General features: G+C 64.7%; 56 protein-coding genes and 2 riboswitches (1 of these 58 running past the window's edge). Of the genes, 21 read left to right on the plus strand and 35 right to left on the minus strand.

Going from position 1 to position 55,835, the window contains the following annotated elements:
• From fliO to J8847_RS06015, 5 genes are all read left to right on the plus strand, one after another.
• The coding region (gene fliO / locus J8847_RS24315; RefSeq protein WP_307727500.1) for a flagellar biosynthetic protein FliO at positions 1–808 on the plus strand (808 nt) is incomplete at its 5' end.
• Positions 798–1,538: a flagellar type III secretion system pore protein FliP gene (gene fliP, locus J8847_RS06000; protein ID WP_211523784.1), complete on the plus strand. Its 741-nt coding sequence runs from the start codon at positions 798–800 to the stop codon at positions 1,536–1,538. The genes fliO and fliP, both read left to right, overlap by 11 nt.
• Positions 1,539–1,548: 10 nt before the next feature.
• Positions 1,549–1,818: a flagellar biosynthesis protein FliQ gene (gene fliQ, locus J8847_RS06005; protein ID WP_211523785.1), complete on the plus strand. Its 270-nt coding sequence runs from the start codon at positions 1,549–1,551 to the stop codon at positions 1,816–1,818.
• A 4-nt stretch (positions 1,819–1,822) separates the two neighbouring features.
• Positions 1,823–2,656 (plus strand): flagellar biosynthetic protein FliR, encoded by an 834-nt coding sequence (fliR, locus tag J8847_RS06010; protein ID WP_211523786.1) that lies wholly within the window; start codon positions 1,823–1,825, stop codon positions 2,654–2,656.
• Positions 2,657–2,735: 79 nt separating this feature from the next.
• Positions 2,736–3,176 (plus strand): glutathione S-transferase family protein, encoded by a 441-nt coding sequence (locus tag J8847_RS06015; protein WP_211523787.1) that lies wholly within the window; start codon positions 2,736–2,738, stop codon positions 3,174–3,176.
• 426 nt (positions 3,177–3,602) lie between these two features.
• Here J8847_RS06015 and J8847_RS06020 read toward each other — a convergent pair whose 3' ends face one another.
• From J8847_RS06020 to flgB, 16 genes are all read right to left on the minus strand, one after another.
• A complete protein-coding gene (locus J8847_RS06020; protein ID WP_229512563.1) occupies positions 3,603–5,033 on the minus strand; it encodes an amidohydrolase family protein in 1,431 nt (476 codons plus the stop codon).
• Positions 5,034–5,601: 568 nt separating this feature from the next.
• Positions 5,602–5,901, minus strand: a complete 300-nt coding sequence (locus J8847_RS06025; RefSeq protein ID WP_211523789.1) for a hypothetical protein — start codon at positions 5,899–5,901, stop codon at positions 5,602–5,604.
• Positions 5,902–6,558: 657 nt separating this feature from the next.
• Entirely contained in the window at positions 6,559–7,014 is a 456-nt protein-coding gene (locus tag J8847_RS06030; RefSeq protein WP_211523790.1) for a DUF3997 domain-containing protein, read from the minus strand.
• Between the two features lie 8 nt (positions 7,015–7,022).
• Positions 7,023–7,826, minus strand: a complete 804-nt coding sequence (locus J8847_RS06035; RefSeq protein ID WP_307727501.1) for an RHS repeat-associated core domain-containing protein — start codon at positions 7,824–7,826, stop codon at positions 7,023–7,025.
• Complete coding sequence (locus tag J8847_RS06040; protein ID WP_211523792.1) at positions 7,729–8,268, minus strand: hypothetical protein; 540 nt, start codon at positions 8,266–8,268, stop codon at positions 7,729–7,731. Before J8847_RS06040 ends, J8847_RS06035 begins: the two co-directional genes overlap by 98 nt.
• A 197-nt stretch (positions 8,269–8,465) precedes the next feature.
• A complete protein-coding gene (gene flgL, locus J8847_RS06045) occupies positions 8,466–9,686 on the minus strand; it encodes a flagellar hook-associated protein FlgL (protein ID WP_211523793.1) in 1,221 nt (406 codons plus the stop codon).
• A gap of 20 nt (positions 9,687–9,706) precedes the next feature.
• Entirely contained in the window at positions 9,707–11,674 is a 1,968-nt protein-coding gene (gene flgK / locus J8847_RS06050; RefSeq protein ID WP_211523794.1) for a flagellar hook-associated protein FlgK, read from the minus strand.
• 63 nt (positions 11,675–11,737) lie between these two features.
• Complete coding sequence (gene flgJ / locus J8847_RS06055) at positions 11,738–12,679, minus strand: flagellar assembly peptidoglycan hydrolase FlgJ (protein WP_211523795.1); 942 nt, start codon at positions 12,677–12,679, stop codon at positions 11,738–11,740.
• A 13-nt stretch (positions 12,680–12,692) separates the two neighbouring features.
• Entirely contained in the window at positions 12,693–13,814 is a 1,122-nt protein-coding gene (locus tag J8847_RS06060; protein ID WP_211523796.1) for a flagellar basal body P-ring protein FlgI, read from the minus strand.
• Between the two features lie 8 nt (positions 13,815–13,822).
• Positions 13,823–14,473, minus strand: a complete 651-nt coding sequence (locus J8847_RS06065; protein WP_211523797.1) for a flagellar basal body L-ring protein FlgH — start codon at positions 14,471–14,473, stop codon at positions 13,823–13,825.
• Positions 14,470–15,252 carry a flagellar basal-body rod protein FlgG gene (gene flgG, locus J8847_RS06070; RefSeq protein ID WP_211523798.1) on the minus strand — a complete coding sequence of 261 codons (783 nt, stop codon included), beginning with the start codon at positions 15,250–15,252 and terminating at the stop codon, positions 14,470–14,472. The genes J8847_RS06065 and flgG overlap by 4 nt, the downstream gene beginning before the upstream one ends.
• A 64-nt stretch (positions 15,253–15,316) precedes the next feature.
• On the minus strand, positions 15,317–16,057 hold the full coding sequence (flgF, locus tag J8847_RS06075; RefSeq protein WP_211523799.1) for a flagellar basal-body rod protein FlgF: 741 nt from the start codon (positions 16,055–16,057) through the stop codon (positions 15,317–15,319).
• Between the two features lie 67 nt (positions 16,058–16,124).
• Positions 16,125–17,660, minus strand: a complete 1,536-nt coding sequence (locus J8847_RS06080) for a flagellar hook protein FlgE (RefSeq protein ID WP_211523800.1) — start codon at positions 17,658–17,660, stop codon at positions 16,125–16,127.
• 38 nt (positions 17,661–17,698) lie between these two features.
• Positions 17,699–18,406 (minus strand): flagellar hook assembly protein FlgD, encoded by a 708-nt coding sequence (locus tag J8847_RS06085; RefSeq protein WP_211523801.1) that lies wholly within the window; start codon positions 18,404–18,406, stop codon positions 17,699–17,701.
• Between the two features lie 17 nt (positions 18,407–18,423).
• Positions 18,424–18,825, minus strand: coding sequence for a flagellar basal body rod protein FlgC (flgC, locus tag J8847_RS06090; protein ID WP_211520742.1), 402 nt, complete (start codon positions 18,823–18,825; stop codon positions 18,424–18,426).
• A 10-nt stretch (positions 18,826–18,835) separates the two neighbouring features.
• The gene (flgB, locus tag J8847_RS06095; RefSeq protein ID WP_211523802.1) at positions 18,836–19,246 is read right to left on the minus strand and encodes a flagellar basal body rod protein FlgB; all 411 of its coding nucleotides are present in this window, start codon (positions 19,244–19,246) and stop codon (positions 18,836–18,838) included.
• A gap of 167 nt (positions 19,247–19,413) precedes the next feature.
• Here flgB and flgA point away from each other — a divergent pair, with 167 nt between their 5' ends.
• From flgA to J8847_RS06110, 3 genes are all read left to right on the plus strand, one after another.
• Complete coding sequence (flgA, locus tag J8847_RS06100) at positions 19,414–20,118, plus strand: flagellar basal body P-ring formation chaperone FlgA (protein ID WP_211523803.1); 705 nt, start codon at positions 19,414–19,416, stop codon at positions 20,116–20,118.
• Between the two features lie 101 nt (positions 20,119–20,219).
• The gene (gene flgM, locus J8847_RS06105) at positions 20,220–20,531 is read left to right on the plus strand and encodes a flagellar biosynthesis anti-sigma factor FlgM (protein WP_211523804.1); all 312 of its coding nucleotides are present in this window, start codon (positions 20,220–20,222) and stop codon (positions 20,529–20,531) included.
• A gap of 3 nt (positions 20,532–20,534) precedes the next feature.
• On the plus strand, positions 20,535–21,005 hold the full coding sequence (locus tag J8847_RS06110; protein WP_211523805.1) for a flagella synthesis protein FlgN: 471 nt from the start codon (positions 20,535–20,537) through the stop codon (positions 21,003–21,005).
• Positions 21,006–21,065: 60 nt separating this feature from the next.
• Here J8847_RS06110 and J8847_RS06115 read toward each other — a convergent pair whose 3' ends face one another.
• Positions 21,066–21,509 carry a hypothetical protein gene (locus tag J8847_RS06115; protein ID WP_211523806.1) on the minus strand — a complete coding sequence of 148 codons (444 nt, stop codon included), beginning with the start codon at positions 21,507–21,509 and terminating at the stop codon, positions 21,066–21,068.
• A gap of 230 nt (positions 21,510–21,739) precedes the next feature.
• Between J8847_RS06115 and htpX the strand changes: the two genes are divergently transcribed.
• Both htpX and J8847_RS06125 read left to right on the plus strand, forming a co-directional pair.
• A complete protein-coding gene (gene htpX, locus J8847_RS06120) occupies positions 21,740–22,612 on the plus strand; it encodes a protease HtpX (protein ID WP_211523807.1) in 873 nt (290 codons plus the stop codon).
• A gap of 39 nt (positions 22,613–22,651) precedes the next feature.
• On the plus strand, positions 22,652–23,737 hold the full coding sequence (locus tag J8847_RS06125; protein ID WP_211523808.1) for an AI-2E family transporter: 1,086 nt from the start codon (positions 22,652–22,654) through the stop codon (positions 23,735–23,737).
• A 3-nt stretch (positions 23,738–23,740) separates the two neighbouring features.
• Here J8847_RS06125 and J8847_RS06130 read toward each other — a convergent pair whose 3' ends face one another.
• Positions 23,741–24,208: a GNAT family N-acetyltransferase gene (locus tag J8847_RS06130; protein ID WP_211523809.1), complete on the minus strand. Its 468-nt coding sequence runs from the start codon at positions 24,206–24,208 to the stop codon at positions 23,741–23,743.
• A 198-nt stretch (positions 24,209–24,406) separates the two neighbouring features.
• Between J8847_RS06130 and J8847_RS06135 the strand changes: the two genes are divergently transcribed.
• The 5 genes from J8847_RS06135 to J8847_RS06155 all read left to right on the plus strand — a co-directional run bounded on the left by J8847_RS06135 (position 24,407) and on the right by J8847_RS06155 (position 29,132).
• Positions 24,407–24,859, plus strand: coding sequence for a hypothetical protein (locus J8847_RS06135; protein WP_211523810.1), 453 nt, complete (start codon positions 24,407–24,409; stop codon positions 24,857–24,859).
• Between the two features lie 104 nt (positions 24,860–24,963).
• A riboswitch (glycine riboswitch) is annotated at positions 24,964–25,052 on the plus strand.
• 2 nt (positions 25,053–25,054) lie between these two features.
• Positions 25,055–25,152, plus strand: a riboswitch (glycine riboswitch).
• A 316-nt stretch (positions 25,153–25,468) separates the two neighbouring features.
• Positions 25,469–26,179 carry a hypothetical protein gene (locus J8847_RS06140; protein WP_211523811.1) on the plus strand — a complete coding sequence of 237 codons (711 nt, stop codon included), beginning with the start codon at positions 25,469–25,471 and terminating at the stop codon, positions 26,177–26,179.
• Positions 26,180–26,217: 38 nt separating this feature from the next.
• A complete protein-coding gene (locus tag J8847_RS06145; RefSeq protein ID WP_211523812.1) occupies positions 26,218–26,811 on the plus strand; it encodes a C39 family peptidase in 594 nt (197 codons plus the stop codon).
• A 111-nt stretch (positions 26,812–26,922) separates the two neighbouring features.
• Positions 26,923–28,107 carry a hypothetical protein gene (locus J8847_RS06150; RefSeq protein ID WP_211523813.1) on the plus strand — a complete coding sequence of 395 codons (1,185 nt, stop codon included), beginning with the start codon at positions 26,923–26,925 and terminating at the stop codon, positions 28,105–28,107.
• Positions 28,104–29,132 (plus strand): DUF4034 domain-containing protein, encoded by a 1,029-nt coding sequence (locus tag J8847_RS06155; protein WP_211523814.1) that lies wholly within the window; start codon positions 28,104–28,106, stop codon positions 29,130–29,132. Before J8847_RS06150 ends, J8847_RS06155 begins: the two co-directional genes overlap by 4 nt.
• A 22-nt stretch (positions 29,133–29,154) precedes the next feature.
• Here the strand turns inward: J8847_RS06155 and J8847_RS06160 are convergent, their stop codons facing one another.
• Positions 29,155–31,731: an EAL domain-containing protein gene (locus J8847_RS06160; RefSeq protein WP_211523815.1), complete on the minus strand. Its 2,577-nt coding sequence runs from the start codon at positions 31,729–31,731 to the stop codon at positions 29,155–29,157.
• Between the two features lie 297 nt (positions 31,732–32,028).
• Between J8847_RS06160 and J8847_RS06165 the strand changes: the two genes are divergently transcribed.
• Both J8847_RS06165 and J8847_RS06170 read left to right on the plus strand, forming a co-directional pair.
• Complete coding sequence (locus J8847_RS06165) at positions 32,029–33,120, plus strand: M35 family metallo-endopeptidase (protein WP_211523816.1); 1,092 nt, start codon at positions 32,029–32,031, stop codon at positions 33,118–33,120.
• A gap of 218 nt (positions 33,121–33,338) precedes the next feature.
• A complete protein-coding gene (locus tag J8847_RS06170) occupies positions 33,339–34,418 on the plus strand; it encodes a M35 family metallo-endopeptidase (protein WP_211523817.1) in 1,080 nt (359 codons plus the stop codon).
• A gap of 73 nt (positions 34,419–34,491) precedes the next feature.
• Here the strand turns inward: J8847_RS06170 and J8847_RS06175 are convergent, their stop codons facing one another.
• The 6 genes from J8847_RS06175 to flhF form a co-directional block, all read right to left on the minus strand.
• Positions 34,492–34,983, minus strand: a complete 492-nt coding sequence (locus J8847_RS06175; RefSeq protein WP_229429659.1) for a hypothetical protein — start codon at positions 34,981–34,983, stop codon at positions 34,492–34,494.
• A gap of 88 nt (positions 34,984–35,071) precedes the next feature.
• Positions 35,072–35,827 carry a flagellar motor protein MotD gene (gene motD, locus J8847_RS06180; RefSeq protein WP_211523818.1) on the minus strand — a complete coding sequence of 252 codons (756 nt, stop codon included), beginning with the start codon at positions 35,825–35,827 and terminating at the stop codon, positions 35,072–35,074.
• A gap of 7 nt (positions 35,828–35,834) precedes the next feature.
• On the minus strand, positions 35,835–36,578 hold the full coding sequence (locus tag J8847_RS06185; RefSeq protein WP_211523819.1) for a flagellar motor protein: 744 nt from the start codon (positions 36,576–36,578) through the stop codon (positions 35,835–35,837).
• Positions 36,560–37,288 (minus strand): RNA polymerase sigma factor FliA, encoded by a 729-nt coding sequence (locus J8847_RS06190; protein WP_211520721.1) that lies wholly within the window; start codon positions 37,286–37,288, stop codon positions 36,560–36,562. Before J8847_RS06190 ends, J8847_RS06185 begins: the two co-directional genes overlap by 19 nt.
• 52 nt (positions 37,289–37,340) lie before the next feature.
• Positions 37,341–38,162 carry an antiactivator of flagellar biosynthesis FleN protein gene (locus tag J8847_RS06195; RefSeq protein WP_211523820.1) on the minus strand — a complete coding sequence of 274 codons (822 nt, stop codon included), beginning with the start codon at positions 38,160–38,162 and terminating at the stop codon, positions 37,341–37,343.
• A complete protein-coding gene (flhF, locus tag J8847_RS06200; protein WP_211523821.1) occupies positions 38,155–39,552 on the minus strand; it encodes a flagellar biosynthesis protein FlhF in 1,398 nt (465 codons plus the stop codon). Before flhF ends, J8847_RS06195 begins: the two co-directional genes overlap by 8 nt.
• 327 nt (positions 39,553–39,879) lie before the next feature.
• On the opposite strand from flhF, the gene J8847_RS06205 reads away from it, so the two are divergent.
• The 3 genes from J8847_RS06205 to J8847_RS06215 all read left to right on the plus strand — a co-directional run bounded on the left by J8847_RS06205 (position 39,880) and on the right by J8847_RS06215 (position 41,972).
• Complete coding sequence (locus tag J8847_RS06205) at positions 39,880–40,734, plus strand: PEP-CTERM sorting domain-containing protein (RefSeq protein ID WP_211523822.1); 855 nt, start codon at positions 39,880–39,882, stop codon at positions 40,732–40,734.
• Between the two features lie 416 nt (positions 40,735–41,150).
• Entirely contained in the window at positions 41,151–41,387 is a 237-nt protein-coding gene (locus J8847_RS06210) for a hypothetical protein (RefSeq protein WP_211523823.1), read from the plus strand.
• A 126-nt stretch (positions 41,388–41,513) separates the two neighbouring features.
• A complete protein-coding gene (locus J8847_RS06215) occupies positions 41,514–41,972 on the plus strand; it encodes a DUF2778 domain-containing protein (protein WP_211523824.1) in 459 nt (152 codons plus the stop codon).
• A 350-nt stretch (positions 41,973–42,322) separates the two neighbouring features.
• Here the strand turns inward: J8847_RS06215 and flhA are convergent, their stop codons facing one another.
• On the minus strand, positions 42,323–44,434 hold the full coding sequence (gene flhA, locus J8847_RS06220; RefSeq protein ID WP_211523825.1) for a flagellar biosynthesis protein FlhA: 2,112 nt from the start codon (positions 44,432–44,434) through the stop codon (positions 42,323–42,325).
• Positions 44,431–45,627 carry a flagellar biosynthesis protein FlhB gene (gene flhB, locus J8847_RS06225; RefSeq protein ID WP_211523826.1) on the minus strand — a complete coding sequence of 399 codons (1,197 nt, stop codon included), beginning with the start codon at positions 45,625–45,627 and terminating at the stop codon, positions 44,431–44,433. The genes flhA and flhB overlap by 4 nt, the downstream gene beginning before the upstream one ends.
• Before the next feature lie 301 nt (positions 45,628–45,928).
• Between flhB and J8847_RS06230 the strand changes: the two genes are divergently transcribed.
• Positions 45,929–46,171, plus strand: a complete 243-nt coding sequence (locus J8847_RS06230) for a hypothetical protein (protein WP_211523827.1) — start codon at positions 45,929–45,931, stop codon at positions 46,169–46,171.
• Between the two features lie 280 nt (positions 46,172–46,451).
• Here J8847_RS06230 and J8847_RS06235 read toward each other — a convergent pair whose 3' ends face one another.
• The 8 genes from J8847_RS06235 to J8847_RS06270 all read right to left on the minus strand — a co-directional run.
• Entirely contained in the window at positions 46,452–47,573 is a 1,122-nt protein-coding gene (locus J8847_RS06235; protein WP_211523828.1) for a glycosyltransferase, read from the minus strand.
• Positions 47,574–48,032: 459 nt separating this feature from the next.
• On the minus strand, positions 48,033–48,992 hold the full coding sequence (locus J8847_RS06240) for an acyltransferase (protein ID WP_211523829.1): 960 nt from the start codon (positions 48,990–48,992) through the stop codon (positions 48,033–48,035).
• Positions 48,993–49,160: 168 nt separating this feature from the next.
• On the minus strand, positions 49,161–52,061 hold the full coding sequence (locus J8847_RS06245) for a YjbH domain-containing protein (protein ID WP_373999843.1): 2,901 nt from the start codon (positions 52,059–52,061) through the stop codon (positions 49,161–49,163).
• 37 nt (positions 52,062–52,098) lie between these two features.
• Positions 52,099–52,650 carry a dTDP-4-dehydrorhamnose 3,5-epimerase gene (gene rfbC / locus J8847_RS06250; RefSeq protein ID WP_211523831.1) on the minus strand — a complete coding sequence of 184 codons (552 nt, stop codon included), beginning with the start codon at positions 52,648–52,650 and terminating at the stop codon, positions 52,099–52,101.
• A gap of 9 nt (positions 52,651–52,659) precedes the next feature.
• On the minus strand, positions 52,660–53,544 hold the full coding sequence (gene rfbA, locus J8847_RS06255; protein ID WP_211523832.1) for a glucose-1-phosphate thymidylyltransferase RfbA: 885 nt from the start codon (positions 53,542–53,544) through the stop codon (positions 52,660–52,662).
• The gene (gene rfbD / locus J8847_RS06260) at positions 53,545–54,438 is read right to left on the minus strand and encodes a dTDP-4-dehydrorhamnose reductase (RefSeq protein ID WP_229512565.1); all 894 of its coding nucleotides are present in this window, start codon (positions 54,436–54,438) and stop codon (positions 53,545–53,547) included.
• Between the two features lie 8 nt (positions 54,439–54,446).
• Positions 54,447–55,511: a dTDP-glucose 4,6-dehydratase gene (gene rfbB, locus J8847_RS06265; RefSeq protein WP_211523834.1), complete on the minus strand. Its 1,065-nt coding sequence runs from the start codon at positions 55,509–55,511 to the stop codon at positions 54,447–54,449.
• 78 nt (positions 55,512–55,589) lie between these two features.
• Positions 55,590–55,835, minus strand: the end of a protein-coding gene (locus J8847_RS06270) for a DUF1972 domain-containing protein (RefSeq protein ID WP_211523835.1). 807 nt of this gene lie beyond the right edge of the window; only the last 246 of its 1,053 coding nucleotides appear in the window; its start codon lies off the right edge, out of view; the stop codon is at positions 55,590–55,592.

A 55,835-nucleotide genomic window follows, 5' to 3' on the forward strand; every position in this document is an offset into this window, starting at 1 on the left:
CGCCCCCCCCGGCTACCGCCGCCTGCCCGCGTGGCCGGCAACCCCGCCCACCCTACGTGCTTTGGCGGCGGCAATGCTGTTCGCGCCGCTGGCCGCCTGCGCCGCCCCGCTGCCGGCCGAACCCGCCGCGCAGGCCGCGCCTGCTGTCGAGCAACCCGCGCCCGCGCCTGCCCCAGCGACACCCGCGCCTGAAACGCCGGCCGCTCCCGCGCCGGCGCCGGCCGCCCAAGAACCTGCCACTACCCCGCGCCGTCCCGGCGAAACCACCACCGGCCGCCCGCCGGCGCCGGCCCGTCCGGCTCCCTCGCTCACCACCACGAACACCGCCCCGGTCCCGGCTCCTCTGCCGGCCGACCAGGCGCCCGCGCCTGCGGCGCAAGCGCCAATCACTGCGCCGGCTCCTGCTCCTGAACAGCAGACGCCGCGCGCCGCACTGCCGTCCTCGCCCACCAGCCCTGCGGCCGGCAGCCTGATGCAGACCATCCTGGCCCTGGTGCTGGTGCTGGCCGTGCTGGCCGGCCTGGCCTGGTTCCTGAAGCGCTTCGCACCCAAGATGATGGGCGGCAGTAACGCCAACCTGCGCCTGGTGGGCGCCCTCAACCTCGGCGCGCGCGAGCGCATCGTGGTGGTCGAGGTCGGCAACCAGTGGATCGTGGTCGGCGCTTCGCCCGGCCGCATCAATGCGCTGGCCACCATGCCGCGCCAGGAAGGCGTGGAAGGCACGGCAACCGTGGCGGCCGCCACGCCCTCCGCCGGCAGCTTCTCGGACTGGCTCAAGAATACGATCGACAAACGCAATGCGAAATAAGAAAACCTGGCTGGCGGTCGGCCTGGCGCTGCTGCCCCTGCTGGCAGCCGCCCAGTCCGGCATCCCGGCCTTCAACACCAGCCCGGCCCCGGGCGGCGGCACCCAGTACTCGCTGCCGGTGCAGACCCTGCTGCTGCTCACCTCGCTCACCTTCCTGCCGGCAGCGCTGCTGATGATGACCAGCTTCACGCGCATCATCATCGTGCTGTCCCTGCTGCGCCAGGCGATCGGCACCCAGACCGCGCCGCCGAACCAGGTGATGGTGGGCCTGGCCCTGTTCCTGACCTTGTTCGTGATGGGCCCGACGTTCGACCGCATCTATACCGAGGCCTATGTGCCGCTGCAGGAGAACCGGATCCAGATGACGGAAGCCATGAACCGCGGCGTGGTGCCGCTCAAGGAATTCATGGTCAAGCAGACCCGCCAGTCCGACCTGGCGCTGTTCGTCAAGATCTCGCGCTCGCCGGCCCTGCAGGGACCGGAGGACATCCCGCTGCGCGTGCTGATCCCGGCCTTCGTCACCAGCGAGCTGAAGACGGCCTTCCAGATCGGCTTCGCCATCTTCATTCCCTTCCTGATCATCGACATGGTGGTGGCGTCGGTGCTGATGTCGATGGGTATGATGATGATGTCGCCGGCCGTGATCTCGCTGCCGTTCAAGCTGATGCTGTTCGTGCTGGTCGACGGCTGGCAACTCCTGCTGGGCTCGCTGTCCCAGAGCTTCTACTGAGGAACCAGGCATGACTCCCGAAAGCGTGATGACCATGGGCCGCACGGCCATGGAAGTAACCCTGATGGTGTCGGCGCCGCTGCTGCTGGTGGCGCTGATCATCGGCCTGATCGTCAGCATCTTCCAGGCCGCCACCCAGATCAACGAGGCGACCCTGTCCTTCATCCCCAAGCTGGTCGGCATCTTTGTCGCCCTGGTGGTGGCGGGACCGTGGATGCTGTCGGTGATGCTCGACTACATGCGCCAGGTGTTCACGGGCATCCCCGGCCTGATCGGATAAGCGCGTGCTGGCGCTGACGTCGGCGGAAATCAACGCCTGGATCGCGGGGCTGATCTGGCCCCTGACGCGCATCCTGGGCCTGATCGCGGCCGCGCCCCTGTTCGGCAATGCCGGCGTGCCGGTGTCGATCAAGGTCTCGCTCGGCGTGCTGCTGGCGGCCGTGATCGCGCCCACCGTGCCGGCGATTCCCGCCATGGACCCGACCTCGTGGGCGGGCCTCCTGATCCTGGTGAAGGAACTGCTGATCGGCGTGGCGATGGGCTTCGCGATGCGCATCGTGTTCGCCGCCATCGAATACGCCGGCGAGGTCGCCAGCATGTCCATGGGCCTGGGCTTCGCCATCTCCTTCGACCCCAACACACGCGGCCGCTCGGCGGCCGTGGCCCAGTTCATGGCCCTGGTCTCGACCATGGCCTTCCTGGCCGTCAACGCGCACCTGGTGCTGCTGGCGGCGCTGGCCGAGAGCTTCGTGACCTTGCCGATCTCCAGCACGCCCTTTTCCGGCAATGCGCCGCTGGAGCTGGTGCGCTGGGGGTCGCGCATCTTTTCGGCCGGGCTGCAGCTGTCGCTGCCGATCGTGGCCGCGCTCCTGATCACCAACGTGGCGCTGGGCATCCTGACGCGCGCCGCGCCGCAGCTGAACATCTTCGGTATCGGTTTTCCGATCACCCTGGGCGTGGGTTTCCTGACCCTGAGCCTGGTCATGCCCTACCTGGGCACGCCTATCCTCAACCTGTTCAACCAGGGCATCGAGGCGGGACGCGCGATCCCGCGGGCGGGAGCGACGCGGTCGCCCGCGCCGGCGACGCTGGCTCCGGCGCGGCCGGCGCCGGGCTGAGGCCGCGAACACTCCTGACAGGATCTGTCACTGCCCCCCTTTAGCATTGCCTTCTCATCAATCTTGCACGGAGAAGGCTATGCAGCTCGATCATCATCCCGTTTTGGCCGCGCATCCCGGCATCCGCTTCGACGCCGCGGACCGCAATCTCTATCCGCATGGCCTGGTGGCGCGCACTTGCGTCAAGCGCTGGATGTTCTGGGCGTGCCAGCAATTCTCGCCGGCGATCTCGGTACTGGTGTGGGAGCAGGTTGGCAAGCAAATGATCGAAGGGGGCGCCCCGGATCCGCTCGCGCTGGCCTGCGGTACGGCCGAGCTGGCGCAGGCCGCCGCCGTGCTGGATCATCATCTTTCCACGCGCGAATGGCTGGTCGGCGGCCAGGCGACGCTGGCGGACTACGCCGTGGCGGCACCGCTCATGACCATGGAACAGGCGGGGTTGCCACTAGAGGGCTATCCGTGCCTGCTGGCGTGGTTCGCACGCGTCAAGGAACTACCGGCCTCGCGTTTACCGGACTGACTTTCTTCCACCAACCGTTCTCCCAAACTTACGTAAAGCTACTCAATGCTGCTTAAAGTTGGCCATACAGTTGGATTCCTGCTTCATAGGGGCCGGTTTCACTTTGCGCTTGGGCGCAAGGCCAGCGCCTTCCCCTCCACAGGCAGTCACGGTGGAACTCACCGCAAGCCAATTCAGTTCCATCGGAATGTAGACGCAGCGCAGCAAGACACTACGAGCTTTGGCTACAGCGTTCGAACTGAATTTGCTTCTGTATGACTAAGCAAAATTGAATAAGTTTCGCGCGAACTGTTAAAACCCCAAGACCGTCGCACCGGCGAAGGCCGGTGCCCAAGTTCTTGCCCGCCCGTGACGCTAGCAAAGCTCGGATGCAGGATTTCGCCGGAAGCTTTGCTCGTCAGTCCCTTGGCTTTCCAGAATCCCGCTTCACTGACTTTCCGCAATCTTACGGCGCGTATCATCCAGCATCTGGTCGAGACGCGCGCGGTCATGCACTTCCCCGCGGCTGACAACCATGCGGATCTTGCGGGTCGCTCCGATGTCGGCCAGCGGGTCGGCATCGAGCACCAGCAGATCGGCCGCCTTCCCCGTTTGAATGCTGCCGTAGCGATCCAGCTTGCCCAGGAAACGCGGCCCGTTCACCACGGCGCTTTGCAAGGCCTGCTGCGGGCTCAAGCCATAACGCACGAACAGGGCAATCTCGTCGTGCAACGCCTGCCCCGGATAGTTGAACGAATTGAGGAAGCCCGCGTCGGTACCGGCGATGATGCTCACGCCCTCCTGCTGGAGCAGCGGCAGGAGCTGCGCCGACTTCTCAAAGATGGCATGGCGCAGCGCGATCGCTTCCGGGCCGTCCCTCGCAGCGCGCTCGACGCGCCAGTCGTAGGTCGCGCGCAGGCCCTTGCCGATGTATTTCAGGTAGTCGTCGCCGTAGTGGCTTTCCTGGTCCAGGTAGGCGGTGATACGCGATCCCCACAAGGTCGGCACCACCGCCGTCCCTTGCGCAGCCATGTGGCGGAAGGCGCGGCGCGCAGTCGCCTCGTCGTAGCCCTCCAGGCTGAGCCGCATGACCTCGCGCCCGGTCAGCTTGCCGGCAGCGACCTGCTCCACCAGTTCGGCTTCGCGCGGCGTGGTCGCGCGCAGCAGGTAGCTCTGGTGTTCGACCGTGCCCAGCCCGGCTTCGACGGCGCGCGCCAGCGGGATCTGTCCCGGCAGATGGGCCGAGGTGCGCATGCCGCGCGACTTGGCCTGGCGCAGCGCCGCCAGGTAGGTTTCCGGCGTCATCGTGTTTTCGGTGATTTTCACGAAATCGACCTTCATGGCCTGGAGCTTGTCCAGTGCCTTGCCGACCTCCTCGGGCGACCCGACTTCGATCGTCCCCTTCCACATCGGTTTGAGCCCTTCCAGCTTGGGACCGGAAGTAAAGATGGTCGGGCCGGCCAGCTTGCCTTCGGCGATCTGCTGGCGCCAGGCCAGTACGGTGTCGGCCAGGTCGCCCGCGCAGTCGCGCACCGTCGTGATGCCGTGCGCGAGATAAAGCGGAAGGAGTTGTTTGTTTTCTTCGATGAGCGCCTCACCCCCGCCGAAGTGGACATGCGTGTCCCACAGGCCGGGCATCAGGTATTTGCCGGGCAGCTTGATGGTTTTCCTGGGAGCGTAGCGCTTCAGCTCCGCGTCCTTGACCACGGCGACAATGGTGTCGCCCTTCAGGAGCACGGACTGGCCTTTGGTGCGGGTGCCGCTGGCGACATCGATCAGCGTCGCCTGGGTCAGCGCGACGTCGACCGCGATCTTGTCGGCGGCATGCGCGCCGTCCAGGACGCCGGCGAGCAGCATGGCCGCGGCGAGTTGTTTCATTGAAGGCAAGGCAGGCTCCCGAAAGAATTCACTCGGGTAATTTTACCTCGCCCGCGGGCGCAGTCGGCCCCTTAGAGGTAGTTGAACATTTGAAAATGAATCAAGCTCAAATTCAGACACCAGTCAGCCAATCGGCCCTGTCGAATTGTGCCGATCTCACTCCGGCCTTTGTGCATGTGACTAAAAGCATAAATTGGGCACTAATGCTGAGGTCGTGTCCGAATGTCAGACCTGACCCCGCCCTGGCCTACCTAGGCATATCGATTGAAATTTCGGCCGGTGTTCGCATCGCTCACAACTGGATCGATGCTCAAGAATCGTCCGCCCGACATGCGTTTGTCTTAGGCAAACCGATTTTTTTGTTTAAAAAGAAGGGTAATTTCTACCGCCCACGGTAGGGGGCTCGGGGCTTGCCTTGAGTTTCAAGGAAAAGCCGCGCGCCGTATCGCCACGACTCGTCGTGGCGATACGTTTCTCATCCTGTCCTGGAAATACCTGCCCTGACAGTGGACGTTGGAGTGGACGTTGCAATTGATGTTGCAGTGGACGTCGCAGTGCACTTAAACCGTCAGGGCTTTTCTTGCACCGTAATTTTTTTTGCTTTGACTCGAATGACATCCCCTGACTGCATCTCGATTTCGAGAGACTGCTTATCTCCATCCGGAATGTCATCAATCAAAAGGCTATTCACACTAACGCTCCTTCCCCAAGGCTCTTCACGCGGCATTTCTAGCAACGAAACGTCCTCCGCCAAGAGCACACATCGCGAAGTGGGCCCGTTTAGCGCCACAGCTACGCTTGCTTGGGCCCACTCGAATGCAACATCGACAAGGGTCCAGTCATGAAATCGCGTCATCTTCGTATTCATATTGGTTTGTTTAAGGTTGTGTGGGTGGGGGCGGAGGTTTAATCGGTAGATGCGCTTCTGACGACTCAGGCTTCACCTGGTTCCCATTAACATCAAGACGATTACCGTTGGCGTCGTTGACATGCGCATGGTCGCCATGGACAAGGACACGCTGCTCACCCGTTAAGGGATCAACGAATGCGCCTCTACCTCCTAATGGATCTGGCCCCTTCGGCACCAAACCCGCGCCCGTTGCCACCTGCCCAATTTCCAGGAAAATGGGGCCAGGTCTGACAATCGGACACGACCTCAACTGTACATTCTGGCCGGCTTTGTATCCCGAATATTAAGGCAGAGGTCGCGCCTGGAAGTCAGGCCTGACCCTGCCTCGCTAATGCTGAGGTCGTGTCAGAATGTCAGACCTGCCCCCGAATGCTGAGGTCGTGTCCGAATGTCAGACCTGACCCCGCCTCTTATAAGGCAGAGGTTGTGTCCGAATGTCAGACCTGACCCCGCCTCTTGCGCCCTAAGGCAGAGGTTGTGTCCGAATGTCAGACCTGACCCCGCCTCTGTGCCGCCTCTTGCGCCCGAATGTCAGACCTGACCCCGCCTCTTGCGCCTCTTTGACCCCGCCTCTTTCCGAGCTCGTATTTGAATGTCACCCATCCGGGTTCAGCGCTACTTCACCAAGCAATTCTTTTTTATTTTCTCAAACTGCTCAGAGTTCGAAACATAATCTTTTGGAACATCTAAATTTACATAACGAACACCAAGCTTTTTCAACTCCTCACGATATTCACTCTCACTGAACGGCCCTGCTTCAACACTATCCTTCAAATTTATAATCCAAAATTGAGATTCATCTGAATAGTGTGTAATGATTGTGCGGCGCCCTTTATCGTCATAACAATCTGGACTTATCGCGACTTTTCTAAGGACGGCAATATAACCATCAAACCTTCCCCAATCAACAACCTGCTCTTCTATAACCACAAATGACTTTCCATTTTCCTTCTTTGAGATATAGACATGGTCTTCATCCGTCTTATTAATAAAATAACCCCCGCCTAAATCAGTCGACTCACCACAGCCGATTAACATAAAGCAAGGCAACGCCAAAATTAGTTTACGCATAGAATTTATTACTTAGCAAGATTAGTATTGCCAACATATCGAATGGTGAACGGAGTATTACTCCAACTACCTGACGGCTCCCCAATAAACGTAGCAATATTTCTTGCCACTCCTCGCGGCGAAAAATCGGCATGCATTCTATAGTGGTACTGTTGATTATAAATGCCAACGGTCCCATCCGGCCTTATTCGAATCGTTATCTGCCCGTGCACCCAATAACTCACGCCTTTAACGTAGCCTGGCGCTATCCACCCTCCCCTAGGGTCCGCACTCCACTCACCCAATGCGGCAACAGTAAGTTTAGAAGCATCAACCGTAACCGCGAGATTTGGGTCGGAGTTAATCTGATACAACCAGTCTGCCTCGCCTTTTCCAGAAATAAACCCACGTTCGGAAATTTCGGTAGCTAGCGTATTTGCACGATTGGCAGCACCACTGCTTGCCTCATTGTGAACTGGTGATCCAGTCGAACAATAAGCGCCTCCGCCACATGAACGCTCACGCTCGCGCTTCTTTTGTTCTGCAATTTGGCTATCTCGCGCGTCCCTGCCATCTGGATCGACAAATCGATACGGATTATTCAGAACGTACGCATATCGATTGAAGCTGCGACCACTGCTCGAATCCGTCACCACTGGATCAATGCTCAAAAATCTTCCTGCAACCGCATCATAGTACCGATGCTGCATATAGATGAGGCCAGTCTCATTGTCGTTAACATGCCCCGTGAACCCGATCGTTCGCGTCGCCCATGCCGGGCACATACAGGAAAGCGCCATGCCAGAATTCCGTCCCGGACCAGGAGGCGCCATCGTTCGTCGTCACGGAACCGGGAGCGCCGAACGAACTGCAGCGCGTCGTCGTGTTCCCTGCGCCGACCCATCCGCGCAGCTGCGAATACACGCCATGCAGGTGCGGTATGTCGAGATCCCATTGGCCGAACAAGCCACCAGTCACCGCGTCCCTGCCGGCTTCCAGGCGCCGGCCGACGCCGACGCGCAAGGGGCTATTGCCGGGGATGACCACGTCGGTCTGGATGAATTCCAGGTTGCCGGTGTAGAGATTGACCTTGTCGCCGAACAGGCCGGTGCCGAGCTTGGTAAAGGCCCGCGGCGCGCGGATCAGCTTTTCCTGCTCGCTGTAGGTGGTTGCGGCATGCGCTGACAGCATGCTGGCGATGAGACTAAACAGTCCGCCCAGGCCGACTGCCATCGTTTTGCTGCGAATTCCTGCCCCAAGCCATGCTTTGCGCATCAGATCGCCCCCTATAGGAAGTGTTGTTGAGCTAACTCAACAATGGGACAGGGTAGCCTGAAGTTAACAGCTTGAATACATATTTACCGTACTGTCAGGAAATATTCTTTGAGCATAGCTTGGGTTCTCAGGCAAATGGATTGCCCTCCTGCACGGGGAGCTCGGGCAACATCGATCGGCGTGGCATGGATCAACTATCAGAGGTAGTTAAACAGCGACAGCCCCGACATCGTCTTGAACGACATCTGCGCCGCCTGCAAGGTGGTCTGCTGCTGCTGGAAGTCCGAGATCGCCTTCACCACGTCCAGGTCCTGCAGGTCGGACAAGGTGCTCGCGTAATGGATGTTGAGGTCGTCACCCGCGCTGTCCAGGTAATCGAGCTCCTTCAGGTGCGCCCCCACCGAGGCCTGCACGGTCAGCACGTTGTCGTGCGCCGACTTCAGGTTGTCCATTGCCGTGTTCAGGCTGTTGGTCAGCGCCGCCTTGCCGCTGGAACCTTCAGCCGGGGCGCGCAGCGCCGCGATCAGGTCGGTCACGGTGGTGAACACCGACTGCTTCTCGCTCGGCTTGACGGTGAAGCTGTCGCCGTTGGCCGGCGCGCCCTTGATGTCGAAGGACATGCCGCCGAAGGAGATGGTCTTGCCCGGCTCATAAGGCTGGTTGCTCAGCACCGCGGTCGCCGGGCTGGTGCTGGTGTCGTTGACGGTATAGGTCGTCACCGCCGGCGTGCCGGTCACGGTGAAGCTCAGCACGTAGTCGTGGCCGTTCAGCTGCGAGCGGTCGGTCACCGAGCCGGACGAGATGATGGCCGCGCCCGTGTTGGTGCTGGCCGCCTGGGTCTGGAAGCTGCCGTTGCCGGTCGGGATTGCCTCGAACACGGCGCTGCCGGAGGCCGACAGCGGAAGCTTGCGCGAAGCGCCCACCTGCAGCTGGCGCTGGCCCTGGTCGCCCTGGTATTGCGCGCCGCCCGGGGTGCGGGTGAAGGGCTGGGTGGTCGCCATGTAGCCCGAGAACAGGTAGCCGCCCGAACCGTCGGTGGTGTTGGCCACGCCCAGCAGGTCCTCCAGGCGCCCTTCCAGCTCGGTCGCCAGCGCCTCGCGGTCGGTCTTGACCATGGTGCCGTTGCCGGCGTTGACCGCCAGCTGCTGGATGTCCTGCAGCAGGTTGCCCGCGTCCTGCAAGGTGGTTTCCACATGCGACAGCGAGGAACGCGCGTTCATGCGGTTGGTGGCGAACTGCGCATTCATTTCCTGCGCCTGGCTCACTTCCAGCGCGCGCGCCGAGGCCACCGGGTCGTCGGCCGGCGTCAGGATGCGGCGCTCGGTCGCCAGCTGCATCTGGGTGCGCGCGATGCCGCTTTGCAGCGTGCCGAGCTGGTTGGTGGCGGTGTTGAAGATGTTCAGGGTGCTGATGCGCATGGTCTACTCCGAAACTGCTTTTAGCGGCCGATCGACAGCAGGGTGTCGAAGATGGTGCCGGCGATCTGCATCACCTTGCCGGCCGCCTGGTAAGCCTGCTGGTACTTGATCAGGTTGGTCGCTTCCTCGTCCAGGTTGACGCCCGAGACGTCGCTGGCGGCGCCCTGCGCCTGGGCCAGCAAGGCGTCGCCGGCCTTGGCGTTCACCTGCACTTCGCGCGTCTTGTTGCCGACCGTGCTGACCAGCTGGGCGTACGAAGTCTGGAAGGTCGCGCTGCCGTTGTTGAAGATGTTCTTGGTCTGCAGGTCGCCCAGCAGGCCGATGTTGCGGGTGTCGCCGCTGCCGCTGGTGTTGCCGGCGATCTGGAAGGTGTCGCCGTTGCCCGGCGCGCCCGTCATGGTGACGCTGACGCCGCCGAAGGTATAGGTGGCGCCATTCGTGAACGGCACGTTGCTGGCCGGCGCCGGGTAATTGGTCGCCACGCCCGCGGTGTCGACCACGCGCACCGCCATGCCGGCCGGGAAGCCCGTCATCTGGCCGGTGGCGCCGTCATAGCTCAGCGTCACCGGCAGCGATGGGCCCGCGCCCAGGAAGTTGCTGTCGACCTTGCCTTCGCTAATCTTGCCGGTGCCGGTGTTGGTGAGCGGCGCGCTGGTGGCGATCGGCGCCGCGGCGGCGATCTGCGAGACGTCGTTGGCCAGCACCTTGAAGTTGGCGGCGCCGTTGATGGTCGGACGCACCAGGAAGTTGTCGCCGGCCTGGGCCAGGCCGGAAATGTTGAACTCGACGCCGTCGATCACCCGGGTGGTGCCGGCCGCGTTGTAGGGGGTGATCGCAGTCGAGACGTTGTCCGACAGGCGGATCACGTTGTAGTTGGTGCCGTCGAACTCGACCTTGTAGTCGCTGTCCTTGAGCTGGCCCGGGTCCGTCACCTTGGCCGCGACCTCGGTAGTCGAAGACAGGGCGTTGTTGATGTTGCGGCCCACGAAGGCCGGCGACTCGGCGAAGAAATCGGCGCCCGGCTGGCCGTTCGCGTCCACGCCCAGCTTGTGCTGCTTGTTGAATTCGATCGCCATGCCGAGCGCGATCTTGCCGAGCGCGCTCTGGGCCGGGTCGAGGGTGGTGACGCGGAAGTCCAGTGCGCCGCCCAGTTCGCCGCCGCTCAGGGTGCCTTCCGGCAGGATCGAGACCTTGTTGCCGACCACATAGCCGACTTCGAGGCGGGTCAGGTCGACCGGCGACTTGGTCGCGGCCAGCTGGTAGGCCGTCTGCCCCACCACCAGCGGCTGGCCGCTGCCGATCGAGATCGTCAGGCTGTTGTTGTCGCCCGGGGTGACGGTGGCCTTCACCTGCTTGTTCAGTTCCAGCACCAGCTGGTCGCGCTTGTCCAGTAGGTCGTTCGGCGCGCGCGTCTCGCTCGAGGCGTAGTTGCCGATCTGTTCATTCAGCCCGGCGATCTGCTGGGCGTAGGTGTTGATGATATTGACGCTGGCTTCGATGGTCGTGTTGACGCCTTCGCGGATCTCGCCCAGGCGCGCATCGAGGGCCTGGAAGCGGGTCGCCATGGTGTCGGCGGCGGAGAGCATGGCCTGGCGCGAGGGCACCGAGGCGCGGTTGCCGGCCATGTCCTGCACGCCCTTGAAGAAGCCTTGCAGGGCCGGCGACAGGCCCGCGGTCTGGTCGGCCAGCAGGTTGTCGATCTGGGAAATCTGCGAGTAATACGATTCCAGGCCGCTCACGCTGGACTGGGCGGTGCGCACCTGGCTGTTCAGGAATTCGTCGCTGTAGCGCTTGATCTGGGAGATCTGGGTGCCGGTGCCCAAAAAGCCGATGCCGCCCAGGTCGAGCGCCACCGCGGTGGACTGCACCACGCCCTGGCGGCTGTAGCCCGGCACGTTGGCGTTGGTGATGTTGTGGCCGGTCGTGGACAGGCCCGCCTGTGCCGCGAACAGGCCGCTTTTGCCAATGCTGAGAAGGTTACCGGCCATGTTGATCTTCTTTCTCTAACTCTCTTCGTTGACGGCAGCTTTTCCGGAAACTTGATGGTCCGGTCAGGCCAGCGAATTCTTGATGATGCGGGTCAGCTTGGTGGCGTAGTGCGGATCGGTCGCATAGCCGGCGCGCTGCAGGCCCTGGGCGAAGGCGGCCGCATCGCCGCCGCTGGCGATGACTTTTTCGTAACGCGGGTTCTTGGCCAGCATGTTGGCGTAGTCCTTGAACGATTCCGCCGGCGAGTCGTAGGCGCGGAATTTCTCCACCTTGGTGTGCGGGCGGCCGTTCACGTATTCGGTGGTGACGGCGGTGGCGACCTTGCCCTTCCAGCCCGGGCCGGCCTTGATGCCGAACAGGTTGTGGCTGTTGCTGCCGTCGGCATTGCGGATCATGCGCTTGCCCCAGCCGCTTTCCAGCGCGGCCTGGCCCAGCATGAACTTGGCCGGCACGCCGGTGGCGCGCTCGGCTTCGGCCGCGTGGACGTGCAGCTTTTCTTGGAAGGAGCGCACGTGCGGCGCCTGGATGCGGCCGCTGGCGGTGGTCAGGGGCAGCGGCGGCGCGGCGGCCGCAGGCACACCGCTCACCATTGCGCCGGACTTGATCATGGTGGCGGCGTCCATCGGGCCGGGCATGGCGTTGCCCGAAGTGGTCGCGTTGCCCTCGCCGCCGATGGCAAGCGCCTGCTGGCCCATGTTCTGGGCGCCCAGCTGGCGGGTCAGGACGTCGGCCAGGCCCATGCCGCGCTTGGCCAGGTTCTGGCTCATCTGCTGGTCCAGCATGCCGGTGAACATCCTGGTCTGCTGGTTGTCGAGCATGCCTTCCTGCGGGGTGGCGTCGCGCATGCTCTTCATCATCATGTTAATGAACATCGACTCGAACTGGGTGGCCGCTTCCTTCAGCGCGCCCGGCGAGCCGGCCTTCGCGCTTTGCTTGAGCTCACCCAGGCCCTTGGTGTCGAGGGCGAACTTGGTGCTCAGGTCGGTTTTGTTCGAGGCGATCATGATGCACTCTTCCTTAGATGATCTCGAGGTCGGCGCGCAGCGAGCCGGACGCCTTCAGCGCCTGCATGATGGCCAGCAGGTCCTGCGGGGTGGCGCCGATCGAATTCAGCGCCTTGACCACTTCGGCCAGCGAGGCGCCGCCCTTCACCATCAGCACCTTGCCCGGATCCTTCTTGATCTCGACCGACGGGTTCTGGGTGACCACGGTGGCGCCGCGCGAGCCCGGAGCCGGCTGGCTGACATTGGTGTCGGCGCCGATGGTCACCGACAGGTTGCCGTGCGAGATGGCGCAGTTGTCCAGCATGACGGCCTGGTTCATCACCACCGAGCCGGTGCGCGCGTTCAGGATCACCTTGGCCGAAGCGGAAGCCGGCTTGATGTCGATCTGTTCCAGCATGCCCAGGAAGGCCACGCGCTGGTCGCTCGAGGACGGGGTGCGCACGCGGATTACGCGGCCGTCCAGGGCGGTCGCCACGCCGGCGCCGAACTGGTCGTTGACGGCTTCGACGACGCGCGCGGCGGTCGAGAAGTCGGTTTCCTTCAGCTCCAGGCGGATCTGGTTGTTCTCGCCCAGGTTCGAGGCGACGGCGCGCTCGACGGTGGCGCCGCCCGAGATCTTGCCCACCGCCAGGTGGTTGACCTGGACCTGGGCGCCGCCGCCGGGGGCCTGGGCGCCGACGCCGCCGACCACCAGGTTGCCCTGGCCCATCGCGTACACCTGGCCATCGGCGCCGTGCAGCGGCGTCATCAGCAAGGTGCCGCCGCGCAGGCTTTTCGCGTTGCCGATCGAGGAGACGGTGATGTCGATGGTCTGGCCCGGCTGGGCGAAGGCCGGCAGCGAAGCGGTGACCATCACGGCGGCCACGTTCTTCAGCTGCAGCTGGGTGCCGCGCGGCAGGTTCACGCCCTTCTGCTGCAGCATCGCCTGGATCGACTGCACGGTGAACGGGGTCTGGCTGGTCTGGTCGCCGGTGCCGTCCAGGCCGACCACGATGCCGTAGCCGGACAGCTGGTTCTGGCGCACGCCGGCGACGGTGGCCAGGTCCTTCAGGCGCTCGGCCTGGGCCGGTGCGGCAGCCAGGGCGGTGACCAGAACGGTGGCGGACAGCAGGACAAAGGAGGTGAACTTGCGCATGATTACACTCAGAACGGCAGCATCGACAGGAAGAAGCGCGACAGCATCGAGTTGACCTCGGCGCGGTCGATCCTGCTGTTGGTGCGGTACTCGACACGGGCGTCGGCCACCACCGTCGACGAGACGATGTTGCCCGGCTGGATGGTGTCGGGGCTGACCATGCCCGAGAAGCGGATGAACTCGACACCCTTGTTCATGGCGATCTGCTTTTCGCCGGCCACGATCAGGTTGCCGTTCGGGAGCACTTCGGTGACGGTCACGCCCAGGGTGCCGCTGAAGTCGTTCGAGGCGCTCTGCTTGTCGCCGTCCGCGAACTTGGTTTCCGCTTCCAGGGCCACGCTGGCGCCGATCGCCGAGCGCATCACGCCCGGGGCGGCGAAGCTGGCGCTGCCGTTCTTGTTGCCCGAGCTGGCGCCGGCCTTGTTGGCGCTGGTGCGCTCGCTGATGTTGATGGTCAAGAGGTCGCCGATGTGGCGCGCGCGGCGATCCTCGAACATCGGACGGTAGCTGTTGGCGTTGTAGATCGCGCCCGGGGTCGGCGGCGCGGTCTCGACCAGCATCGGACGCGCGCTGGTCGGGCCCTGCACGATGGTGCTGGGAGCGGTGGCGCAGCCGGCGAGCAGCACCAGCGCAGCGAAGGAGGCAATAAACGATTTCATAACTGGGACAGCTTCTGCAGCATCTGGTCGGAAGTGGTGATCGCCTTGCTGTTGATCTCGTAGGCGCGCTGGGTCTGGATCATGTTGACCATTTCCTCGACCACGTTGACGTTCGAGGATTCAACATAGCCCTGCATCAGGACGCCGGCGCCGTTGGTGCCCGGGACGTTCAGGTTGGGGTTGCCCGAGGCGCCGGTCTCGACGTACAGGTTCTCGCCGCGCGATTCCAGGCCGGCCGGGTTCACGAAGGTCGCCAGCTGGAGCGAGCCGACCTGGGTCGGGGCCACGGTGCCCGGCAGCTTGACGGACACGGTGCCGTCGCGGCCGACGGTGATCGATTCGGCGTTCGACGGGATGGTGATGGCGGGCTGGACCACGAAGCCGCTGGAAGTGACCAGCTGGCCGTTGGCGTCGGTCTGGAAGGAGCCGTCGCGGGTGTAGGCCTGGGTGCCGTCCGGCAGCAGCACCGGGAAGAAGCCCGAGCCGTTGACCATCACGTCTTTCGAATTGCCGGTCAGCTGGGGATTACCCTGGGTGTGGATGCGCTCGGTGGCGACGGTGCGCACACCGGTACCGATCTGCAGGCCCGAAGGCAGGTTGCTTTGCTGCGAGGACTGGGCGCCGGGCTGGCGCACGTTCTGGTACAGCAGGTCCTCGAACACCGCACGGGAGCGTTTGAACCCATTGGTGCTGACGTTGGCGAGGTTGTTGGTGATGACGTCGAGGTTGGTCTGCTGCGCTTCGAGGCCGGTCTTGGCGATAAACAGCGAACGGATCATGGAATTCTCCTAAGGGCGGCAGACGAAGTCCGCCACGTACAGGAGAATTATGCTGCAGCAACTATCAATTCAAAGCGAGGATCTGGGTGGCTTTCGCGGCGTTATTCTCGGCGTTCTTCAGCAGGCTCATTTGGGTTTCGAAGGAGCGCGCCAGCGAAATCATCTGCACCATGGAATCCACCGCGCTGACGTTCGAGCCTTCCAGGGCGCCGCCGGCGACCCGGATGTTCGGATCGAAGGGCGCCGCGCTGCCGTCCTTGAGGCGGAACAGGCCGTCGTCGCCGCGCACCAGGTCGCCGGTGGGCGGATTCACCAGCTTCAGGCGGCCGAGCACGACCGGGGCGGCCGGCTGGTCGGTATTCGAGACGGTCGAGATGGTGCCGTCGGCGCCCACGGTCACGGTGGCGTCGGGCGGGATGGTGATCGGACCGCCCTCGCCCGCGATGGTGTTGCCGGACGCGGTCTGCAGCAGGCCGTTCGGGCTCATCTGCAGGGAACCGTTGCGGGTATAGGCTTCGGTGCCGTCCGCCATCTGGACCGCGAGCCAGCCCTCGCCCTTGACCGCCACGTCGAGGTCGCGCCCGGTGATTTGCAGCGGGCCGGCCGTGAAGTCGTGGCCGGCGGTCGAATCGAGCACGAAGGCGCGCGTCGGCAGGCCCGGGCCCTGGACCGGGGCCGCGCGGAAGATGTCGAGCTGGGCGCGGAAACCCGTCGTGTTGACGTTGGCCAGGTTGTTCGAGGTGGTGGCCTGCTGCTCCAGGATGTGCTTCGCGCCGGAGGCGGCGGTGTAGATCAGGCGGTCCATGTCTTGTCCTTTTTGCTATGCGGTGCGCCGGCGCATGTGCGGCCGGCGCAGTCAACTCACGCTTGCATCAACGCAGGTTCACCAGGGTTTGCAGCACCGAGTCCTGGGTCTTGATGGTCTGCGCATTCGCCTGGTAGACGCGCTGCGCCGTGATCATGTTGACCAGTTCCGCGGTCAGGTCGACGTTCGAGGCTTCCACCGCCGAGGCCTGCAGCACGCCCATGCCGCCCGTGTTCGGGGTGCCGACCAGGGGCACGCCCGAGTTGGACGATTCGGCCCAGGCGTTGTTGCCCAGCGGCTCGAGGCCGTTCGGGTTGGTGAAGTTGGCCAGCACCACCTGGCCCAGCGGCTTGGTCTGGCCGTTGCTGTACTGGCCCAGGATCACGCCGTCGGCGCCGGCGGTGAAGCGCTGCAGGGTGCCGGCCTTGTAGCCGTCCTGGACGATCTTCTTCTCGCTGGTCGGGCTGCCGTACTGGGTGGTGCCGGCGTAGTCGATTTCCATCGGCAGGGTCAGTTCGGCGCCGGTCGACGGGATCACCGGCAGGGTGACGTTGAACTTGCCGGCGGTGCCGGTGGTCGCCAGGTTCAGGGCGCCGTTGGTGTCGAACTTCAGCTGGCCGACCGGCACGGCCGGCACGCGGACCGCCTTGGCCATGGCGGCGTCGATCTCGTCCGGCGTGGTGCCCGGGATCGCGGCCGCACTGGTGGCGGCGGCGCCGATCTCGGTCTGGTTGGCGGCGGTCGCGCCGGCGGTGTTGGCGGCGGCCACGACCATGCTGGAGGCGGCGCTGGCGTAGGTACTCAGGGCGGCGGCGATGGTGGCCGGGACCGGCGGCACGGCCTTGGTGGCGGCTTCCCAGTTGGCGCGCGCGGTGTTCACGGCGTTGAAGGCCGCGCCGGTGCCGGTGGCGGCGCCCGCCACGGCCAGGGCCGAGATCTCGGTGCCGTCGTTGGCTGCGTACACGTCCCAGCTGCCGGCGCCGTTCTTCACGTAATAGGTCGACAGCACGTGCGGATTGCCCAGCGTGTCGTACACGCTCATCGGGGTCTGCTTGTTGTAGGTGGTCGGATCGTTGGCGTCGAAGGGCGAATTGACCGGCGGCTGGGTGCGCGAATCCAGGTTCAGCTGGATGTCGACGTCGGTGGTCTGCACCGGGTCCAGGTCGGAGGTGTCGATCTGCAGCGGCACCGGGGCGCCGGCCGACAGCTGGCCGGCCGCGTTCAGGCCGTAGCCGGTCAGCTTGGCGCCCTGGGCATTGATCATGTAGCCGTTCTTGTCGAGCGAGAACTGGCCATTGCGCGAATACTGCACCACGCCCGCGGCTTCGATGCGGAAGAAGCCGGCGCCGTTGATGGCGATGTCGAGCGGGTTGTTCGAGGTTTCGACGTTGCCCTGGCTGAATTGCTGGGCGATGCCGGCGACCTTCACGCCGATACCGGCCGAGTTGCCGCCCGCGCCATTCAGCGAGTTGGCGTAGACGTCGGCGAACTGGGTGGTCGAACCCTTGAAACCGACCGTGCTCGCGTTGGCGATGTTGTTACCGATGACGTCCAGCGATTTTGCTGCGCCGTTCAAGCCGCTCAGGCCCTGTTGGAAAGACATGTCGTTTCTCCTGCTAAATGTGTGGGTAAGCGGCTTGCTTACAGAACTTGTTTGATGTCGGCCATGGCTACCGCACCCTTGCCGGGCAGGTTGAGCTTGACGCCGTCCTTGGCATTCGTGGTCACGCTGGCAACGCTGTCGAAGGACAGGCCCTTGGCGTCGTCGAGCTCCTCGCCGGCGCGGGTGGCGACGACCTTGAAGCTGTACTTACCGTCGGGCAGGACCACCGGCTTGCCGTCGCTGTCGAGCTTTTCCGGGTCGGGCACGCCGTCCCAGGCCACCGGCAGGATGCCAGCCTCTTGCGGGCCCATGTCGATGGTGGCCACTTCCTTGCCGTTGGCGTCCGTGACGAGGATCTGGACCTTGTCGGCCGGGGTGGCCAGCTCGACGCCCAGGATAGACTTGCCGCCGGAGAGCTGGACGTCCTTGCCTTCGACCAGCACGCCATGGCCGATCAGGTTGGTCGCCTGCATCGCCTCGGACGACTGGTAGCTCGACTTCAGGGTTTCCAGGGTCGCGTTCAGCTTGTTCACGCCGGTCACGGTCGACAGCTGGGCCAGCTGGCTGGTCACCTGGGCGTTGTCGAGCGGGTTGAGCGGATCCTGGTTCTTCAGTTGCGTCACCAGCAGGGTCATGAACTTGTCGGTGTCGGCCTGGACGCTGTCGACTTCCTTCGGCTTGGTGTTCATGGTCGACATCAGGTCATTGATGGTCGAGGCGCTGGAATTGGTATTAACGGTGGTCATGGTCGTTATTCAGTACATTATTGACCGAGGGTCAGGGTCTTGAGCAGCATGGTCTTGGCCGCATTCATGGTCTCGACGTTGGTCTGGTAGGAACGCGAGGCCGACAACATGTTGACCATCTCGTCGACCACGTTCACGTTCGGCATCGTCACATAGCCCTTGTCGTCGGCCAGCGGGTGCTTGGGGTCGTAGACCTGCTTCATCGGCGACTGGTCCTCGACCACTTCGCGCACCCGCACGCCGGTGGCGCCGGAAGCGGTGGGAACCGATTCGAACACGACCGCCTTGGCGCGGTAGGCTTCGCCGGTGGCGCTGGTGGCGCTGTCGGCGTTGGCCAGGTTGCTGGCGGTGGTGTTCAGGCGCTGGGCCTGGGCGCTCATCGCCGAGCCGGAGACGTTGAAGATATTAAATAGCGACATGATTTACCCCTTATTGACCCTGGATGGCCGCCAGCAGGCCCTTGATCTGGTGGTTGATCATCGTGATGCCGGCTTCGTAGCGCAGCGCGTTGTCGGCGAACTGGTTGCGCTCGACGTCCATGTCGACCGTATTGCCGTCGACGCTGCCCTGCACCACGCCGCGGTACTGCACCGGGGTGCCGTTGGCCAGGGTGTCGCCGGTGGCCTGGCCGCGCGGCACGTGGCCCTGGGCGGTGGTGGCCAGGCCGCCCTGGCGGCCGGCCAGCGCACCCTGCAGGGCGCTGGAAAAGTCGATGTCGCGCGCCTTGTAGTTGGGCGTGTCGGCGTTGGCGATGTTCGACGCCAGCAATTCCTGGCGCTGGGCGCGCAGGGACAGGGCCGATTCATGGAAACGCAGGTAGTCGTCGATTTTGCCGATCATGCCAGCCTCCAGGCAGATTCTTGTTGGGACAGCACCGATCATACGGATCTGTAAAGCGAGGCAATCGAAGGAGTAGCATGGGCAAATCCCGGCTATTCATAGTTTCGCTACGGAATCATCAGCCCTAAGATGGCAGCATTCCCGGTTTCCCATCCAGGCTGTTTTCCATGAAACGACACTTCGCCGCCCTGCTGGCGCTTGCCCTGCCCCTCGCCTGCGCCCATGCGCAGACGGCCGCCAGCGCCCAGCGCCAGAACCTGCCCGCCCTGCGCGCGGTCGTCGAGCAATACCTGCAGACCCAGAGCGCCGGCCTGCCCGGCCAGGTATTGGTCAAGGTCGGCGCGGTCGACCAGCGCATGAGCCTGCCGCACTGCCCGGCGCCGGAAGCCTTCCAGCAGCCGGGCGCGCGCCCGTGGGGAAAAACAACGGTCGGCGTGCGCTGCACCGCCCCCACCGCCTGGACCGTGTATATTCAGGCCCAGGTCAGCGTGCTGGCCGACTACGTGGCCGCCGCCGTGCCCCTGGCCCAGGGCCAGCCGGTCGAGCAGGGCCACCTGGTCCTGATGAAGGGCGACATCGCCGCCATGCCGAACGGCATCCTGACCGACATGGCCCAGGCCATCGGCCGCACTCCTACTATTTCGTTGCCTGCGGGCACTGCCCTGCGCGCGGACACCCTGCGTAGCAAGCCGGTGGTCCAGCAAGGCCAGGCGGTGCGCCTGGTGTCGCGCGGCGCCAACTTCTCGGTCTCGGCCGAGGCCAAGGCGATCGGCACCGCCGGCGAAGGCCAGGTGGTGCAGGTGCGGACGCAGTCGGGGACGGTCGTGAGCGGGACGGCACGCATGGGCGGACTGGTCGAGGTCGTTTTGTAACAAACCATCGAAGGCCCTTTTCTGCGCTAAAGTTTGCGGCATCGCTGCCGATAAACAGACAGATCCCGGAGTTTCCGCTCCGAACAGAGAAGGATGATGCTGTGAAAATCAACGATACCCTCAAGAACAACCCAGGCCTCCAGCCCGCCACGACGCAGACCAACAACGCGCGTGGGGCGGAAAAGGCGTCGACCACTGCCCCGACTCCGGCGCAGACCGACAGCGTGCGCCTGTCTTCGCAGGGCCAGGCGATGGCGAATGCCGTCGGCGGCAACAACCAGGTGTTCGACACCAAGAAAGTCGAACGCATCAAGGCGGCCATCGCCGATGGCCAGTTCCAAGTCAATTCCGAGAAAGTCGCAGACGGCCTCCTCGAGACCGTGCGCGACTTGCTGCATTCACGCAAGCGATAACCCATGACCACCAGCCCGCACCACACTCTCGCCTCCGAACACCAACACGTCGCTTCCCTCGTGGAGCTGATGAAACAGGAACAGCAGTTGCTGGTAGCGCTCGACGCCGATGGGCTGGCGGAACTGACACCGAAGAAAAACGCGCTGCTGGCCGAGCTGGCCGCGCTGTCGAAGCAGCGCCATGCGGCGCTCGCCGCGGCCGGCTGCGAAGGCTCGGAAGCGGGCATGGAACCCTGGCTGGCGGTGGCCGGCAATCCGGAAGTGCGGCGCCAGTGGGAAAGCCTGCTGGAAATCTCGCGCGACGCCAAGGAACTCAACCGCGTCAATGGCATGCTGATCAACAAGCAGCTGGCGCACAACCAGGGCGTGCTGAACGCCCTGCGCACCCCGGCGGGCGCCGCCTCCGCCGGCATCTACGGCGCCAGCGGCCAGACCCTGGGCGCCGGTCCCTCGAAGCGCTTCGTGGTCGGCTGATCCGCGACGCATGAAAAGAAATGGCCGCATCCGCGGCCATTGTCGTTTTGGGGGCGGCGGTCAGCGCGACAGCGTGTAGGCCGACGGTCCCAGCTTGCGCAGCAGCGCGATGTTGGCCTTCTGTTCCCTGGTGAACTTGCCCATCATCTCGGCCGCCTGCTTCTTGTCCATCATCGATTCCATGCCGACGAACAAGCCGGCGTGCACCAGCGCGAGGGTGCTCAGCGCGAATTCGCGGGTGCCGATGCCGTGCTTGCTCAGCACCGCCTTGGCGCGCGGCTGCGCCTCGATGGCTTTCACGTAGTCGTCGACCGACAGCTCGTTCTTGCCGTCGTCCTCGTCATTGTCCTTTTCCAGTTTTTTCAGCTCCGGCGCGGCGGCCTTGATCTTCGCCAGCAGGGCCGGCGTCAGCACGAAATGCTCTTCCGGATCGGCGGCGAAGGACGGGGCGCTGCACAGCGAGAGGGCGACGAGCAGCGAGGCGGCGATGTGGATCGGTTTCATGACATTCCCTGGCAAAGTTGTTATGGCCGCGATTATAGGAGCCGCCCGCGTTCCGGAACCGCCGCTTGCGACGAATCCCCCCTCCGTGGTGTGATCCGCCGGCCACGTGCATGACTTCGATTTTTACGAAGAAATCTTTCGCTAAACTTCGCTTTTCCAGATAACGGGCTTGGCGTATCCTTTCGTGTAGGCAATACCGTCTTGCTTTGAACAACAACACTGGAAACGACATGAAACGCATTCTTCTCTTCCTCGCTACCAACGTCGCCGTCATGCTGGTGCTAAGCATCACCGCCAGCGTGCTGGGCGTAAACAAATTCCTGACCGCGAACGGCCTGAATCTGGGCATGCTGCTGGTCTTCGCCGCCCTGATGGGCTTTGGCGGCGCCTTCATCTCGCTGCTGATGTCGAAGCCGATGGCCAAGTGGTCGACCGGCGCGCGCGTGATCGAACGCCCGTCCAACTCGACCGAGCAGTGGCTGGTCAACACCGTCGCCGCCCAGGCGCAGCGCGCCGGCATCGCCATGCCGGAAGTGGCCGTCTATCCGGGCGAGCCGAACGCCTTCGCCACCGGCGCCACCAGGAATTCCTCGCTGGTGGCGGTGTCGACCGGCCTGCTGGAATCGATGACGCAGGAAGAAGTCGAGGCCGTGCTGGCCCACGAGGTGGCCCACATCGCCAACGGCGACATGGTCACCCTCACCCTGATCCAGGGCGTGGTCAACACCTTCGTGATCTTCCTGGCGCGCGTGGTGGCGTGGTTCGTCGACCAGGCGCTGCGCAAGGACGATGAAGAAAGCACGGGCCCCGGCATTGCCTATACCATTACCGCAATCGTCTGCGACATCCTGTTCGGCATCCTGGCCAGCGTCATCGTGGCCTGGTTCTCGCGCCAGCGCGAATACCGCGCCGACGCGGGCGCCGCCCGCATCCTGGGCACGCCGCGCCCGATGATCAACGCGCTGGCCCGCCTCGGCGGTATTGCGCAAGGCGGCCTGCCGAAGAACATGGCTGCCTCGGGCATCGCCGGAGGCGGTATGATGTCGTTGCTGAGCAGCCATCCGTCGTGCGAAGACCGTATCGCTGCCCTGCAACGCGGATAAGAGAACTTAAAAGAACTACCAACAAGGCCAGGAACCTCGATGCGGTACGCTCCACTGTTGTTGCCAGTACTGTTTGCCGCGGCGCTGGCCTACCTCCTGCAGCACTTCCTGGGCTCGCTCGCCTGGGCCGGGCTGCTGGCGGTGATCACCTGGCCCCTGCACCAGCTGCTGCTGCGCCGCGGCTGGCCGCCCCTGGCCAGCGCCGCCACCCTGCTGGTGGCGCTGCTGGTGAGTTTCATCGGTCCCTCGATCCTGCTGTTCAACGCCCTCACCAACGAGCTGGCGGGCATCGAGCGGATGCTGACCAACGTCAACCTGACCGGCGTGGCGCCGCCGTCCTGGCTGTACCGCCTGCCGCTGCTCGCCGAGCCGGCCATCAAATGGTGGAACGAGCACCTGGCCGTGCCCGGCGGTTTGCGCGCCCTCATTCAGACCGGGCTGGGCGACTTCATGCCGCAGCTGACCGGCGCGGCGCGCCTCTGGGGCTCGACCATCCTGGCCAACGCCCTCTACCTGTTCCTGACCCTGCTGACCCTGTTCGTGCTCTACCTGCACGGCCCGGCCGTGGTGCGCTATGTCGACGGCGCCGGCGAGCGCCTGCTGCCGGCGCATTATCCCAGGCTGCGCGCGATCCTGCCGCTCTCGGTGCGCGGCACCGCGCTCGGGCTGTGCTCGATCGCCGTGCTGGAAGGCATCGTGCTCGGCATCGCCTACGCCATCGCCGGCGCGCCCGCGCCCGCCCTGCTGGGCGTGATCACCGGCTACCTGGCCTTGATCCCGGGCGGCGCCCCGCTGTCCTTCACCATGGTCTCGCTGCTGCTGCTGGGCCAGGGCCATGCCGGCGCGGCCCTGGGCCTGTTCGCCTGGGGCGCGGTAGAGCTGTTCATGGTCGACAAGTTCATCCGCCCCAAGCTGATCGGCCAGCGCGTCAACCTGCCCTTCCTGGCGGTGCTGTTCGGCCTGCTCGGCGGCGTCTCGACCATGGGCGTGCTGGGCCTGTTCGTCGGCCCCTTCATGATGGCGGTGCTGTTCGCCTGGCTGCGCGACGGCCGCGGCGCCGAGCCTGTGGAAGCTGTCCCGGCCGCCGGGAAGGCCGAACGCATCGGCCAGGATACGACCGTCTAGCGCTCAAGCGGCCAGGCGCTTGCTCATGAGGGTGGCGCCGGACGGCGTGACCCGCTCTTCCATGATGCTCCACCCGAGCCTCTTGTAGAAGCTGACCGCACGGCCGACCGACAGGTACATGGTCTCGACGCCGAGGGCCTGGGCCTTGGCTTCGAGCGCCTTGACGATCTGCTCGCCGACCCCGCCGCCGCGGTAAGCCTCCTTGATGTACATGCCCGCCAGCCAGGGCGACAGCCCTTCCCGCGTGCTCGGCTCTTCCATCTTGATGCTGCCGGTGCCCAGCAATTCGCCGTCCCGTACCGCCACGTAGGCGATGGGCAGCCGCTCGGTGTTGGCCCGCTCTTCCAGCATCGCCAGCAGCTGCGCCTTGTCCACGCCGTTGGCGAGGAACAGGTCGGACCACTCGCCGAAGATGAGGTCCGCGATCTCGGGGATGAACTGTTTGTGGTTGGCGAGGTAGTCGACGATCATGGGGGGGATCCTTGTATCTTGTGAAAGAGGCCGGCGCTTCCAGTGTACGTGGCGGCCTGTCCTGGCGGCAAGCTGGCGATTTTGTCAGGTCGGCCACGTCCGACTCCTCCTACGCAGCCTTGTACCGTGCGCCTATTGGGCTCCAGGTGCGGATGATTAAGATGAAGCTGTCCCGTCATCTATGCCAAGGAGAACATGATGAACGATAGAAATAAGTCCACCCCGAAACGCGGCCGCGACGACGACCAGCGCCGAGGCCAGGCCCTGCGCGGCAGCGCGGATTCCGGCTCCGGCTTCGTGGCCGACGACAGCGCCGGCTACTCCAGCGTCGGCGGCCAGAACGAACAGCGCGAAGCCACGTCCGGGCGCTACACCAACTTCAACAGCGCTTCGCCGGAGAGCAATGTCGGCCCGGCCGGCGCGCCGCAAACCAGCCACGGCAACGCCGGCGGGCCCGTGCCGGGAGGCACGGTCGAAAAGGCAGAGGGTAGCCAGGGCCAGCAGAACCGCCAGCAAGACGAAGTCGCCATGGCCGGCGGCGGCAATCCCAGCGATGCGGCCGCCGCGGACGGCGGCCTGGGGAACCGGGCCGGCACCGACGACGACAGCGACAAGCTGGACCAGCGCCGGGACCGCGACGCGGGGCGCTGAGCCGACATGCAGACGCTGGTGCAAAAACAACAAGCGGGATAAAACCGTTGAGTTATTTGAAATAGCTGGGCTATCCTGTCTATACGACTGGCGCCCAGGCGCCGGCCGCGGTATCGGGAGAGACTGTCTATCCGACAGCGCCGAAGGAGCAACCGCCCCGGAATCTCTCAGGCAAAAGGACCGATACCGCATTCACACTCTGAAGAGCCGCCGGGAGACCGTCACCCGGCGCACCGAAGGAGCAAGCAGGCCCTACCTCGGCCTGCGAAATCTCTCAGGTCCAGCACAGAGGGGGTGCCGACGCGCAATGAGCGCGCGGATTCCCTTGTGACGCTTTTTGTGTCTGGATTTCATGCATACCGAACTTGACTCCGGCGCCCCTGGCGGCGCCGCGGCGCCGTGCGCGCCTGCGCAGCGCGCCACCGCCTTCCTTCCTCATCGCCAGGGCAGTTTCCCGACGCCGTCCTAGCGCTCGTCCCGGTTGTCCGGCACGCCATGCGTGTCCTTTTGCAGCAGCAGCAACAGACGCCCGCTCGGACAGGCGGGCCGCTTTTCACCTTCACATTCAAGGAGAAGTCGTCAATGCAAGCTCAACAACGGCAATACAGGATGGCTCGGGCAAGGCTCGCGGCCCTGGCGCTCGGCATCGGTCTCGGCCTGGCGGGACCCGCAGTACAAGCGCAGGCCGCCGATCCCGGCGCGGCGCGCCAGGCCGCGGCCGGCCAGTCCGCGGCCTTCGCCGCGGCCCAGCGCGATCTCAGCCAGTTCATCAACCACCAGCTCCAGCGCCCGGGCGCGGCCCCGGACGGCTTTCCGCTCGAGGTCCAGGACCTGCGCGCGCTGAAGGATGCGCGCATCGGCTACGGCTTCCCGGTCTACACCATCGATCCGGACCAGCTGATGCGCGGCCGCGGCAGCATGAAAAGCATGGCGCGCCACGCCCAGCAATGGCGCTTCGTGGTGCTGCTGGGCGAGCGCCCGATCGGCATGGCGACGGTGGAGCAGCACGGCGGCCGCTACCAGACGGTCGCCTACGGCGCCGCGGTCCTGTCCAGGGACCTCGACGCCCTGGTCGCCGCGCACGGCAATGCCGACCGCTCCAACCTGCGCCTGCTGCGCATCTACCAGGCCCGTTCCGACCTGCTCGAAGTCGAGACCGCCGGCGGCACCCGCTTCGCGCCCCTGTATTCCGCGCGCGCTTCCCTGCCCCTGCAGCGCACCGACGCCTTCGGCCGTCCGACCGCCGCCCTGGCCGACGAAGCCGAACTGCTGCCAGCCCTGCGCGCGGCGGTCAAGCGCAACCTGGACGAGCACCGCTGAGACGGCGCCAACGACAAGCACCCATACGGAGACAAATAATGAACCAACGACTGACAGGCCTGCTGGCCGCCGCGGCGCTGACCCTGGCCGCACCGAGCGCCTTCGCGCAGTGGCGCACCCTCAACGTTCCCCTGACCACCCAGGAACACAGCCAGTGGTGCTGGTCCGCGACCAGCAAGGCGATCCTGAACCTGTACAAGAAGACCCCGAGCCAGTGCCAGATCGTGAACTGGGCCTTCGGGATCAACTACGCGTGCGGGAACACGATCTTCGACTGGAGCAGCTACGCCAACCAGCCGAACTCCATGTACGGCACCAGCGGCAGCGTACAGAACATCCTGTCCGCCTGGGGCGTGCCGAACACCGCCTACAACGTGGCCTCGTCCTGGAGCAGCGTGGTGGCCGACATCAATGCCAACCGTCCCTTCGTGATCCGCTACGGCTGGACCAACGGCGGCGGCCACATCATGGCCGGCCGGGGCTACGAGACCTATAACGGCGTGAACTACGTCTACATCATGGACCCGTGGCCGGGCGAGGGCCAGACCTGGCGCACCTACAGCTCGGCGGTGTCGGCCTACGACCACCGCTGGACCCATACCCAGCGCATGAACGCCAGCCCGGCGCTGTAAGCCCCGTCTCCAGGCCGCCGCGGCGGCCTGGAGAGCGTGGAAATGCGCGTGTTTCTCCACTCATCCAGCATGATATGGTTCGACCTCCCCCATGTCATCGACGAGCCGCGCGTGACCAACTTCAAACCGCGGGCCGGACGCCTGGCCCGCTCCGCCCTGCCATTTACCCTGCTATTCACCCTGCTGGCCGGCAGCCTGACGGCGCTGGCCGCACCGGACCGGGCCACCAGGAACAACGCCTCCATTTCCGCGCCGCTGAACGAGGACCTGGCCCGCGCCTTCGCCCTGCCCAGGGAACTCGATCTCGACCCGGCGCTGCGCGCGGAAGCCGAAGCGATGGCCGCCACCCACCTCGCCCGCATCCGGCAACTGCTGCCGGCCTGGATTGACGAGGAAAGGCGCCTGCAGACCACGCCCGCCGAGCCCGCGTCCGAGGACGATGTCTATCATGCCGTCTTCGCCCGCGTGCTCAACGAACTGGCGCTGTGGCAGGTGGAACCGGGCGACGCGGACTACGAACAGGCGACCCTGGCGGCGCTGGCCGCATCGCCCGGCGTCTGCCGGCTCCAGGGCGATGCGCGCTTCCAGGATTTCGCGAGCCGGGTCCTGCGCCTGCAAGCCATGCCGCCCGCGCGGCGCAAGGCGGCGCTCGACACCGAGCGCCGGCTGCTGGCGCACTGGGGACAGCCGCGCGCCGCCCTGCCGCCCTGGCCGGTCCTGCTGCCTCAGGACGCCGCCATGCAGGCCGTGGAGCAGATCCGGCGCGGCGGACCGCGTGCGGCGCCGGCCCTGCCGCCCGCGCTGGCCTACGCCCTGCTCGCGGAACGCAAACCCTATGCCGAGCTGGCCACGGAAAGCAAATGCCAGCTCCAGCAATGGTGGCTGCGCGCCAGCGTGGCGCAGGGCGCGACGCCCGCGGCGGCGCTCGCCGCCTTCCGCTACGGCACATTGATCAGCGCGACCGAGCGCTTCGCCGGCGCCTTCGAACCCGTCGTGGCAGCCCCGGGCGCCGTCCCCGGCTACCCCAAGCTCGCCGAGCGCTTCGACGTGACAGGGGTGATCCGCATCGCGCGTCCGCTGGACGCTTCGGGCAAAGCTGGACCGGCCAGCATCGGCGAACGGAAGATCACGGTGCGCGGCATCCGCGGCACGCGCCCGGTCGCCTTCGAGAACGTCTTCGATGCGGTGGCCCTGCACCACGCGCGCCAGGCCGGCCCGGCCACGCCGCCGGAATTCGAGATGGTCTGGACCCTGACGCCGGCCGAACCGGACACGCCGGAGAAAGCGAAGCCATGAGACTGCCCTCCCCTTTCATCCGCCTGCTGAACGGCGCCGTGCTGGGCGCGGCGCTGACAGGCATGAGCTGCTCCGCTCACGGCGCCAACTCGTCCGTGGCGGCGCCGGTCGAAGCCGCCGCCACGGACGCGTTCTGGTGCGGCGACTTCGCCGAGCTCGAACGCCGGAACACCGAATACAGGAAGCCGAACCAGTTCGACGCGGACGCGAACCTGCGCCTGAACCAGTTCCGCGCGGGCCTCGATGCGCTGTTCAACTACAAGATGAAGAACGAGGAAGCCTACCTGAAGGAGGTCGACCTGCTCACCCTGCAGTGGGCGAACGAGCACCCGCAATCGAGCTTCGCGCACGTCCTGCACGCCCGCGCGCTGCTCAGGCATGGCTGGTCGTATCGCGGCAAGGGCTTCGTCAAGGACGTGCCCCCGGAAGCCTGGAAGGACTTCCACGCCTACCTCAAGCGCGCCGCGGATTACCTGCGCCAGCATGCCGACGTGGCGCTGCAGGACAGCGACGCGCATGACATCCTGCTGGAGATCGGCACGGCCCTGGACTGGGACCGCCGCCAGATGGAAGCGATCGCGGAGGATGGCCTGAGGCGCAACCCGGACGACAGCGATCTCTACCTCCGCATGGCGGCCTCCCTGTTGCCGAAATGGGGCGGCAGCCCCAAGGTCCTCGACGACTACATCCGCAAGGTCACGGAACAGACCCGCGCGCGCCACGGCATGGCCTTCTATGCGCGGCTGTACTCGCACGCGGCGGCGAACCAGTTCGGCCATGCGCTGTTCGAGGGCAGCCACGCCGACTGGGGCAAGATGAAGCAGGGTTTCGAGGACATCCTGGCGCGCTACCCCGACAGCGCGAAACGGCTCAACCGCTATGCCTACATGGCTTGCCTGGCCAAGGACAGGGACACGGTCCTGCGCCTGCTGGGCAAGCTGGGCGAGCGCGTGGATCCCGAGGAATGGGGCGAGAATCCGGAGCGCAGCCTGGAAAGCTGCCGGCGCTGGGCCGGCGAGACCTGATCTGGGAGCGGGCCGGGGCGGGTCAAGCCGCCTTGACCGCCCTGAGCAGGGCCTCGATCCCCTGCGGCTCGACCGGACGCGAGAAGCAGTAGCCCTGCATCTGGTCGCAGCCGCGCTCGTGCAGGAAGGCCAGCTGTTCCGATGTTTCCACGCCTTCGGCGATCACGTTCAGCTTCATCGAATGGGCCAGCGCGATCACGGCGTTGACAATGGCCGCGTCGTCGGCGTCCTGGGTCAGGTCCATCACGAAGGAGCGGTCGATCTTGAGGCTGTGGATCGGGAAGCGCTTCAGGCTGGCCAGGCTGGAGTAGCCGGTGCCGAAGTCGTCGATCGCCAGCTGCACGCCCATCCCGGCCAGGCGCGCCATGGTCTCGGTGGCGGCCGCCGGATTCTCCATCAGCACGCTCTCGGTGATCTCGAGGGTCAGGTATTTCGGATCGCAGCCGGTGCGCGCGATCAGCTTGGCCACCTGCTGGGCCACGTCCTGGCCCAGGAACTGGCGCGCCGACAGGTTCACGCTGATGCGTACCGGCGGCAGGCCCTGGCGGCGCCACGCCACCTGCTGCTCCATGGCCGTGGCCAGCACCCATTCGCCGATCGGCACGATCAGGCCGGTCTCCTCGGCCAGCGGAATGAAGTCGGCCGGCGACACCATGGGCTGGCCATGCGGCTGCCAGCGCAGCAGGGCCTCGACGCCGGTCACCCTGCCGCTGCCGATGTCCACCACCGGCTGGTAGTGCAGCAGGAACTCGCGCCGCTGCAGCGCGCGCTGCAGCGCGCCTTCCAAGCGCAGGTGCTCGAAGGCCTGCTCGCCCATGTCGGCCATGTAGAAGCTGTAGTGGTGCCCGCCCTGCCCCTTGGAGCGGTACATGGCGCTGTCGGCGTTCTTGAGCAGGGTGGCGCTGTCCTGGCCGTCGCGCGGGTACATCGCGATGCCGATCGAGCCGGTCGGGAACACTTCCTGGCCGCACAGGACCAGCGGCTGGAACAGGTTTTCCAGCAGCTTCCCGGCCACCGTGGCGGCGTCCTCTTCCCCCGCCAGGTCGGGCAGCACCACCACGAATTCGTCGCCGCCCTGGCGCGCCACGGTGTCGCTGTCGCGCAGGGTGCTCGACAGGCGGCGCGCGATCTCGACGATCATGCGATCGCCGGCGTCGTGCCCGAGGCTGTCGTTGACGTGCTTGAAGCGGTCCAGGTCGATGAACATCACCGCCACCTGGCTGCCGTTGCGGTGCGCGTGCGCGATCGCCTGGGCCAGGCGGTCCTGCAGCAGCGCGCGGTTGGGCAGGCCGGTGAGCGCGTCGTGGTTGGCCATGCGCAGCAGCGCTTCCTCGGCCTGCTTGCGGCGCGAGATGTCCTTGACCACCGAGATGAAGCGCTGGTCGCCGTGGGCGTCGCGCATCACCGAGACGCTGACATTGACCCACACCGTGCTGCCGTCGCGCCGCATCAGGCGCTTCTCGCGCTGGTAGTCGTGGATCTCGCCGGCCTTCAGGCGCCGGATCAGGGCCAGTTCGTCGGGCAGGTCTTCCTCGCAGGTGAGCTGCTGGAAGAAGCGCTGCAGCAGCTCGACCTCGGTATAGCCGAGCATCTGCGACATCTTGCGGTTGACCCGCAGCAGGCGCCCGTCGCCGGAGAGCAGCACGATGCCCACGGCCGCCTGGTTGAAGGTGAGGCGGAAGAATTCCTCGCTCTCCTGCAGGCGCAGGCGCGCCTTGCGGCGGAAGGTGACGTCGTGGCCGATCAGGAGCAGCAGCTGGCCGCCGGCCTGCTGGGTGCGGCGGATGTTGAACTCGACATAGCGCAGGCCGTCGGCGCGCCCGTCCAGGGTCACCAGCACGTTGTCCTGGGGCGCGCCGGTGCGCAGCGCCTCCAGCACCCGTTCGCCCAGCTCCTGGCCGGGAATCAGCTGCTCCAGCGGACAGCCGCCCGCCAGCGCGTCTTCCGGCGCGTCAAGCAGGTCGGCCATCATGCGGTTCATCGAACGCACGCGGCGCGTGCAGTCGACCACCAGCAGGCCGGCCGGCATGCCGTCGATAACCTGCTCGAGGTAGTTCTGGTTCTGGCGCATGCTGCGCTGCGCCGCGTGCGCATAGGTGTCGAGCGCCAGGCCCATGTCGAAGCACACCACCTTGAGCACGGCGTCGATGGCCGCGGTGCAGCGCTGCGGGTCGTGGCCCAGCCGCTCCCACAGCATGTCGATGATCTCGGCCAGGTACTTGCGGTAGGCGCCGATGTACCACTTGGGCTCGAGCCCGATGCGCTGGTGCGCCATGCCCACGCGCAGGCGCTCGCGGATATAGCCCGCGTCGTAGTCGCCCGCGGTCAGGCTGCTGAAATAGGCCGACTGCGCGCGGCGCAGGGCGCGCGCCGTGCTGTCGCTGCCGAGCATGCTGCGCGTGTGCGCGAAGCGCAGCAGGTGGTCGTAGAACTCGCCGGAAAAGCGCTCGCGCTCCTGCTCCAGCAGCGCGTGCACCTCGCGCAGGGCGGCGAGGTCGGCCTCGCCCAGCTCCAGGAAGGCCTTGCGCGCCGCCACTTCCTCGCCGTCCAGGCCGATTTCGCTCGCGATCAGGTCGACCATTTCCAGTCCTTCCATCATGCCGGCCTCCGCGCGCGGGCATGCCGCACCGGCCTGTGCATCGTTGCGTCTGTCGTGTGGAATGTCATGAGGAAGCTGCAGCTGCGTGGGGTGTTGGCTGAATGGATACAGTCGTTGCATGATAGCAAAGTAGCCCCGCGCTGATCGAGTGAATACTGTGCAACTGTTGTTTATTTGGCCTATTGGCAGCAGGGTTATTGCCGCTTAGCAATGAAGTGGTGGCGCACTGTTGAACTGACGCAATATCTAGCATGCATAGCGGCGGGAGAGTAGGCAGGACACCAACCAGGAGGCATCATGTCCCGCTATTCCCACGCCTGCTTCGCCCTGCTCTTCCCCCTTGTTTTCACGTCCGCGCCGGCAGGCGCCGCCCAGCCGGCGCAGGCCGGCGTCGCGGTCCGGCTCGAGGCGCTGCGCCCTTCCGTCGGGCGCGGCGACGACGTGCCGGTGCGGGTCACCCTGACCAATACCTCGGGCGAGGCCCAGCATGTGCTGCGCTGGCGCACGCCGCTGGAGGGCGTCCAGTCCTCGCTGTTCGAAGTGCGCCGCGACGGCCAGCCGGTGCGCTACCTCGGGGTGGAGATCAAGCGGCCCGCGCCCGAGGCGGCCGACTTCGTGCTCATCGAGCCCGGCGCCTCGGTGACCCAGACGGTCGAACTGTCCGCGCTCTATGAAATGCACATCACGGGCGCTTATACCGTACGCTACAACAGCCCGGCGGCGCCGCTGCCCGGCCTGGGCGCGGGTGCGGCCCTCCACGCGGTGACGGGCGAGCTGGCCTCCAGCCCGGTCAGCATCTGGATCGAGGGCCGGCTGCCGCGCGGCGCCAAGAGCTCCCCCGTGCCGGCGCCCGCCCAGGAAGCCGCGGGCGGCAGCCTGGCCTTCAGCCAGTGCTCGAACGCCCAGCAGGAGCAGCTGGCGGCGGCGGTCGACGCGGGCCGCGCGATGGCCGTCGACAGCCACGTCTACCTGACTTCCGGCCAGGCCTACGGGCCGCGCTACACGACCTGGTTCGGGGTTCCCGATGCGCAGCGCGGCGCCAGGGCCATCGCCCATTTCGCCGCGATCCGCGACGCCTTCGAGAACAAGCCGCTGGCGCTCGACTGCGGCTGCGACGAAGCCTATTTCGCCTACGTGTATCCGGCCCAGCCGTACAAGATCTATGTCTGCAAGGCGTTCTGGAGCGCGGCGAATACCGGCACCGACTCGCGCGGCGGCACCCTGGTGCACGAGATGAGCCATTTCGACGCGGTCGCCGGCACCGACGACCATGTCTACGGCCAGGCCGGCGCGATGGAGCTGGCGCGCAGCGCGCCCGAACGCGCCCTCAACAACGCCGATTCGCACGAGTATTTTGGCGAGAACACGCCGGCCCAGCAAAAGCGGTAGCACCGTAGGTTTCAAAATGCAAGCGTGTTCCGATTGACTGTCGGATTCTGTTGACATTCCGCAAAAAACGTCACAACTGACATGAATCAACTTTACATAGGCACTTGAATCCGTAAATATCGTCAATGGGCTCTTCCTGTACAGACAACTTGTGCAGGATGCGGCCCGATAACGATGGCAGCAGCAAGCCGCATAACTTTCACACACGGAGAAACGATATGAGCTTGAACGGATTCTGGAAGTCGGCATTGGGAGTGGCAGCACTGGCGATGGCCTGCGGAGGCGCAAGCGCCGCGCCGAAGGGCATCAACATTGCTGTGGAGGCGGAAAAACACGCGCTGGGGCAGGACGACGACGTGGTGGTCAAGGTCACCCTGACCAACACCTCGGACACGCCGCAGTACGTCCTGAAGTGGCTGACCCCGTTCCAGGGTCTGGATACGCCGCTGTTCGAAGTGACGCGCGACGGCGAGCCGGTGCCCTACCTGGGCCCGATCATCAAGCGTCCGGTGCCGAAGAAGTCGGATTACTTCGTGATCAAGCCGGGCGCCACCCATACCGTCAAGGTCGAGCTGTCGGCCCTGTACGACATGAGCGTGACCGGCGACTACAAGATCAGCTACAAGGTCGCCTCGCCGGCGCTGTTCATGAACGCGGCAGCCAAGAACGACCGCGAAATGGCATCCAACGAAGCCACCCTGTGGATCGACGCCCGCCTGCCGCGCGGCGCCACCCCGCAGGCCATCCTCGACCTGGAAGCCATGAAGCGCGACGCGGGCGTGCAGCCGGCCAGCCTGAGCTACACCAACTGCACCGCTACCCAGCAGAGCACGGTCCAGCAGGCGATGGCCGCAGGTTCGTCCATGGCCAACAGCGGCAACACCTACATGGCCCAGGCCACCATGGGCCAGCGCTACACCAAGTGGTTCGGCGCCGTCACCAGCACCCGCCAGTCGACCGTGAAATCGCACTTCGCGGCGATCAAGGATGCCTTCGACAACAAGCCGGTGACCGTGGACTGCGGCTGCAAGCAGAGCTACTACGCCTACGTGTACCCGACCCAGCCGTACAAGATCTACGTCTGCCGCGCCTTCTGGTCGGCGCCGATGACGGGCACCGACTCCAAGGGCGGCACCCTGGTGCACGAGATGAGCCACTTCAACGCGGTGGCCGGCACCGACGACCACGTCTACGGCCAGAGCGGCGCCGCCAGCCTGGCGATCAGCGACCCGAACAAGGCTGTCGACAACGCCGACAACCATGAATACTTCGGCGAGAATACCCCGGCACTGAACTAAGCGTTCGCCGCGTTAAAAAAGGGGGAGGAAGCAGCGATGCTTCCTCCCCCTGTTCATTTCATTCGCGCCTTGCTTATTTCGCGGCGTAGGTAAAGCGCACCGGCTCCGACGGACTGGTGCTGACTTCATCGAGCTTGTTAACGTCCGGCAGCCAGGGGCCGGGATAGCTGATTTCATAGCTCTGCGCGCCCTTCCTGAAAGCGTAGGCGCGCGTGATGTCGACCGTGTTGAGATGCATGGTGTGCGGCTTGACCTCGAGGTAGTCGGCGGCCGTGTAGGCGGCGCGCTTGACCATCGGGCCGGCATACTGCACCTCGCGCCCGCCCCTGGCTTCGCGCAGCTCGAAGCGCTTGCCGGTGAGTTCGTCCTCGGCCGCGACTTCGCGCGGCACCCAGATCGTCTGTTCGCCGTGGTTCTCGATGGTCACGCGCACCAGCACCTTGCCGCCGGTGGTTTCCACGTCCAGCCGGTGGCGCACGTTCACCTCGGCCTCCACGGCGCCGCTGGCGCCGACCAGTCCCGCCAGGGCCAGCAGTACCGCCGGCATACTCCGTTTGACATGCATTCGCGCTCCCATGGCCATGAAATATTATTTCAACAAGCAGGCTACCACGAAAGATTCTTGCAATTCTTAACTGAAAATTAGGCGCTGCTCAGCCACCCAGTTCGCCTCCGGTTTCGGGCAGCGCCGCCAGGATCATGACCGCCACGCGGCGGTTGCGCGCCTGCCCGGTGGCGTCGGCATTCGACGCCACCGGCCGCGTCGCGGCATAGCCGATCGCGGACAGCCGCGCCTCCCCTACCCCGCTGTCGATGAACAGGCGCACCACGCTGCTGGCGCGCGCGGCCGACAATTCCCAGTTGGACGGATAGACGGCGCTGGCGATCGGTACATTGTCCGTATGGCCTTCGACCTCGATGCGGTGGGAATCGTTCCTGAGCAGGCCGCCGACCGCGCGCAGGATCTCGTTCGCGTCCCTTCCGAGCACCGCTTCGCCCTGGCCGAACAGCACGCTGGCGTTGATCTCGACGCTGATGCCGCGCGCGTTCTGGGTCACCCGCACCTGGCCCGATTTCACCAGCGGCAGCAGGGTGGCCGACAGGTCGCGCGCCAGCACCGCCATCTTCTCGCGCTCGCGGCGCGCCATCTCGTTGCGCTTGCGGTTGACGATGTGGGACAGCGGCAGCACCGGCTCGACCTGGGTGTTGACGGTGCGGGCCGCGCCGCGTCCGCCAAAGGCGTCGCCCAGCGCGTCCGACAGCACCCGGTACTTGCCCTCGTTGACGATCGAGATCGCGTACATCACGACGAAGAAGGCGAACAGCAGGGTGATGAAGTCGGCGTAGGAAATCAGCCAGCGTTCGTGGCTTTCATGGGGCTGCTCGTCGTCGTAGCGTTTGCGCGCCATGACGGACTTAGTGACGCGCCAGCAGGCTGGCCACGCGCTCGTCGATCACGCGCGTGTGGTCGCCGGTGGCGATGTCGTGGAAGACTTCGAGCAGGATTTCGTACTGCGCCACCTTGTCCGCCACGATGGCCTTGAGCTTGTTGCCGACCGGGTGGAAGAACAGGTTGGCCAGCCCCACCCCGTAGACGGTGGACACGAAGGCGACGGCGATGCCCGAACCCAGGCGCGAGGGGTCGGACAGGTTTTCCATCACGTGGATCAGGCCCAGCACCGCGCCCAGGATGCCGATGGTGGGCGCATAGCCGGCCGCCGATTCCCAGATGCGCGCCGCCTGGCGCTGGCTGAATTCGTAGCCGTTGATTTCGTGCTCGAGCAGGCTGCGCAGCTTGTCGGGCTGGATGCCGTCGACCACCAGGCGCAGGCCCTTCTGGATATACAGGTCCTTGGTCCCCATGTACTGTTCGAGCGACAGCAGGCCGTCGCGGCGCGCGGACAGGCTCCACAGGGCGATCTCGCGCGACAACTTGTCGCGCTCGCCGCGCGGCGGCACGAACACCCAGCGCAGCATGCGCATGCCGCGCAGGAAGGTGCGGCGCTCGCTTTGCAGCAGCACGGCGCCGGCGGTGCCGACCACCACGATGGCGAAGGCGGCCGGCTGGAACAGCGAGGCGAAGCGGCCGCCGTCCAGCGTATGGCCGACGAACACGCCGGCCAGCGCCAGCAGCAGCCCGATTACGCTGGACCAGTCCACAATTGCTCCCGCAGCGCCGCGCGCAGGCGCGCCACTGCCTGGGTGTGCAGCTGCGACACCCGCGATTCGCTCACGCCCATGACCGCGCCGATTTCCTTGAGGTTGAGTTCTTCTTCGTAGTACAGGCCCATCAGCATCTTCTCGCGCGGCGGCAGGTTGTCGATGGCGTCGATCACGGCCTGGCGGAAGTCGGTGTCGAGCAGGCTGCGCAGCGGATCCTCGTCGTCCACCGCATAGCGGTCGAGGAAGCTGCCGTCGTCGTCGTCGCCGCGGAAATCTTCGTAATAGACCAGCTGGTGGCCGCCGCCGTCGGACAGCAGGTCCTGGTAGTCGGCCAGCGACATCTTGAGCGACTTGGCGACTTCCGATTCGCTCGGCGGACGGCCGAGGCGCTGCTGCAGCTCGTTCATCGCGGTCTCGACCTTGCGCATGTTCTGGCGCGTGCTGCGCGGCATCCAGTCGCTGTTGCGCAGCTCGTCCAGCATGGCGCCGCGGATGCGCAGCACCGCATAGGTCTCGAACTGGGCGCCGTGGTTGTCCTCGTAGCGGTTGATGGCGTCCAGCAGGCCCATCATGCCGGCCTGTACCAGGTCATCCACCTCCACCGAAGGCGGCAGCTTGGCCTTCATGTGGTGGGCAAGACGCTTCACCAACGGCATGTGCTCCGTCAGCAAATGGTTCTTGTCCGCTTTCCCTTTGACCGTGTACATGCTTGTTGCGTGGTTGTCTTCTTCTGTTTATTCGGTACTGCTCTTTGCCCGCTCAGTTGCTCAAGCCGGCGCTGCTGCCCTGGCGGCCGAAGCCCGGCATCGCGTGCAGCGCGAACTTGCCGGCCAGCTGGCGGAAGGCCACCGACGCGCCCGCGAGCGGGAAGGCGTCGACCACGGCCCGGCCCAGGCGCGCGGCCCGGTGCAGGTACTCGTCGGCCGGCACCGAGCCCATGAAGCTGAGCTTGACGGCCAGGTAACGTGTTGCCGCTGCTGACATATTATCGTATACCACCTTGGCTTCCGCCTCGCTCGCGCCCGTCACCAGGATGCCGAAGGGCCGGCGGCCGAGCTGCTGCGACAGGCGCTTGATCAGCGCATAGGCGTTAGTGATCGAGGCGGCGCTGGTCGACACCTGCACCACGATCTCGGAACTGCCCATCAGCGGCACCGGGAAGCTGCCGTCCGGGCCCAGCTCGCCGTCCACGATCACGATGCCGGCCTGCCTGGCCAGCACGTCGAAGGTCTTGCCCAGGCGGCGGACGTCGTCGGCGGTCTTCGGCACGCCCAGCGGCGCCACCGAGAAGCCTTGCGGCGCCGGATGGATCACCTGGTTGAGCGCGCATTCCTGGCGCGCCACCTGCAGCAGCGAGGCCGCGCGGCTCAGGCCCAGGCGGCGTGCCACGCCGTAGTCGATGTCGCAGGCATCGACGATCAGGACTTCGTTGCCGGTCTGGGCCAGCGAGGCGCCCAGGTTGACCAGCATGGCGCCCTTGTCGTCTTCAGGCGTGGCGGACAGAAAGGTGACGATGCGCGGGCGCGGGCCCTGCAGCATGCGGCGCAGGCCTTCGGCCTGGTCGAAGTCGAAACTAGCCAAGGGACACCTCGCGCAGGCTGCGATCATTCATGGCGCCGGACATCATCAGCGGCAGGTCGGCGTCGCCGAACTGGGCGCTGGCGGCGCGGTTGTTGCGGAAGGCGCGGTCGATCAGCATGGCGCGGTCGGCCAGGTGCAGGTCTTCCGGCACGCGCTGGCCGTTCGAGATGTAGTGCAGGTTGAGCTTCTGGCGGATCACGACGTCGAGCACGTTGCCGATCGAGGCGGCTTCGTCGAGCTTGGTCATGATGCAGCCGGCCAGGCCCGAGCCCTGGTAGGCGCGCACCACTTCGTTCAGGGTCTCGTTGGTCGAGGTCGCGTTCAGGCACAGCAGGCGCTTCACGTCGGCGCCCGACTCGCTCAGCATGGCCACCTGCTCGGTCACCATCTGGTCGCGCTGCGACATGCCGATGGTGTCGATCAGCACGGTGTGCTTGTTCTTGAGTTCTTTCAGGGCGATGCGCAGGTCGGCTTCGTCCTTCACCGAGTGCACCATCACGCCCAGGATCTTGCCGTAGATGCGCAGCTGCTCGTGGCCGCCGATACGGTAGGCGTCGGTGGTGATCAGGGCCAGCTTGTCCGGACCGTGGCGCATCACGCAGCGCGCGGCCAGCTTGGCGGTGGTGGTGGTCTTGCCGACGCCGGTCGGGCCGACCAGGGCGAACACGCCGCCGCGCGACAGCAGGTCGTCTTCGTTGGCGATGGTGGTCAGGTTACGCGCCAGCACGGTCTTGATCCAGCGCAGCGCATCGGCCGCATCCTTGGTGGCCGGCATCTTTTCGATCAGGTAGCGCGCCAGGGTCGCCGAGAAGCCGGCGGCCAGCATTTCGCGCAGCACGGCGGCCTTCTGGGGCTCGCGCTGGGCGGTGGCGTTCCACGACAGCTCGGCCAGCTGGGTCTCCATCAGGCCGCGCATGGCGCGGATCTCGTTCATCATGCCGCTCATTTCGGCGGCGGCCGATTCCTTGGCCTGGGCGATGGCGGCGCTCATCATGGCGGTCATCGCGCTCATGTCGAGGGCCGGGGCCGGCTCGGGAGCGCGGCGGTTGGCGTAGGTCGGTGCGGGGTCGGCGAATACGGGAGCGGGGGCAGGCTCTTCGAAGCGGCGTGCGGCGAAGGCCGGTCCGGGCTCTTCCATGCGGCGCGCGCCGAAGGCCGGGGCCAGCGGGGCCGGGTCGGCGAAGTGCTGCAGGTGCGGTTGCGGCTGGGCCATTTCCGATTCCGGCGCTGGCGAGGCCAGCGAGGCCACGTCGTCGTTGTCGAGCGCCAGGATTTCGACCACGCCGTCCACCGGGCGGTTGGAGAGGATGACGGCGTCCGGGCCGAGCGCTTCGCGCACCTTGCGCAACGCATCCCGGGAAGTCGCCGCTGTAAATTTCTTCACTTTCATCGTTATTCTCCGCACTTCATCGTCTGTAGCTTGCCTGGGGCGCAATGGCCCTCCCATAGCAAGCATTATTGACGATGCCTCTAGGAAACGATCGCAGGAAAAGGATGGGGAAAACCGGTCAATTCCCTGGCCAGCCGGAAAGGCGGCGACTGGACGGCGATCCGGCATGCATACCAGATGTCGATAAATTTAACAGTTGCAACATACCGGGTTTGCAAGATGTTGATTTTTTTGACATGTTTCCTATGGCACAAGGTTTGCTTTCGTGGGAGCGGTCGCCGGCGCACCCATGACGCCGGCACTTTCCATACGCTAGGAGAAAACCGCATGAAAGCATTGAAGTTCCTCATCGCCGCCGCCGCAACCGCCGCGGTCGCCAACGCCCAGGCGACCGTGGTCACCTACAACGATTTTTCGGACACCAGCGGCCTGACGACGGTGGGCAACGCAGCCGCCACCACGACCGCCGACGGCAAGGTCATGCGCCTGACGCCGGACAACTGGTCGCAGAGCGGCGCGGTCTACAGCAGCAGCGCCGTGCAGCTGGGCGCCAACGCCACCTTCTCGACCACCTTCCAGTTCCGCTTCACCGGCAACAGCCAGCCGGCCGACGGCATGGCCTTCGTGCTCGCGGCCAGCCCGAACGGCCTGGGCGTAGGCGGCGGCGGCATCGGCTACCAGGGCGTGCAGAACGCCTTCGTGATCGAATTCGACACCTACGACAACGGCAGCTGGGACGGCTTCAGCGCCAACCACGTCGGCATCAGCACCAACGGCAGCACCAATACCAGCTGGACCAGCGACGTGTACCAGCGCAAAGCCTGCTTCGGCCTGAGCACCGACACCGGTTGCATGTCGAACGGCAATCTGTGGACCGTGAAGGTCGAGTACGACGGCGCACTGCTGTCGATGAGCATGCGCGATGAAACGAAATCGGACGACTTCCTGGCCTACGACAAGCTGGCGATCGACATCGCCTCGGTCCTCGGCACCAACCAGGCTTATGTCGGCTTCACCTCCGCGACCGGCGCGGCCAGCCAGAACCACGACCTGCTGAACTGGACCTTCGCCGACACGGCCGAGCTGCCGGTGGATGTGCCGGAACCGGGCAGCCTGTGGATGCTGGGCTTGGGCATGGTCGGACTGGCGGCGGGCAAGCGGTTGGGCAAGCAGCGGGTTTGATTTTCGGCTGACAGCTGCGAGGGCGGCTGTTCATGTGAACTTGGGTCCCGGCCTGCACCGGGACGACGTTGAGTGAAAGTGCGGATGAATATCGTTTAGCGATTTCAGCCCGTGCCTACAGTACGTCGTCCCGGGGCAGCCCGGGGCCCAAGTTTTTTCACCGCTCATCTACCTTGTTCTTGACTTACGCAGGCGCGCGCTATCAAACTGGCAAGCATGCGAGAATGATCACAGAGTAGGAAATTTGCAACAGTTCCATCATACGTTGCATTTTTCTTATTCAATTTGTATGAGCTAGCGCACAGTCATGCAAAATTTGCCTGAAAGCATATTATCGCCAATTGTAACGATCACAAATAAAGTGCATACTTGACCACAATCGGAACGACTCCGTCAGCGTCATGAAAGGGGCAGCAATGAAATTTCGGATACCGAAGCGTCACCCTGGGACGACTGATTTCGCGACATTCCTGATCCACTGCTGCGATGCACTCGACCGCAGCCTCCCTGCCCTGCGCACCGTCTTCCTCATTGCCGGCGTGATCGCCGCTGCCCTACGTACTGGCCTGCTGGCCGATTTCCTGTTTGTGACCGGCCTGTTGCTGCAGTTCTCGATCTGGTTCGAGAACTGGTGGCTGCACAAGATCCGCTGACGCCTGCTCACCTCCGGCGGATCGCTTTCGCTACTGGCCAATCAAGGCTTGTACTCGATCAAAGATCGTTTTTAATGGCTGACTATGATCGGAAGCTTGCACTGCAAACTTCCGGGAGAGAGGCCAATGTTAGCGTGTACCTTCGAGCTGAACGGCGAACCGATGAGTCTATTCAAGACGAACAATATGCAGTTCGCCGCGTTTTCCGGCTTGGGCGCCCACGCAAACCGCAGAGAGTTCGCCTGTCACGCCGGCATTGGCCCGATTCCGCCCGGCGTCTACTACGTACTCGACCGTCAATCGGGCGGCCGGCTCGGCCTTCTGCGCGATCTCTTCAGCGCCAAGTCAGATTGGTTCGCACTCTACGCGGCGGATGGGAAAATCGACGATGAGACCTTCTGTAACAAAGTAAAGAGGGGAAGCTTTCGGCTACATCCGAAGGGCAGTCTCGGTATCAGTCAAGGATGCATCACTCTCGAGAACCGGGCCGATTTCAGCATCCTGCGCGCCCGTCTCAAGGCAAGCAGCCAGATCGCTATCCCAGGCAGCTCCTTGAAAGCTTATGGCCGGGTGACGGTCAAGTGAGTACGGCGGGCAGGCGCGCAGGTCTTTGTGCATGGGTCTTTGCGGCCACGTTCGCACTTGGACACATATGGCTCGTGCGCCCGGATCTCGGCCCGCCAATACCTCGTGCACTGTCACTCCGGCTCGTCGAGCTCTACGGCTCGAGCAACGGAGAAGAGCTGCGGGATCTCGAAACGCTTGTGGCCCTCAGCAGTGCGTTCACCTTGGTCCTGGTGGTGACGGTATCCGGCTTGCTGATCTGGCGGCAGCTCAGGAAAAAAACGCGCCTGTAGCGCTGGAAGGGGCAGAGCCGTCGCGGCTCGCCCCTCGCTCATCATCGGGCGCGGCGCCCCTCGCCCGCCCAGCGACCTTTACATCTGCGCGCCCACCAGGCTCGTCACCCGGATCGTCTTGGTCTCCGGAATCTCGTTATGAGACAGCACTTTCAGCTGCGGCACGGCGCGGCGCAGGAAGCGCGACAGCAGCACGCGCAGCGGCGCCGGCACCAGCAGCACCGGGGTCAGGCCCATCTGTTCCTGCTGCTGGGCCGCCTGGGCCGCCTGCTGGGCGATGGTGTCGGCCAGGCCCGGCTCGATGCCGGTGCCGTCGCCGCCGGCGCTCATCGCGCCCATCAGCAGGCGCTCGAGGCGGTTGTCCAGGGTCATCACCGACAGCTCGCTGGCGCCCGGGAACAGCTGCTGGACGATCGCGCGGCCCAGCGCCACCCGCACCATCGCGGTCAGGTCGGCCGGATCCTGGGTCTGGCTCGCGTACTCGGACAGCGCCTCGATGATGGTGCGCATGTCGCGGATGTGCACGCCTTCCACCAGCAGGTTCTGCAGCACCTTCTGCAAGGTCGACAGCGGCATCATCTTCGGCACCAGGTCCTCGACCAGCTTCGGGGTTTCCTTGCCCAGGTGGTCGAGCAGCGCCTGCACTTCCATGCGGCCCAGCAGTTCCGAGGCGTGGGTCGTGATCAGGTGGTTCAGGTGGGTCGCCACCACGGTGCCGGCGTCGACCACGGTATAGCCCATGCTCTGCGCCTCGTCGCGCAGGCCGGCTTCGATCCAGATCGCCGGCAGGCCGAAGGCCGGATCGGTGGTCACCAGGCCCGGCAGCGTGCCGCTCGCCATGCCCGGGTTGATCGCCAGGAACTGGCCGTTCATGGCCTCGCCCGCGCCCACTTCGACGCCCTTGAGCGTGATGCGGTAGCCCGAGGGCTTGAGCTCGAGGTTGTCGCGGATGTGCACCGGCGGCGCCAGGAAACCGACTTCCTGGGCGAACTTCTTGCGGATACCCTTGATGCGCTTGAGCAGTTCGCCGCCCTGGGTCTTGTCGACCAGCGGAATCAGGCGGTAGCCCACTTCCAGGCCGAGGGTATCGACCGGCATCACGTCCTGCCAGGTGGCTTCCTCGGACTCGGCCGGGGCCTGGGTGGCCGCGGCGGCCTGCTCCGCCGCGGCGGCCGCCGCTTCCTGGGCCGGCTTTGCCTTGGCGCGCTTGGACAGCAGGTAGCCGCCGCCCAGCAGCGCGCCGCCCAGCATCAGGAACACCAGGGTCGGCATGCCCGGGATCACGCCCAGGCCGAAGATGATGCCTCCGGTGATGTACAGCGCCTCCGGGCGTGCGAACAGCTGGTTGGTCAGCTGCGAGCTGATGTCTTCGTCGCTGGCCACGCGCGACACGACCATACCGGCCGCGATCGAGATGATCAAGGAAGGCAGCTGGGCCACCAGGCCGTCGCCGATCGCCAGCAAGGTATAGGTGGTGGCGGCGTCGCCGACCGCCATGCTGTGCTGGACCACGCCGACGATCAGGCCGCCGATCACGTTGATCAGGGTAATCATGATGCCGGCGACCGCGTCGCCCTTGACGTACTTGGACGCACCGTCCATCGCGCCGTAGAACTCGGCTTCCTGGGCCACTTCGTTGCGGCGCTTGCGCGCGTCGGCTTCGCCGATCAGGCCGGCGTTCAGGTCGGCGTCGATCGCCATCTGCTTGCCCGGCATCGCGTCCAGGGCGAAGCGTGCGCCGACCTCGGCGATACGGCCCGCACCCTTGGTGACGACGCTGAAGTTAATGATGGTCAGGATGACGAACACGACGATACCAACCGTGTAGTTGCCGCCGATCAGGAAGTGGCCGAAGGCCTCGATCACCTTGCCCGCGGCCGCGCCGCCGGTATGGCCTTCGGTCAGGACGATACGGGTGGACGCGACGTTCAGCGCCAGGCGCAGCATGGTCGAGACCAGCAGGATGGCCGGGAAGGCCATGAAGTCGAGCGGCTTGACCGTGTACAAGGCCGTCAGCAGCACGATCACCGACAGCGCGATATTGAAGGTGAAGAACACGTCGAGGATGAAGGCCGGCAGCGGCAGGATCATCATCGCCAGCAGCAGGATGATCAGGACAGGCGCGGCCAGCGCCTTGCCGCCGCGGTTCCCGAGGCCGTTCAGCCAGGCAGGCAGTTTCAGGCTGTTCATTGCATCACTCCATTATTCGGGTCGGGGCGCGAGGGTCGCTGCTGGGCCAGCTGGAAGGCCGGGTCGTGGGGGTCCATCTCCGGCGGCACGGCCAGCTTGCTCGGACGGTCCGGGTAGGCGCCATCGCCCTTCTTGTAGGCGCGCAGCTGGTAGACATAGGCCAGCACTTCGGCCACGGCCGAGTACAGCTTCTCGGGAATCTCTTCGTCGATGTCGGTGTGCTTGTACAGCGCACGGGCCAGGGCCGGCGCTTCCAGCATCGGGACCTTGTGTTCGCCGCCCAGTTCGCGGATCTTGGCCGCGACATCGTCGACGCCCTTGGCGACCACGCGCGGCGCGCCCTTCTGGCCGTCGGCGTATTTCAGGGCCACGGCGTAGTGGGTCGGGTTGGTGACGATCACGTCGGCGGTCGGCACGTTCTGCATCATCCGGCCGCGCGCCATCTCGCGCTGCATCTGGCGGATCTTGCCCTTGATTTGCGGGTTGCCGTCGGACTCCTTGTGCTCCTGGATCATTTCCTGGCGCGTCATCTTCATCTTGTCGTGGTAGTGCCAGAGCTGGTAGGGGCCGTCGATCAGGGCCACCACGCCCAGGGCGCCGACGATGAACAGGAAGGCCTTGGCGATCATCTCGCCGGCATGGGCGCTGCCCGCGTTCAGCGGCTCGACCGCCAGGCCCAGCATCGCTTCCTTCTGGCCCATGATGACGACCCAGGCGACCGCCCCGACCAGCACGGTCTTGGCGATCGCCTTCAGCAGTTCGATCAGGGAATTGGTCGAGAACATGTTACCGATGCCCTTGATCGGGTTCAGCTTCATGAAGTTGGGCATGAAGGCCTTGGACGAGAACAGCCAGCCGCCGATCAGCAGCGGCGAGACCAGGGCGACCAGCATGATGGCGCCGGCGATCGGCAGGCAGGCCAGCATCACGCCGAGTACGTCGTTGAACACGCGCTCGAGCAGGACGTCGGGGTTGTAGACCTGCTCGCGGTCGAGCGAGAGGCCGGATTGCAGGGCGGCGCCCAGGCGGCCGACCAGCGAGCCGCCGAACATCCACAGGGACGCGCCGGCGGTCATCAGGACGGTGAAGGTGGCGATTTCGCGCGAACGGGGAACGTCGCCTTCCTCGCGTGCTTTCTCTAACCGCCTGGGTGACGCTGGTTCGGTGCGTTCCGCGTCGCTGTCGTCCGCCATCTATGCTCCTGGGCCTGCAAATCGTTGTCGAGCCAGGATTATCGCTGGGATTTCCGAGAATCTATATTCTGAGAAGGAGGTAAAAGCACCCGTTATTTACGCTGCGGAAGGATTTGGTAGCATAAAGATAATGCCGTCATTTGATACGCATATATACAATTTTGTGACAAGTTTTGGCGTTTTCACATCGCTTGATTAATACAACTCAACTTTTCGTTGCTATAATGCCGTGGCAGTTAATGCACCATACGGATATACCGTCACTTTGAACAAAGGATCTACAATGAAGAAGCTCCTCGCTATGACCGCTGCCCTGAGCCTGATGTCGGCCCAGGTGTTCGCACAGACCGCATCGACCGACACCAACGCGCAGTCGACCACCACCACCACCACCGCTACCACCACCACCGCCACCACCGGCGTTGCTGGCACCGGCCTGTCGACCGCTGCAATGGTCGCTATCGGCGCTGTGGTCGCTGGCGTCGCAATCGCTGCAGCTGACAGCGATTCGAGCACCAGCCACGCTGCTACCACCCACCACTGATCGACGGCGCCCCAAGGCGCTTGAGACATTGGACGACTGGCCGCAATCGCGGCCAGTTTTTTTTGCGTTGGCGCAGCCGGAGCGGCGCTCCAGCCAATAGCGCTCGAGTGGAGTGCACGCCCGCGGCAGGACAGTGCGGCGGCGGCCGGCGCGAGCTGGCGGCGGAATCGAAAAGATGGGGAGGCCGGGATCCGGAGTGCGATGGCCGTTTCAGCCGGCACGAGCGCAACGCAATGCGCCCGGCAAGAAAATGGATGGCGTCCGACGACGGACGCGGCCTTCAGCGTACCGGCGCCGTCGATTCGCCGCTGTCGACAACGGTCGTCGCAAGGCCGGGGCCCTGCTTGCTCGCCTTCGACACATACCAGTACATTCCCAGATAGACCGAGAAACTGAGTGCACCAGCGGTCAGCAGCGCTGCGGTGTTGCCTGCGAAATACACGGCGAAGGCCGCTGGCAGGATCGCAATAGCCCAGGAAAACGGCGACACCGACGCGTTGCACATGTCGGGGCGCCAGGCGCTGAAATAACGGCGCGAAATCGCGATCTTGATCAGGCTGTGCAGGTGATGGCTGTCCGGCTCTCCAGGATGAGCACGGGTCCATACGCGCCGTATGACGGTGAAGACGGTTTCGAAAATCGGATAGGCGCAAGCCAGCAGCGAGGCCCATGGCGACACCGAGGGGTTACGGAACGGAAGCATCACCGCCAGCCAGGCCAGGATAAAGCCCAGCAGGTAGGCGCCGCCGTCCCCCAGGAACAGTTTGCCGAACGGGAAATTCACGAGGAAGAAACCGACGGTGACGGCGCAGATCAGGAAACAGAGGCTTGCCAAGGCGGTATCGCCGCAGCCCGAAGCGATCAGCCCCAGCGCTACCAGGCAGATGGCAACCGTCCCGCTCGCCAAGCCGTTGAAACCGTCGATGATATTGACGGCGTTCGCCACGCCGCCGACGGCGAATGCAGTGAACAGCACGGACAGGGGTAGCCAGGCTAGGAGGGCATCGAGTCCGCCGATCCCGATATGCGTGACGCTGGCCCCAGTCAGCGCCCAGGCGGCGACGCCGCTGGCCATCGTCGCGACCAGGCGCATGCGCACCGACACGCGCTTCGTGACGTCTTCCGCAACGCCGAAGCAGAACGCGGGCAAGCCGGCAAGCAGGATCGGGCCCAGCAGCGCGCGCATCGGCGCATCGGAGAACAGACAGGCGAGCAGCAGCCCCAGAAAGATCGCGATCCCGCCGACACGCGGAGTCGGAGCGACGTGGAACTTCTGCACGCCGCTGTTGGTATCAAGCGAAAACTTGCCGTGCCATTTCGTCGTCAGGACAATGGCCACGGAGGAAAGAAAAGATACCGCGCCCCATTGCCATTCAACGTTTCCCATCCCAGCCAAATTCATGACACCCCTGGACTATTGAAAGATCATTTAACCGCTTATCTTAACACGAGGCAACTGGTATCTCAACAACACGTCCATTCAACTTGATCAGGTTGTGGCTTAAAAGCGACTCGGGGCGATAAGCCCATGCGTGGAAATTGGTGATATTTGCCCCCCCTATTTGTTTAAATTTGGCCTTTTCTTTGGGCCAAGATTTATTCCAAAATAGAATCATGAGACTCCGCATCGCTTTGGTACCGGGAACCGACCGCCGGGCTGTAACACCCGAATGCCTGCGGCGCGCCGCACGCATCCGTCACCCGTTGTGCCGCAACGCCACCGGCGCCTCTGGCGATAGCCGCCCGGCGTCGTTTGGCCGGCCCCCTCTTCGCGCAAGTGGCCGGACGCATGGCGGAGCGGACGCCGCTGCCGCTCATGACCGATTTGCTTTACCGTGCCTTCGTGCAACCAGGTGAAGGATTACAGAATGAAACTGAACCTCTTTTGCAACCGAATCAAAAAATACGAGACGACTGCGGCGGCGGCGGCGGTCAGGAATGTAAGACTTGTGGCAGACACATTCCATGCGTTCTGTAACGCGAACAGTATGAGAATATGGACCAGGTAAATGCCGGTCGAATAAAGGGCGAGTTCCTTGCTACTGCTCTCGATCCGGATTTTCATGAACAACATAAACAGTGCGGGACTAATCACCGCGAGAGATGCCATATTATCCAATGCCACGCTGGACGAAGATGCGGAATAATTAAGGTAGCACTCAAGGAAAAGCAGTACCAACCCCAAGCAGACCAACCCGAATATGGCGCGGACAGTAAGGCGATTCTGCAGTTGATGCTTATTGATCAGAAAGCCTGCGCAAAAGAAGGGGAAAGAGAACAGCAAAAAATTCCGGTGCGACCAATTCAAGCTCAGGATTTTAGATAAATAGGCATTACTCAGAAGGTGATAAGCCCCTACATACTGGACGACGACACCGGTCAGAAACGTTAGAGTTATCGCAATAGCGAGTTGGGAGGTGCTGGCCTTCGCCATGACAACCATTAGCACGGCGGCGCCAATCATACCGGCCAGGTACCAGAGATGGTAGTAGCCGAAGAAAACAGTATGCGTCCCTTTGACTAGTACGGAACTAACCTCCTGATGGAGGTCGGGCGCCCAGTGCGGAAGATAAACCGCCATCCATAGGAAATAAAGAATCAATACCCGCTTGAACCACGTGACTGAGCCACCTTCAGCTAAAGTTCGGTGAAAAAAATATCCATTGATAAGCAAAAAAACGGGCACGGCGATACGAAAAAGCCCATGCGACGTGAGATATGCACCGAAAGCGCTAACATCCGCCAGGAAACTTGCGTGCATACCCACGACCATCAATGCCAAGATGATTTTCAAGAAGTCCAGCGCGCCATTTCTACTCAAAACTCTCTCCATAAACTGGTCAAAATTCAGAAAAACTCGTTACTGCACCAAGAGGCCAGTAGCGCTTTAAGCACTTCATCCTTACTAGCTTCCAGCCAGTTATTTTTAACAATGCTTTCTACCCAGCCATACCGCCTTCAAGGTCGTACTTGTTGAGCGAGCGATGCGCTAATAGCTTCCGCTCCAGGTGACGCTGATCCCCTTTGCCGCCGGCATGACGGCGAACTGGGATCGCGAATCGTCGCGCTGCGCCTGCCACAACCAGCTGCCCATGGCATAACCCACCACGGCTCCTCCCACCACGTCCGATACCCAGTGTTGACGGTCCGCGACCCGGCCCATCGCGCCGATTGCCGCCAGGCCATACAGCCAGGGAGCGTCGTACTCCTGGGCAAACGGCGTCACGGCGGCAAAGGCGACGGCCGCGTGATTCGACGGGAAGGAAGCATTCGAGCGCTTTCCGGCCCGGCTCCAGCGGCCCAGTTCCTCGCTGGGACGCGCCCTTTGCACTAGGCGTTTGGTGACCATCGACACGCCGGCCGATGCCGCAATCGACTGCATGGAGATGATGCCCATGTTCTGCATGCGCGAGTCGCCAAAGGCGATCGCGGCCCCTGCCGCGCCCGCCAGTGCGACCGGCATCGCCTTGCCGACGTCGCCCAGGGCATCCATTGCACGCGCATCCTGGTGTCTGCTAACGAAACGGTCGACCGGCCGGTCCAGCGCCGCACCCGCGAGCACGGCGCCGCCGGCCAGCAGCGAGCCCTTGGCCCATTGGGGCAGGGTTGGCGCACCCGAGACTGACTGTTGCACGCGCCAGCGAAATGCCGGCCAAGGGCTCGGCATCGGCTGCACCGGCGGGTTGACCGAAGGATGGTTCGCCTCGTCCTTGCGCTCGCCGAAATTGCCGAGACCGTCGCCGGTGTTCAGGTCGCGTCGTGCGTCTTCCATCACTTCGTACAAGTCTCCCGGGCTGAAGACCATCTGGCCAACGTCGCGCGTCCACGGCGCGATCGCGAATCCGGCCGACGCTTGCGTGTCGGCAAGCAACATGATGTTCAAGGGAACCGACAGGAAAATGCCCTTGTCGTTATACGGATTCGCCGGCGTGCCGGGGCTGGTGATGTCCCTGCCGTTGGTCCGCGTATACCAGGCGCCGATCTCGACGCCCGAGCGGAAACGGCGCTTGAATTCCATGCGCACCCCTTCGTCCCTGGCCAGGAAGCGGCCGGCCCTGGCCGTCACGGTCAGGTCATAGGGCAGGCGGTAGTGCAAGGCCCCCAGCGCCGTCACCGTGCGATAGTCGCGCTTGTCGAACCAGCCCTTGAAGCCGCGCTGCTCGAGCGCATCGATGCTCAGGTCGGCGGCCCAGCGCTTGTCTTTCGGCAGGTATAGGACCTGTCCTCCGACGCCGCGATACATTTCCTCGTAGAGGCCGCCGGACAGGCGCGCGTACAGGCGCTCGTCGAGGGTCATGTATTTGTTCAGCATGGCGCGGTTGAGCTTGAAGCGACCGCCGCGCTTGTACTCTGCGATGTCGGTCCGCACATGCGGCAGCAGGCTGTTCGATGGCTGGGTGACGCCCGTGACGTTCTCGATCAGGTTGAGCTTCAGGGCGCTGTTGAAATACAGGCCCTCCCCCAGGCGCTTGTCGTAGTTCGACACCGCCGACACCTCGTAACGCAAGGCCCCGCTCGGATCGTTGAAGAAGAAGGCCAGGCGCGGCGCGACGCGGAAGCGGTTCGCTTCCCGGTCCTCGGCGCGCAGCTGGATCATCTCGCCCTCCTGATTGACGCGCACGCCCAGCCCCGCCCCCTCTTCCCGTACCGAAGCGAGCAGCTCCGGCTCGTCGTCCGTCACCATGTCGGCCGGCGTCGAGTAGCGCACCAGCACGGTCTGCAGGAAGGACTCCCGGCCGGCCAGGCCGGTCAGGTAGTCCGTCAGGCGCTGCAGATCGAAGAATTCGTAGGTGGCGATCGGCTGCTCGAGCCGAGTATAGGTCACGTGGATCGCGCGCGTGCCTTGCGGAGCGAACGCGAGGGCGGTGCGCGCGGCCCGCCCGACCGCGCGGCCGAGGTTCGTGATGCGGCTGTTGGTCAGCGTCAGCTTGAGAGTGCCGCCGTCGAATTCGACACGGATATTCCGGAAGTTCTGCTTCACCAGGGCCTGGATCAGCTCGGCCCGGTGGCGTCCCTCGCTCTGCCAGGCCTCGGGGCTCACGCGCGCAGGCGGATTCTTCGGTGCGAAGGGCGCCGGCTCCTGCAACTTGGGCAGGAACTCGCGTTCCGCGAATGGGATGCTGATGTACGCGTTGGCGCTGAACTGATCCCGTTGCCGGGCGATCTGCGCACCGAGCCAGCCCCAGCGGTATTCCAGGCCGACGGCCGGCCCCTTGCTGCGCTTGGCCGCACCGGTACTGGCGGCTTCGAAATCGCGGCTGTAGTCGTTGGCATCGTATTCCGCAACCAGCGCCCAGCGCGGCGCGGCGAGCGGACGCCAGCGCACGCCCCCGAACACACCGTCGGGGCGCTTGCCGCCGTAGCCGACGCTGGCTTCGATATTGCGCGCCGCGCCGAAAGTCTTGGTCGCAACGGCGTAATGCCCCTTGAACAGTCCCGTGCCCAGCACGTCGGTGGCGCCGACCGCGATCGCGGGCATCGCCCCCGATTCCTCGATCAAGCGCAACTTGGCGTCGATCACCTTGTCCTTGTAGCGTCCGTAGTTGCGCCAGTAGGGATCGAGATTCGGATCGGTGAATTGCGGCGTGCCGCTGATCGAGACATAGCGTCCGGTCACCTGGAGAAACGGCAGCACCGTCGCTGTCGCCCAGAAACTGCCGTAGGGACGGTCGCGGCTGTACCCAATGCTGAGGTCGCCGTCCTGTTCGACGACGGCGCTCGGCATGTTGATGTAACCGGACTGTCCCTGCACGGTGGGCGTGGCCGCGAACGCATGGGCCGAGAACGCGACCCAGCCGTACCAGCTGTATTGGAGGGATTTACGAAGCGAGATGGGCAAGATGATCAATCTAAAGAAGGGCGACAGGCGCGGGAAAGGCAGCCGGCGCACGCGGTTGCCGGTGGCTGCCGCGGCTCGAGGCCGGGAGTCAGGCGTAGGTGTCGGCATCGCGCAGCAGCACGCCCGCCGCATCCTTGGCGGCGAGGCGCGGCGCGCCGTCGATGGGCCAGGCAATGCCGAGCTCGGGATCGCTCCACAGCAGGCTGCGTTCGTGTTCGGGATACCAGTAGTCCGTCGTCTTGTACAGGAACTCGGCGCTCTCCGACAGGACCAGGAAGCCGTGGGCGAAGCCCGGCGGGACCCAGAGCTGGCGCTTGTTCTCGGACGACAGTTCGACTCCGACCGACTGGCCGAAGGTCGGCGAGTTTCTGCGCAGGTCGACCGCGACGTCGAACACGGCCCCCTGCACTACCCGCACCAGTTTTCCTTGCGGATGCTGGATCTGGTAATGCAGTCCCCGCAAGACGCCACGGACCGAACGGCTGTGATTATCCTGCACGAACGGGAGGTCGAGGCCGGTGGCCCGGACGAAGTCGCGCTGGTTGAAGCTTTCCAGGAAAAAACCGCGCTCGTCCCCGAACACCTGGGGTTCGAAGATCAGCACATCGGGGATCGCGGTCGGTACGACGGTAAAGGGCATACGATTCTCTTACTTCAGCAAATTCAGCAGGTATTGGCCATAGCCGGTCTTCTTCATCGGATCGGCCAGCTCGTGGACTTTTTCCGCGTCGATCCATTTCTGGTGATAGGCGATCTCTTCGGGGCAGGCGACCATCAGGCCCTGGCGCTTCTGCAAGGTCGAGATGAAATGCGACGCTTCGAGCAGGCTGTCGTGGGTACCCGTGTCGAGCCAGGCATAGCCTCGCCCCAGGATCTCGACCTGCAGTTGTCCGCGCTCTAGGTAGTGCTGGTTCACGTCGGTGATTTCGAGTTCGCCTCGGGCCGAGGGCCTGATCTCGGCTGCGATGTCGCACACCTGGTTGTCGTAGAAATACAGGCCGGTGACCGCATAGTTGCTTTTCGGGTGGCTCGGCTTTTCCTGCACGCTGACGGCGCGGTGCTGGGCGTCGAATTCCACCACACCGTAGCGCTCCGGGTCATGCACGTGGTAGGCGAACACCGTGGCGCCCTCGGCGCGCGAATCGGCGCTCTGGAGCTGCCGTACCAGATCGTGGCCATAGAAAATGTTGTCGCCCAATACCAGGCTGCTGGGATTGCGGCCGATGAAGTCGCGCCCGATGATGAAGGCCTGGGCCAGCCCATCCGGCGACGGCTGCACCGCGTATTCGATCGAGATCCCGAGATGACTGCCGTCGCCCAGCAGCTCGCGGAACTGCGGCGTGTCGTGCGGCGTCGAAATCACCAGAATTTCGCGAATGCCCGCCTGCATTAGCGTGCTGAGCGGGTAATAGATCATCGGCTTGTCGTACACCGGCATCAATTGCTTGGAGACCGCTTGGGTGACGGGGTACAGGCGGGTGCCCGAGCCGCCCGCCAGGATAATGCCTTTTCTGTTCGAAGTATGCTGCTGCATTTAGTGTGCCCCGTTGAGCTGTTGCAGGATATGACGGACTTGGTCTTGCCACGGCGGCAAGCGCAGGCCGAAGGTCCGCTGGAAGTGTCCGGTAGCGAGCCGCGAATTAGCGGGACGCCGCGCCGGCGTCGGATAGTCCGCCGTACCGATCGGGATGATGTGTTCGGGCTGGACTTTCAGCTGCTGGCCCAGCGCCCTGGCCTCGGCCACGATGAAGCGCGCGTAGTCGCACCAGTTAGTCTCTCCGGTCGAGCTGACGTGGTACAGGCCGAACGGGAAGTCTCCCGCGCCCGGCTGAATGGACTGGCGGTAGCGCATCACGAGGTGCGCGGTCAGGTCGGCGAGCAGCGCAGCCGAGGTCGGCGCTCCGAACTGGTCGGCGACCACGCGCAACTGCTCGCGCTCCGCCGCCAGGCGCAGCATGGTCTTAGCGAAGTTGTTCCCATAGGCTCCCACGACCCAGCTGGTGCGCAGGATCAGGTGGCGCGCCGTGGCGCTCGCCAGGGCCCGCTCGCCATCGAGCTTGGTCTGACCATACACCCCCAGCGGACAAGGCGCGTCGGCCTCCGTGTAGGCGCCCTCCTTGCTGCCGTCGAAAACGTAGTCGGTCGAGAAATGAACGACGAGGGCGCCCAGCCGCGCCGCCTCCTCGCCCAGCACGCCGGGGCTGACCGCATTCACCGCGATCGCCGGCGCCGCATCCGCTTCGGCGGCGTCGACCGCGGTCCATGCCGCCGGATTGACGATTACGTCCGGCGCGACCGCCCTGACGGCCGCGCGTACGGACACGGGATCGGCCAGGTCGCAGGCGCTGCGGTCGAGGGCGACGAGCTCGCCCAAGGGGGCCAGGGTGCGCTGCAGTTCGAAACCCAGCTGCCCGGTTTTCCCGGTCATCAGTATCTTCATTGGCCGGCCTCGTAGTGCTTGCCGACCCATGCGCGATAGCTCCCACTGGTTACCGCGCCGACCCAGTCCTGGTTGGCGAGGTACCAGCGCACGGTCTTGCGGATGCCGGTGTCGAAGGTTTCGGCAGGACGCCAGCCGAGCTCGCGTTCGATCTTGCTGGCGTCGATCGCGTAGCGGCGGTCGTGCCCCGGGCGGTCCTTGACGAAGGCGATCTGGGTCGCATACGAACTCCCGTCGGCCTTCGGCTGCAGCTCGTCGAGCCGGGCGCACACGGTGTGCACGATCTCGATGTTCGGCTTCTCGTTCCAGCCGCCGATATTGTAGGTCTCGCCCGGCCGGCCGGCCTCGAGGACGCGGCGGATTGCGCTGCAATGGTCCTTCACGTACAGCCAGTCGCGGATCTGCTGGCCGTCGCCGTACACCGGCAAGGGCTTGCCCGCCAGCGCATTGTGGATCACCAGCGGAATCAGCTTTTCCGGGAAATGATACGGGCCGTAATTGTTCGAGCAATTGGTGGTCAGCACCGGCAGGCCGTAGGTATGGTGGTAGGCGCGCACCAAGTGGTCGGACGCCGCCTTGCTCGCCGAGTAGGGGCTGTTCGGCTCGTAGCGGTGGGTCTCGGTGAAAGCCGGGGCGTCCTTCTCCAGCGACCCGTAGACTTCATCGGTCGACACGTGCAAGAAGCGAAACGCGGTCCGCGCTTCGGCTTCCAGCGTGTTCCAGTAGGCGCGCACCGCTTCCAGCAGGTGGAAGGTGCCCACGATATTGGTCTGGATAAAATCTTCCGGCCCGTGGATTGAACGGTCGACGTGCGACTCGGCGGCGAAGTTCAGCACGGCGCGCGGGCGATGCTCGGCCAGCAGCCGCGCGACCAGGCCGGCGTCGCCGATGTCGCCGCGTACGAACACGTGACGGCTGTCGCCTTCCAGCGAGGCCAGGTTCTGCAGGTTGCCGGCGTAGGTCAGCTTGTCCAGGTTGATGATGGGTTCGTCCGACTGGGCCAGCCAGTCGATGACGAAATTACTACCGATAAATCCGGCGCCGCCGGTCACTAAAATCATTGAAGTCCCTTAGATGATGGTCGTCGCAGCGCAGCGCGCAACCGCAGGGTAATGCGGCTGCGCCTGTCACGGGCGCGGTCACCGACACATGTCGAGATAAGCGGTCGAGATCCCCTCGCGGCTGTAGCGCGACTTGAGATGCTCCCGGCAGTCGGGAATGTCGGTTTCCGCGTCGAGCAGGACGGCCAGCTCAAGCTCGTCGCGGAAGAATTGCGCATGACTGCCGATCGTGTGGTGATGGTAGATCACGTCGAAGCAGTAAATATGGCAATTATAATAAATCATTTCCACCAGAGACGGATTGGTGCCACCCACCGAATGGCC

Source organism: Massilia sp. AB1, assembly GCF_018119385.1.
Lineage (GTDB): Bacteria > Pseudomonadota > Gammaproteobacteria > Burkholderiales > Burkholderiaceae_D > Telluria.

What these genes read in the sequence shown, in the direction of transcription:
- fliP (WP_211523784.1), top strand. Translation starts at nt 798, where the DNA reads ATGCGAAATAAGAAAACCTGGCTGGCGGTCGGCCTGGCGCTGCTGCCC.
- fliQ (WP_211523785.1), top strand. Translation starts at nt 1,549, where the DNA reads ATGACTCCCGAAAGCGTGATGACCATGGGCCGCACGGCCATGGAAGTA.
- J8847_RS06015 (WP_211523787.1), top strand. Translation starts at nt 2,736, where the DNA reads ATGCAGCTCGATCATCATCCCGTTTTGGCCGCGCATCCCGGCATCCGC.
- J8847_RS06020 (WP_229512563.1), bottom strand. Translation starts at nt 5,033, where the DNA reads ATGAAACAACTCGCCGCGGCCATGCTGCTCGCCGGCGTCCTGGACGGC.
- J8847_RS06025 (WP_211523789.1), bottom strand. Translation starts at nt 5,901, where the DNA reads ATGAATACGAAGATGACGCGATTTCATGACTGGACCCTTGTCGATGTT.
- J8847_RS06030 (WP_211523790.1), bottom strand. Translation starts at nt 7,014, where the DNA reads ATGCGTAAACTAATTTTGGCGTTGCCTTGCTTTATGTTAATCGGCTGT.
- J8847_RS06035 (WP_307727501.1), bottom strand. Translation starts at nt 7,826, where the DNA reads ATGGCGCCTCCTGGTCCGGGACGGAATTCTGGCATGGCGCTTTCCTGT.
- J8847_RS06040 (WP_211523792.1), bottom strand. Translation starts at nt 8,268, where the DNA reads ATGCGCAAAGCATGGCTTGGGGCAGGAATTCGCAGCAAAACGATGGCA.
- flgL (WP_211523793.1), bottom strand. Translation starts at nt 9,686, where the DNA reads ATGCGCATCAGCACCCTGAACATCTTCAACACCGCCACCAACCAGCTC.
- flgK (WP_211523794.1), bottom strand. Translation starts at nt 11,674, where the DNA reads ATGGCCGGTAACCTTCTCAGCATTGGCAAAAGCGGCCTGTTCGCGGCA.
- flgJ (WP_211523795.1), bottom strand. Translation starts at nt 12,679, where the DNA reads ATGATCGCCTCGAACAAAACCGACCTGAGCACCAAGTTCGCCCTCGAC.
- J8847_RS06060 (WP_211523796.1), bottom strand. Translation starts at nt 13,814, where the DNA reads ATGCGCAAGTTCACCTCCTTTGTCCTGCTGTCCGCCACCGTTCTGGTC.
- J8847_RS06065 (WP_211523797.1), bottom strand. Translation starts at nt 14,473, where the DNA reads ATGAAATCGTTTATTGCCTCCTTCGCTGCGCTGGTGCTGCTCGCCGGC.
- flgG (WP_211523798.1), bottom strand. Translation starts at nt 15,252, where the DNA reads ATGATCCGTTCGCTGTTTATCGCCAAGACCGGCCTCGAAGCGCAGCAG.
- flgF (WP_211523799.1), bottom strand. Translation starts at nt 16,057, where the DNA reads ATGGACCGCCTGATCTACACCGCCGCCTCCGGCGCGAAGCACATCCTG.
- J8847_RS06080 (WP_211523800.1), bottom strand. Translation starts at nt 17,660, where the DNA reads ATGTCTTTCCAACAGGGCCTGAGCGGCTTGAACGGCGCAGCAAAATCG.
- J8847_RS06085 (WP_211523801.1), bottom strand. Translation starts at nt 18,406, where the DNA reads ATGACCACCGTTAATACCAATTCCAGCGCCTCGACCATCAATGACCTG.
- flgC (WP_211520742.1), bottom strand. Translation starts at nt 18,825, where the DNA reads ATGTCGCTATTTAATATCTTCAACGTCTCCGGCTCGGCGATGAGCGCC.
- flgB (WP_211523802.1), bottom strand. Translation starts at nt 19,246, where the DNA reads ATGATCGGCAAAATCGACGACTACCTGCGTTTCCATGAATCGGCCCTG.
- flgA (WP_211523803.1), top strand. Translation starts at nt 19,414, where the DNA reads ATGAAACGACACTTCGCCGCCCTGCTGGCGCTTGCCCTGCCCCTCGCC.
- J8847_RS06110 (WP_211523805.1), top strand. Translation starts at nt 20,535, where the DNA reads ATGACCACCAGCCCGCACCACACTCTCGCCTCCGAACACCAACACGTC.
- J8847_RS06115 (WP_211523806.1), bottom strand. Translation starts at nt 21,509, where the DNA reads ATGAAACCGATCCACATCGCCGCCTCGCTGCTCGTCGCCCTCTCGCTG.
- htpX (WP_211523807.1), top strand. Translation starts at nt 21,740, where the DNA reads ATGAAACGCATTCTTCTCTTCCTCGCTACCAACGTCGCCGTCATGCTG.
- J8847_RS06125 (WP_211523808.1), top strand. Translation starts at nt 22,652, where the DNA reads ATGCGGTACGCTCCACTGTTGTTGCCAGTACTGTTTGCCGCGGCGCTG.
- J8847_RS06130 (WP_211523809.1), bottom strand. Translation starts at nt 24,208, where the DNA reads ATGATCGTCGACTACCTCGCCAACCACAAACAGTTCATCCCCGAGATC.
- J8847_RS06135 (WP_211523810.1), top strand. Translation starts at nt 24,407, where the DNA reads ATGAACGATAGAAATAAGTCCACCCCGAAACGCGGCCGCGACGACGAC.
- J8847_RS06140 (WP_211523811.1), top strand. Translation starts at nt 25,469, where the DNA reads ATGGCTCGGGCAAGGCTCGCGGCCCTGGCGCTCGGCATCGGTCTCGGC.
- J8847_RS06145 (WP_211523812.1), top strand. Translation starts at nt 26,218, where the DNA reads ATGAACCAACGACTGACAGGCCTGCTGGCCGCCGCGGCGCTGACCCTG.
- J8847_RS06155 (WP_211523814.1), top strand. Translation starts at nt 28,104, where the DNA reads ATGAGACTGCCCTCCCCTTTCATCCGCCTGCTGAACGGCGCCGTGCTG.
- J8847_RS06160 (WP_211523815.1), bottom strand. Translation starts at nt 31,731, where the DNA reads ATGATGGAAGGACTGGAAATGGTCGACCTGATCGCGAGCGAAATCGGC.
- J8847_RS06165 (WP_211523816.1), top strand. Translation starts at nt 32,029, where the DNA reads ATGTCCCGCTATTCCCACGCCTGCTTCGCCCTGCTCTTCCCCCTTGTT.
- J8847_RS06170 (WP_211523817.1), top strand. Translation starts at nt 33,339, where the DNA reads ATGAGCTTGAACGGATTCTGGAAGTCGGCATTGGGAGTGGCAGCACTG.
- J8847_RS06175 (WP_229429659.1), bottom strand. Translation starts at nt 34,983, where the DNA reads ATGCATGTCAAACGGAGTATGCCGGCGGTACTGCTGGCCCTGGCGGGA.
- motD (WP_211523818.1), bottom strand. Translation starts at nt 35,827, where the DNA reads ATGGCGCGCAAACGCTACGACGACGAGCAGCCCCATGAAAGCCACGAA.
- J8847_RS06190 (WP_211520721.1), bottom strand. Translation starts at nt 37,288, where the DNA reads ATGTACACGGTCAAAGGGAAAGCGGACAAGAACCATTTGCTGACGGAG.
- flhF (WP_211523821.1), bottom strand. Translation starts at nt 39,552, where the DNA reads ATGAAAGTGAAGAAATTTACAGCGGCGACTTCCCGGGATGCGTTGCGC.
- J8847_RS06205 (WP_211523822.1), top strand. Translation starts at nt 39,880, where the DNA reads ATGAAAGCATTGAAGTTCCTCATCGCCGCCGCCGCAACCGCCGCGGTC.
- J8847_RS06210 (WP_211523823.1), top strand. Translation starts at nt 41,151, where the DNA reads ATGAAATTTCGGATACCGAAGCGTCACCCTGGGACGACTGATTTCGCG.
- J8847_RS06215 (WP_211523824.1), top strand. Translation starts at nt 41,514, where the DNA reads ATGTTAGCGTGTACCTTCGAGCTGAACGGCGAACCGATGAGTCTATTC.
- flhA (WP_211523825.1), bottom strand. Translation starts at nt 44,434, where the DNA reads ATGAACAGCCTGAAACTGCCTGCCTGGCTGAACGGCCTCGGGAACCGC.
- flhB (WP_211523826.1), bottom strand. Translation starts at nt 45,627, where the DNA reads ATGGCGGACGACAGCGACGCGGAACGCACCGAACCAGCGTCACCCAGG.
- J8847_RS06230 (WP_211523827.1), top strand. Translation starts at nt 45,929, where the DNA reads ATGACCGCTGCCCTGAGCCTGATGTCGGCCCAGGTGTTCGCACAGACC.
- J8847_RS06235 (WP_211523828.1), bottom strand. Translation starts at nt 47,573, where the DNA reads ATGAATTTGGCTGGGATGGGAAACGTTGAATGGCAATGGGGCGCGGTA.
- rfbC (WP_211523831.1), bottom strand. Translation starts at nt 52,650, where the DNA reads ATGCCCTTTACCGTCGTACCGACCGCGATCCCCGATGTGCTGATCTTC.
- rfbA (WP_211523832.1), bottom strand. Translation starts at nt 53,544, where the DNA reads ATGCAGCAGCATACTTCGAACAGAAAAGGCATTATCCTGGCGGGCGGC.
- rfbD (WP_229512565.1), bottom strand. Translation starts at nt 54,438, where the DNA reads ATGACCGGGAAAACCGGGCAGCTGGGTTTCGAACTGCAGCGCACCCTG.
- rfbB (WP_211523834.1), bottom strand. Translation starts at nt 55,511, where the DNA reads ATGATTTTAGTGACCGGCGGCGCCGGATTTATCGGTAGTAATTTCGTC.